The 48,854-nt window shown below is 72.8% G+C and carries 41 protein-coding genes and 4 pseudogenes; 19 read left to right on the top strand and 26 right to left on the bottom strand.

The features are described 5' to 3' along the window. Positions 1-70: 70 nt before the first annotated feature. The 6 genes and pseudogenes from PUR56_RS17060 to PUR56_RS17035 all read right to left on the bottom strand — a co-directional run. A pseudogene (locus tag PUR56_RS17060) lies at positions 71-187 on the bottom strand (RICIN domain-containing protein); the annotation flags it as partial. Positions 188-336: 149 nt separating this feature from the next. Beyond that, complete coding sequence (locus tag PUR56_RS17055; protein WP_329949557.1) at positions 337-933, bottom strand: hypothetical protein; 597 nt, start codon at positions 931-933, stop codon at positions 337-339. Positions 934-1,026: 93 nt separating this feature from the next. Continuing rightward, positions 1,027-3,567, bottom strand: a complete 2,541-nt coding sequence (locus PUR56_RS17050) for an RICIN domain-containing protein (protein ID WP_329949556.1) — start codon at positions 3,565-3,567, stop codon at positions 1,027-1,029. Between the two features lie 97 nt (positions 3,568-3,664). Next, complete coding sequence (locus PUR56_RS17045; RefSeq protein WP_329949555.1) at positions 3,665-4,561, bottom strand: carbohydrate ABC transporter permease; 897 nt, start codon at positions 4,559-4,561, stop codon at positions 3,665-3,667. 4 nt (positions 4,562-4,565) lie between these two features. After that, positions 4,566-5,564 (bottom strand): carbohydrate ABC transporter permease, encoded by a 999-nt coding sequence (locus tag PUR56_RS17040; RefSeq protein WP_329880233.1) that lies wholly within the window; start codon positions 5,562-5,564, stop codon positions 4,566-4,568. Continuing rightward, positions 5,561-6,901, bottom strand: a complete 1,341-nt coding sequence (locus PUR56_RS17035) for an ABC transporter substrate-binding protein (protein ID WP_329949554.1) — start codon at positions 6,899-6,901, stop codon at positions 5,561-5,563. Before PUR56_RS17035 ends, PUR56_RS17040 begins: the two co-directional genes overlap by 4 nt. 452 nt (positions 6,902-7,353) lie before the next feature. Between PUR56_RS17035 and PUR56_RS17030 the strand changes: the two genes are divergently transcribed. Beyond that, positions 7,354-8,412: a LacI family DNA-binding transcriptional regulator gene (locus tag PUR56_RS17030; protein WP_329949553.1), complete on the top strand. Its 1,059-nt coding sequence runs from the start codon at positions 7,354-7,356 to the stop codon at positions 8,410-8,412. Positions 8,413-9,014: 602 nt separating this feature from the next. Here PUR56_RS17030 and PUR56_RS17025 read toward each other — a convergent pair. Next, positions 9,015-11,915, bottom strand: a complete 2,901-nt coding sequence (locus PUR56_RS17025; RefSeq protein ID WP_329949552.1) for a glycosyl hydrolase family 95 catalytic domain-containing protein — start codon at positions 11,913-11,915, stop codon at positions 9,015-9,017. Positions 11,916-12,537: 622 nt separating this feature from the next. Between PUR56_RS17025 and PUR56_RS17020 the strand changes: the two genes are divergently transcribed. Together PUR56_RS17020 and PUR56_RS17015 are read left to right on the top strand one after the other, a co-directional pair. Further along, positions 12,538-14,577 carry a phosphocholine-specific phospholipase C gene (locus PUR56_RS17020; RefSeq protein ID WP_329880227.1) on the top strand — a complete coding sequence of 680 codons (2,040 nt, stop codon included), beginning with the start codon at positions 12,538-12,540 and terminating at the stop codon, positions 14,575-14,577. 95 nt (positions 14,578-14,672) lie between these two features. Then, a complete protein-coding gene (locus PUR56_RS17015) occupies positions 14,673-15,089 on the top strand; it encodes a hypothetical protein (RefSeq protein WP_329880225.1) in 417 nt (138 codons plus the stop codon). Between the two features lie 214 nt (positions 15,090-15,303). Here PUR56_RS17015 and PUR56_RS17010 read toward each other — a convergent pair whose 3' ends face one another. Continuing rightward, positions 15,304-16,509 (bottom strand): amidohydrolase, encoded by a 1,206-nt coding sequence (locus PUR56_RS17010; RefSeq protein WP_329949551.1) that lies wholly within the window; start codon positions 16,507-16,509, stop codon positions 15,304-15,306. Between the two features lie 96 nt (positions 16,510-16,605). Here PUR56_RS17010 and PUR56_RS17005 point away from each other — a divergent pair. Beyond that, positions 16,606-16,980, top strand: a pseudogene (locus PUR56_RS17005) (phosphotransferase); the annotation flags it as partial. Positions 16,981-17,416: 436 nt separating this feature from the next. Then, entirely contained in the window at positions 17,417-18,658 is a 1,242-nt protein-coding gene (locus PUR56_RS17000) for a hypothetical protein (protein WP_443034522.1), read from the top strand. A gap of 327 nt (positions 18,659-18,985) precedes the next feature. On the opposite strand, the gene PUR56_RS16995 is transcribed toward PUR56_RS17000, so the two are convergent. Beyond that, on the bottom strand, positions 18,986-19,423 hold the full coding sequence (locus PUR56_RS16995) for a hypothetical protein (RefSeq protein ID WP_329880221.1): 438 nt from the start codon (positions 19,421-19,423) through the stop codon (positions 18,986-18,988). Between the two features lie 284 nt (positions 19,424-19,707). Next, positions 19,708-19,968, bottom strand: a complete 261-nt coding sequence (locus PUR56_RS16990) for a DUF4235 domain-containing protein (RefSeq protein ID WP_329880220.1) — start codon at positions 19,966-19,968, stop codon at positions 19,708-19,710. Between the two features lie 312 nt (positions 19,969-20,280). On the opposite strand from PUR56_RS16990, the gene PUR56_RS16985 reads away from it, so the two are divergent. The 3 genes from PUR56_RS16985 (at position 20,281) to PUR56_RS16975 (ending at position 22,034) form a co-directional block, all read left to right on the top strand. Next, positions 20,281-20,502, top strand: a complete 222-nt coding sequence (locus PUR56_RS16985) for a DUF6479 family protein (protein WP_329880219.1) — start codon at positions 20,281-20,283, stop codon at positions 20,500-20,502. A 43-nt stretch (positions 20,503-20,545) separates the two neighbouring features. After that, positions 20,546-21,103 carry a type 1 glutamine amidotransferase domain-containing protein gene (locus tag PUR56_RS16980; protein WP_329880218.1) on the top strand — a complete coding sequence of 186 codons (558 nt, stop codon included), beginning with the start codon at positions 20,546-20,548 and terminating at the stop codon, positions 21,101-21,103. 229 nt (positions 21,104-21,332) lie between these two features. After that, positions 21,333-22,034, top strand: coding sequence for a TetR/AcrR family transcriptional regulator (locus PUR56_RS16975; RefSeq protein ID WP_329880217.1), 702 nt, complete (start codon positions 21,333-21,335; stop codon positions 22,032-22,034). A gap of 189 nt (positions 22,035-22,223) precedes the next feature. Here PUR56_RS16975 and PUR56_RS43505 read toward each other — a convergent pair. Next, a pseudogene (locus PUR56_RS43505) lies at positions 22,224-22,472 on the bottom strand (amidohydrolase family protein); the annotation flags it as partial. Positions 22,473-22,734: 262 nt separating this feature from the next. After that, a complete protein-coding gene (locus tag PUR56_RS16970; protein ID WP_329949550.1) occupies positions 22,735-24,237 on the bottom strand; it encodes an FAD-dependent monooxygenase in 1,503 nt (500 codons plus the stop codon). Positions 24,238-24,718: 481 nt separating this feature from the next. Between PUR56_RS16970 and PUR56_RS16965 the strand changes: the two genes are divergently transcribed. Continuing rightward, on the top strand, positions 24,719-24,955 hold the full coding sequence (locus PUR56_RS16965) for a DUF6296 family protein (RefSeq protein WP_329880214.1): 237 nt from the start codon (positions 24,719-24,721) through the stop codon (positions 24,953-24,955). A gap of 97 nt (positions 24,956-25,052) precedes the next feature. On the opposite strand, the gene PUR56_RS16960 is transcribed toward PUR56_RS16965, so the two are convergent. From PUR56_RS16960 to PUR56_RS16950, 3 genes are all read right to left on the bottom strand, one after another. Then, a complete protein-coding gene (locus tag PUR56_RS16960; RefSeq protein ID WP_329880212.1) occupies positions 25,053-25,526 on the bottom strand; it encodes a hemerythrin domain-containing protein in 474 nt (157 codons plus the stop codon). A gap of 195 nt (positions 25,527-25,721) precedes the next feature. Continuing rightward, the gene (locus tag PUR56_RS16955) at positions 25,722-26,081 is read right to left on the bottom strand and encodes an STAS domain-containing protein (RefSeq protein WP_329880210.1); all 360 of its coding nucleotides are present in this window, start codon (positions 26,079-26,081) and stop codon (positions 25,722-25,724) included. Between the two features lie 308 nt (positions 26,082-26,389). Beyond that, positions 26,390-27,244: an alpha/beta fold hydrolase gene (locus tag PUR56_RS16950; protein WP_329949549.1), complete on the bottom strand. Its 855-nt coding sequence runs from the start codon at positions 27,242-27,244 to the stop codon at positions 26,390-26,392. A gap of 78 nt (positions 27,245-27,322) precedes the next feature. On the opposite strand from PUR56_RS16950, the gene PUR56_RS16945 reads away from it, so the two are divergent. Together PUR56_RS16945 and PUR56_RS16940 are read left to right on the top strand one after the other, a co-directional pair. Next, positions 27,323-28,336, top strand: a complete 1,014-nt coding sequence (locus PUR56_RS16945; protein ID WP_329880207.1) for a DUF5937 family protein — start codon at positions 27,323-27,325, stop codon at positions 28,334-28,336. A 9-nt stretch (positions 28,337-28,345) separates the two neighbouring features. Further along, positions 28,346-29,449 carry a carboxylate-amine ligase gene (locus PUR56_RS16940; RefSeq protein WP_329880205.1) on the top strand — a complete coding sequence of 368 codons (1,104 nt, stop codon included), beginning with the start codon at positions 28,346-28,348 and terminating at the stop codon, positions 29,447-29,449. Positions 29,450-29,488: 39 nt separating this feature from the next. On the opposite strand, the pseudogene PUR56_RS16935 reads toward PUR56_RS16940, so the two are convergent. Beyond that, positions 29,489-29,772: pseudogene (locus PUR56_RS16935) on the bottom strand (winged helix-turn-helix transcriptional regulator); the annotation flags it as partial. Between the two features lie 13 nt (positions 29,773-29,785). On the opposite strand from PUR56_RS16935, the gene PUR56_RS16930 reads away from it, so the two are divergent. Then, positions 29,786-30,391, top strand: coding sequence for a flavodoxin family protein (locus PUR56_RS16930; RefSeq protein ID WP_329880203.1), 606 nt, complete (start codon positions 29,786-29,788; stop codon positions 30,389-30,391). A 129-nt stretch (positions 30,392-30,520) separates the two neighbouring features. On the opposite strand, the gene PUR56_RS16925 is transcribed toward PUR56_RS16930, so the two are convergent. After that, positions 30,521-31,447, bottom strand: coding sequence for a LysR family transcriptional regulator (locus tag PUR56_RS16925; RefSeq protein ID WP_329880201.1), 927 nt, complete (start codon positions 31,445-31,447; stop codon positions 30,521-30,523). 207 nt (positions 31,448-31,654) lie between these two features. Here PUR56_RS16925 and PUR56_RS16920 point away from each other — a divergent pair, with 207 nt between their 5' ends. Next, positions 31,655-32,923, top strand: coding sequence for an FAD-dependent monooxygenase (locus PUR56_RS16920; RefSeq protein ID WP_329949548.1), 1,269 nt, complete (start codon positions 31,655-31,657; stop codon positions 32,921-32,923). Between the two features lie 253 nt (positions 32,924-33,176). On the opposite strand, the gene PUR56_RS16915 is transcribed toward PUR56_RS16920, so the two are convergent. Then, positions 33,177-34,070, bottom strand: coding sequence for an NADP-dependent oxidoreductase (locus PUR56_RS16915; RefSeq protein WP_329880197.1), 894 nt, complete (start codon positions 34,068-34,070; stop codon positions 33,177-33,179). Between the two features lie 70 nt (positions 34,071-34,140). On the opposite strand from PUR56_RS16915, the gene PUR56_RS16910 reads away from it, so the two are divergent. Together PUR56_RS16910 and PUR56_RS16905 are read left to right on the top strand one after the other, a co-directional pair. After that, on the top strand, positions 34,141-34,716 hold the full coding sequence (locus PUR56_RS16910) for a TetR/AcrR family transcriptional regulator (RefSeq protein WP_329880195.1): 576 nt from the start codon (positions 34,141-34,143) through the stop codon (positions 34,714-34,716). A 121-nt stretch (positions 34,717-34,837) separates the two neighbouring features. Beyond that, complete coding sequence (locus PUR56_RS16905; RefSeq protein WP_329880194.1) at positions 34,838-35,791, top strand: hypothetical protein; 954 nt, start codon at positions 34,838-34,840, stop codon at positions 35,789-35,791. A 200-nt stretch (positions 35,792-35,991) separates the two neighbouring features. Here the strand turns inward: PUR56_RS16905 and PUR56_RS16900 are convergent, their stop codons facing one another. Further along, a complete protein-coding gene (locus tag PUR56_RS16900; RefSeq protein ID WP_329880193.1) occupies positions 35,992-36,948 on the bottom strand; it encodes a ribosome-inactivating family protein in 957 nt (318 codons plus the stop codon). Positions 36,949-37,241: 293 nt separating this feature from the next. On the opposite strand from PUR56_RS16900, the gene PUR56_RS16895 reads away from it, so the two are divergent. Beyond that, entirely contained in the window at positions 37,242-38,429 is a 1,188-nt protein-coding gene (locus PUR56_RS16895) for a glycoside hydrolase family 88 protein (RefSeq protein ID WP_329949547.1), read from the top strand. On the opposite strand, the gene PUR56_RS16890 is transcribed toward PUR56_RS16895, so the two are convergent. The 4 genes from PUR56_RS16890 to PUR56_RS16875 all read right to left on the bottom strand — a co-directional run bounded on the left by PUR56_RS16890 (position 38,354) and on the right by PUR56_RS16875 (position 43,432). Continuing rightward, entirely contained in the window at positions 38,354-39,061 is a 708-nt protein-coding gene (locus PUR56_RS16890; protein ID WP_380361348.1) for a sigma-70 family RNA polymerase sigma factor, read from the bottom strand. The genes PUR56_RS16895 and PUR56_RS16890 overlap by 76 nt on opposite strands. Before the next feature lie 201 nt (positions 39,062-39,262). Continuing rightward, a complete protein-coding gene (locus PUR56_RS16885) occupies positions 39,263-42,043 on the bottom strand; it encodes an ATP-binding protein (RefSeq protein ID WP_329949546.1) in 2,781 nt (926 codons plus the stop codon). 420 nt (positions 42,044-42,463) lie between these two features. Further along, positions 42,464-42,841: a nuclear transport factor 2 family protein gene (locus tag PUR56_RS16880; RefSeq protein WP_329880188.1), complete on the bottom strand. Its 378-nt coding sequence runs from the start codon at positions 42,839-42,841 to the stop codon at positions 42,464-42,466. A gap of 84 nt (positions 42,842-42,925) precedes the next feature. Beyond that, positions 42,926-43,432: a DinB family protein gene (locus PUR56_RS16875; protein ID WP_329880186.1), complete on the bottom strand. Its 507-nt coding sequence runs from the start codon at positions 43,430-43,432 to the stop codon at positions 42,926-42,928. A 394-nt stretch (positions 43,433-43,826) separates the two neighbouring features. Between PUR56_RS16875 and PUR56_RS16870 the strand changes: the two genes are divergently transcribed. Next, positions 43,827-44,930 (top strand): NADH:flavin oxidoreductase/NADH oxidase, encoded by a 1,104-nt coding sequence (locus tag PUR56_RS16870; protein ID WP_329949545.1) that lies wholly within the window; start codon positions 43,827-43,829, stop codon positions 44,928-44,930. A gap of 233 nt (positions 44,931-45,163) precedes the next feature. Here PUR56_RS16870 and PUR56_RS16865 read toward each other — a convergent pair whose 3' ends face one another. Beyond that, entirely contained in the window at positions 45,164-45,793 is a 630-nt protein-coding gene (locus PUR56_RS16865) for a ChbG/HpnK family deacetylase (protein WP_443034521.1), read from the bottom strand. Positions 45,794-46,019: 226 nt separating this feature from the next. Here PUR56_RS16865 and PUR56_RS16860 point away from each other — a divergent pair, with 226 nt between their 5' ends. Together PUR56_RS16860 and PUR56_RS16855 are read left to right on the top strand one after the other, a co-directional pair. Further along, positions 46,020-46,487, top strand: a complete 468-nt coding sequence (locus PUR56_RS16860) for a DUF4262 domain-containing protein (protein ID WP_329949544.1) — start codon at positions 46,020-46,022, stop codon at positions 46,485-46,487. A 133-nt stretch (positions 46,488-46,620) separates the two neighbouring features. Further along, entirely contained in the window at positions 46,621-47,943 is a 1,323-nt protein-coding gene (locus tag PUR56_RS16855; protein WP_329949543.1) for a glycoside hydrolase family 18 protein, read from the top strand. A 116-nt stretch (positions 47,944-48,059) separates the two neighbouring features. On the opposite strand, the gene PUR56_RS16850 is transcribed toward PUR56_RS16855, so the two are convergent. Beyond that, on the bottom strand, positions 48,060-48,413 hold the full coding sequence (locus tag PUR56_RS16850) for a transposase domain-containing protein (RefSeq protein ID WP_329949542.1): 354 nt from the start codon (positions 48,411-48,413) through the stop codon (positions 48,060-48,062). Positions 48,414-48,562: 149 nt separating this feature from the next. Continuing rightward, positions 48,563-48,709 (bottom strand): hypothetical protein, encoded by a 147-nt coding sequence (locus PUR56_RS16845; protein WP_329949541.1) that lies wholly within the window; start codon positions 48,707-48,709, stop codon positions 48,563-48,565. Between the last annotated feature and the right edge of the window lie 145 nt (positions 48,710-48,854).

The raw sequence follows: 48,854 nt of genomic DNA, 5'->3' as shown, positions 1-48,854 counted from the left end.
CTCCGCGTCGGCGGGGTGACGCCTGGTGCCCCGGCCGGGGGGCCGGGCACCACTGCGACCGGGACGTACGTCACCCGGTGGAGACGCTGGCCACCGTCCACCGCTGGTTGGCCTGCGGTCCGCACGGCCACAGGATCAGCCGGGCGCCGTCGGCGGTCGAACCGCCCTCGACGTCCAGGCACTTGCCGCCGGCCGCCTGCCCCGTCCCGTACGCGCCCCGGTCCGGGGCGCTCTGCCGGGTTCAACGGCCGGAGGCGGTCTCGGTCAGGGCGGCCGGGCCGCAGGAGTTCTTCGAGACGGGCGGTGGCACGGGCGCCCCTCTGGCCATGGTGCTACCTACCGGCCCAGAGGTCGGCCCGTACGAATCCGCTTTCTGGGCCGCTCGGGGAACGGATTTCCCTCGTTGAACGTCCTCTGCAGCTTCGCCACCTTCTCCACGATGGCGTCTTCGATCAGATCGCTCAGGGACTGGTATCCCCCCTCGTACGGGGTCGTTGCCACCACTGCGTTGCGGGCGGCCTCCGCCACCGCCGTAGTGATGTACGGCTGCACCTTTTCCTTGCCGGCGACCTGTCCCCGGGGGACCGGCCCGGCCTTCACCCCGGCCGGTGCCGCCGGGGGCGGCTCGGTGGGCGCGGCCGGGAGGTCGGACCGGCCGCCGGGCTCCGGTTCGTGTTCCTCAGATGCGCCTTGCTGGGACAACGGTGTCGCCTCGACTACCGCTGTGAGCTCGATTCGCTCCGTCACCGGTGCCACCTCCTCTGTCTCTGGCCGATACCGGCGCTGTGTAACCTCTGCTGGTGCTGCCGGAGGTGGGTGCTCCCTTACCCCGAGGCTGTAGCCCTGCTCCAAGAGCCGGGAGCATGCCGCTCGCTCCCGGCTCAGCTTCACCGGCCCCTGAGCCATCCGGTCCTTACGGATCTCGACGTCCAATGCGATCCCCTGAACCGGGGTGTGGCAACGACTCCTGGAACCCAAGGTGGTGCCCGGCCCTCGGGCCGGGCACCACAGCGACCCGGACGTACGTCACCCGGTGGAGACGTTGGCCACCGTCCACTGCTGGTTGGCCTGCGGTCCGCACGGCCACAGGATCAGCCGGGCGGCGTCGGCGGTCGAACCGCCCTCGACGTCCAGGCACTTGCCGCCGGCCCTGGAGACCAGGCGCCGGAAGCCGAGGACGGTGTCGGCCACCGTCCAGATCTGGGCCGTGTCGCCGCCGCACGGCGCGGACCGGACGGGGGTCCCGTCGGCGCTGGATCCGCCGGCCGGGTTCAGGCACTGGCCGGCCTCGCGGTCGACCAGCTTGACCTCACCGCCTCCGACCGGTGTCACGGTGAACTGCTGGCCGGCGGCCACCCCCAGCGTCTGTTGGACGGCGGACCGGGCGGCCCCGGCCCCCTGGAGCCCCACGACCTTGCCGCTCTTGGCACTGACCAGCGCCGCGGGCTTGCCGGCCGCCACGCCGCACCCGTCGAGGGTGCACCCGGGCACCCAGGCCGCCTGCCCCGTCTCGTACGCACCCTGGTCCGGGGCCGCCCCGGTGTGGCCGTCGGTGACACCGGCCACCGGCACACCCGCGTCGACCGCCGGCGAGGAAGGCGTGAGGGTGAAGTCACCGGTGTTGGCGCCTCGGTACTTCGGGTCGGGCAGACCGCCGTCCTTGCTCCGGGTGGTGATCAGGTTGTTGCTCTGGTTCGGAGTACCGCCGTCGATGTGGTCGTACGGCCTCCCGTCTTTGTGCGAGCCGTCGAGGATGTTGTTCCGCAGGACGTTGTTGGCCACGCGGGACGGCTTGGCGTAGTAGTGGAAGATCGTGGAATTGTTGGCGGACACGATGGTGTTGGCGGTGAAGGCACCCGTCAGGTAGGGCAGGTCCTTGCCCGAGTCTTCGAAGCCGCCGAAGGAGACGCCCGTTCCACCGCGCAGGTTCCAGATGACGTTGTGGTCGACGTTCAGGTCGTAGCTGCCGTTGTCGAAGTGGAACCCGTTTCCGATCTGGGCCGGGTCGTGGATCCAGTTGTGGTCGATCCTGGTGCCGGTGTAGGCCGTGTTGCAGCAGGTGTACACGGCCCCCAGGTCGTAGTTGATCTTCGCGTAGTCGGTCATCTCGTTGTAGGCGATGCGGATGTTGCGGTAGCCGTCGTTGGGATAGGCGTTGGTGTTCATGTTGATCACGTCACGCCCCGTGCTGCGCATGGTGTTGTGCGTGATCGTCACGTCCTTGCTGCCGACCTCCAGCGCCACCGCCGCGGTGTAGGTGCCCCCGTAGGCGACGTCGCGGATCAGGTTGTTGGTCACGACGTGGCCGCTGCCCCGGATCGAGATGCCGTTGCCCATCGAGAGGCGCAGCACGCTGTTGCGGATCACGTTCCCGGTGCCGTGCAGCAGGATGCCGCTGTCGGAGTGGTGGTTGGCGTCGTAGATGCCGGCGTAGGGCAGGCTGCTGTCGAACTGGGTGGTCTGCCAGGTGGAGGTGTACTGGGCGGTGATGCCGTCGAGGACGTTCTGGCTGCTCCTGTCGTCGGTCGTCACCGTGGTGGCGTGGAGCCAAATGTCGCGGACGGTGATGTGGCTGCGCCCGTTGAGGTCGAACCCGTAGTTGCGGCGCTTGGCCGTCACGCCCTCGGGTGCGGCGCCGTTGGGCGCCCAGAGGTAGAGCTGCTGCCCGGCCGGGTCGTAGTACCAGGCGTTCGGGCCCCGCAGCAGGGACTTCTTGCCGACGAGGCGGAACTTCGACGAGTTCCCACCGCCCGGCTCGACGTGCAAGTCGCTCGCGGGGAACCGCAGCTGGAGCACCTTGTTACCGCCGTCCAGCGTGCCGCCGGTGACGGACGCCGAGTTCGCCACCCAGCCTCCCGCCAGGTAGACCGTCGCCCCGGTCATGTCGCCCAGCGCGGGGAACTGGTCGTACGTCAGCGTGCCCGTCAGCATGGCGGTGCAGGGGGGCGTGGGACAGTGGTCGGGGGATCCGGAGCGGGTGGACTTCCAGCCCCCCGTGATGAAGGACTGCTGCCACGGGTCGCTGGTGGCCGCCGGGTACGCCGCCTCGGGCACCAGGGACCCTGCCGTGAAGACCTGGTTGGCCCAGAGGTCCGCGTTGGCCGGGTACTTGGTGGAGCCGTAGGGCGCGGCGGGGGTGCCGGCGAGCTTCACCGGCGCCCTGTAGATCTGTCCGGTGTCGCGGACCCAGCCGCCGACCGGGTCCGTCCCGTCCACGGTCACCCGGGCGCCGGGGGCCGCCGTGAAGGTGATGGGCGCACCCGCGCTGCCGGACGCCTTCGGGGTGACCGTCTCCCGGTAGGTGCCGGCTCCGATCAGGCAGGTGTCGCCGGCGACCGCGAGGTCGGCGCACCGCTGGATGGTGCGGAGCGGCGCTGCCGCCGTACCGGGCGCGTTGTCGTCGCCCGTCGTCGCCACGTGGCGGACGGTGGGTGCCGCCGCGGCGGCGGGGACCGGCGCGAGGCCGGCCGTCGCGATCAGCAGCGTGATCAGGGCGGAGACCGCCCGGGCGGGCGGACCCGCGGGGCGCCCTCGGGTACGGCGCGGTCTGGTGGACAGGTAGTTCATCGTCGAACTCCTCACGACTCAGGAGGTGGGGGTGGGTGGGGAGGTGGAGCGTGTGGGGGGTGGGTGGGGGTGGAGCGTGTGGGGGCGTGGGGGTGCCTCAGCCCTTCTCGGACCCGGCGAGCTGCGCCGAGGTGAGGTGGCGCTGGGCGAGCAGGAACATCAGCAGGATCGGCAGCACGGAGAGGACGCCGGCCAGCGCCGCCTCCTGCAGTCCGATGTCGATGTTGGAGAAGTTGGGGTTGCCCGAGACGATGTTCTCCATCGGCAGGACGCTCAGCCCCAGGGGCAGGGGGTAGTCGTCGGTGTCGCCGAGCATGAGGTAGGGCAGCATGAAGTTCGTCCAGGCCGAGACGAAGCCGAAGAAGCCGATCAGCGCGACCAGCGGCCGGGCGAGCGGCAGCGCGACGGAGAAGAAGATCCTCACCTCGGAGGCGCCGTCCACCCGGGCCGCCTCCAGGAGGGAGTCCGGCAGGCTGCTGGAGAAGAAGGTGTAGGCCAGGTAGACGCCCCACGGGTAGAAGGCCAGGGGCAGGATCACGGAGAGGGCCGTCCCGGTGAGGTCGACCGCGGCGAGTTCGACGTACAGCGGGAGGACGGTGGCGGAGGTCGGCACGATCATGGCGATCAGCGTCGAGATCAGCAGTGTCTTCCGGCCGACGAACAGGAACTTCGCCATCCCGTAGCCGGCCGTGATGCAGAGCACCAGGCTCAGGGCCACGCCGGACGACGAGTAGAGCAGCGAGTTGCCGATCCACCGCAGGACGATGCCGTCGTTGAAGGCGTACAGGTTCTCCCAGGCCCGCCCGATGTTGGCCGGCGAACCGATGGAGAAGGGGAAGCCGTCGCGGATCGACTCCTCGGTCCTGGTCGGGACCAGGACGAGCCAGACGACCGGTGCGAGGAAGACGGCGGCGGCCGTGAGCAGGAGCGCGTCACGCGTCCAGGCACCGGCCCGTGCGCGCGCCCGGTGCCGCCGCGGGGGTATCGGGATCATGGGACTACCTCCGGGCGTCGGTCTCGTAGAACTTGGTGCGGTAGATGACGATCAGTGCCGCGCCCAGGCCGACGGCCAGGAGCAGGACGGACAGCACGGAGGCCCGGCCGAAGGAGAGCTCACCGCTGGCGTAGACGTAGGCGAGCTGGTTGGGCGACCACGTGGCGCTGATGACTCCCTTCGAGACCAGCGACAGCATCTGCGGCTCGACGAAGAGTTGCGTCCCCCCGGCGAAGCTGGTGATGAGGATGAACGCGAGGTACTTGCGGACGATCGGCAGCTTGATGTGGACGGCCTGCTGCCAGCCGTTGGCGCCGTCCATCCTGGCCGCCTCGATCACCTCGTCCGGGATGGACTGGAGAGCCCCGTAGAGGATCACGATCCAGCCGCCGGCGCCCGCCTCGACCGCGACCGCCGAGAGGACCACCGGGAGCCAGGGCCCGCCGAGGAGTTCCGCGCTGGAGTCGAATCCCAGGGCCCGGAGCAGCGGCGCCGCGGGGCTGTACTGCGGGCTGATCATGAAGATCCACATCATCGCCGCGGCCGACCCCGTCACGGCGCCGGGCAGGTAGTACGCCAGGCGCATCACCCCGGCGAACCGCCCCTTGCGCGCGTGCAGCAGGAGGCTGAGCGAGACGACCGTCAGCAGCAGCAGCGGGAGCCAGATGGCGAGGTAGAGCGCGATGTGTTCGACGGCCGGCCCGAGCCGGTAGTCGGACGCGACCCTGGTCCAGTTGTCGGTCCCGGTGCGCTCCCCGCCGTAGGGGTCGGAGACCACGAAGGTGGTCCACAGGCCGTATCCCACCGGGAGGAGGCCGAAGGCGATCAGGAACAGCAGGTACGGGCCGACGAACAGCGGGCCCGTCCAGCGGCCCCGGCGGCCCCGGCGGCCGGGCCGCACGGGCGGCTTGGTCCTTGCGGTCGGCACGCTCGGCGTGGTCCGCACGCCCGGCGTGGTCCGCTCGGCCGGCGTGGTCCTTGCGGTCGGTGTGGTCCGGCTCAACGGGAGACCTTGTAGCCGGCGTTCTCGGCGGCCTGCACCAGCTGCTTCTGCCACACCGGCAGCGCGCCCGCCAGGTCGCCCTTCTTGCTCGCCGTCGCGACGAAGGTCTGCGCGTAGGAGTCGGCGAACTGCCCCTCGAAGCGGATGTAGTCGTAGTTCTCGGCGATCCTTCCGGCCGCGTCGAGCATCGTCGGGCAGGGGTCCGCGGCGTAGAACCGGTCGGCGGCCCGGGCCGCACACCACTTCTGCGCCGTGGGCGTGTGGGCGGGCAGGGCGGACGCGGCCACGATGCCGTCCGCGGCGTCGCTGGTGGTCAGCCAGGTGGCGATCTCGGCGGCGCCCTTGACGTTCGGGCTGTGCCGGGACACCACCCAGAGTCCGCCGCCCATGGCGCCCGTGGTCGCCACGCTGTCACCCGTCCAGGTCGGAACGGGGTGCGCGGCCAGCTGGCCGTCGGGAATCTTGTACGAGCCCTTGAAGCCGTACTCGCCGAACCAGCCGGCCGCCGGGTACATGAGGATCGCGTTCTTCTTGCCGACCTCCTCGGTGAACGTCGGGTCCCAGGGGCTGGTGGCGGTGACGGTCCCGTTCTCGACCAGGGGCTGGAGGAGTTCCGCGACCCGGGTGCACCGCCGGTCCGTGAGGTCGATCCTGATGTCGGTGGGGCCGGTGGTCTCCCGGTCGGGACACCCCGACCCCCCGAAGAACGCGCCGTAGCCCGAGACGTCGTTGATCCCGCCGATCAGGTATCCCGGGTGCTCCTTGCCGAGCCTGACCCCGAGTTCCTGGTACTCGGCCCAGGTCGTCGGCACGCTGTAGCCGAACTGCTTCATCAGCGTCTCGTTGGTCCAGAGCACCACCGGCGCGGTGTCGTTGGCGAGGCAGAACACCTTCCCGTCGTAGGTGCAGCCCTCCAGCGTCCCCTTGGCGAACTGCTTGCGGGTCTGCTCCGGCACCAGTTCGTCCAGCGGCTGGGCGAAGCGCAGCGGGGCGGCCGCCAGCGCCGAGACGTCCGAGGGGGAGCCCAGGAACACGACGTCCGGCCACCCCTTGCCGGCTCGGTCGGCGAGGGCGATCTTCTGCGCGACCTCGCCGGGCTTGTAGCTGGTGAGCACCACCTTGACCCGCGCCTGCGGGTGGGCCTTGACGTAGGCCTCCACGGCCGGCTGACGCGTGTCGTCCGTCCAGACGGTGAGGGTGGCATCGGCATTCCCGGCACCGCCGCTGCTGCCGGCACCGGTGCACGCGGCAAGGGCCGAGACCGCCGTCACGGCGCTCAGCGCCACGGCGAGCGCACGGGGACGAGGGTTCTTCGGATGCGGACGGTTGGTGAACATGGAGCTGTTCCTCTCTGGACTGCCCGCTCACGTCGCGCGGCGGCAGCCCCGGTGAACGGGGCCGCGCCACTGTCGTGCCGGGAGGATGCGCAAGGGGGGAGACCGGGCCGCGGCGGGGGTGGAACCGGCGGCCGAATGCGGTGGTGGGCTGAGTGTTACCGGGAACATTTTCACTGTCAACGCTTTGGGCAGAACATGTGGAAGCCACACGGTGGAAACACCTCCGGAACCGAACACAGCCGTTCGGAGAGCGGTGCAGACCTGAACGGCTTCCCTCCCCCGACCGATCGGGGCAGCTCCGGGCAACCGACCGACGGACCCGCCGGACGACGGCCGGCCCCGGGTCGATCCACGGTCTACCGAGGCGGGCTTGACGCGCCGAGTGGTACCGGTAACATCCTGGTTCATGTCGGCAGGGTCGCTCCGGCAGGCGCGGACGAGGAGAAAACAGCATGGGGCAGAGCGGACCGGCCGACATCGATCAGCCAGGCGGCGGCGCCGTCATGCGCGATGTCGCCCGGGTAGCGGGCGTGTCGAAACAGACGGTCTCGCGCGTGCTCAACGACAGCCCGGCGGTACGCCCGGAGACCCGGAACCGCGTGCTCGCCGCCGTGGCGGAGCTGGGCTACCTCCCGAACCAGGCCGCCCGGACGCTCACCACCGGCCAGACCCGCAACATCGGTGTGATCGCCTACGACGTGGCCGACTTCGGCCCCGCGAACGTGGTCCAGGGCATCGCCTTCGCCGCGCAGGAGGTCGGATACACGGTGAGCGTCGCACCGATGCGCTCACTGGGGCACATGCCGGTGCGGGACGCCGCGACCCGACTCCTGGAACGCTCGGTCGACGGGCTGATCACCATCGCCCCGCACCGCGACATCGCGAAGGCCCTGCTCGACCTCCCCCGCAAGGTGCCGGTCGTCGCCGTCGACGACTCGCTCGATCCGCTCGTCCCCGTCATCGCGGCGGACCAGGTCGAGGGGTCACGGCGCGCGACCGAGCAGCTCCTGCACCTCGGGCACCGGACCGTCCACCACCTCGCCGGTCCGAGCGGCTGGATCGCCGCCGAACAGCGCCGCGAAGGATGGCTGGCCGCCCTGACCGCGGCGGGCGCTCCGATCCCCGCCCCCCTGGTCGGCGACTGGAGCGCGGCGTCCGGCTACGAACTGGGCCGCGTGCTGGCCGCCGACCCGGAGGTCACCGCGGTGCACGCGGCGAACGACCAGATGGCGGTCGGCCTGCTGCGCGCCCTGTACGAGGCCGGCCGCCGGGTACCCGAGCAGGTGAGCGTGATCGGCTTCGACGACATCCCCGAGGCCGCCTACACCATCCCCCCGCTGTCCACCGTCCGGGTGAACTTCGGCGACATCGGGCGGCGGTGCATCAGCGTCCTGGTCGAGCAGCTCCGCAGCGGTACGACGACGGCCCGGCAGCAGCGGCCCTGGCTCCCCACCGAACTGGTGATCCGGGCCAGCACCGGGCGTCCGCCCACCGCCCCGGACGGCCCGTAGCACCCGGGACGGCCCCGGCGGCCTACACGCTCGGACGGCGGCGAGGGCCGGAGTGGCCGTCCTGCCGCCGGCGTCGGGCCTGAGGCCGTGGGTGTTCCCACGGTGGGTGGATCCGGGGCCGAGTTCTCCCCCGGTGGCGCCGGTGGCAGGGCGAGGACCACCACCGCCGGCCGCGCGCCGGCCATCGTTCCCACGCCCCGGCGGCGTACGTCCGCTGTCCCGGTGCCGAGCGGCACCGGGACAGCGGACGTCCCCGGCGCGGGTGGTGCGGTTACGCCTCGACGGCCGGCGGGGTCGACCTGGATCAGCAGCCCCTCCGCAGGTGGTCGGCGTCCCAGCGGTGCACGGCCGCCAGGTCCGCCAAGGCCGTGCCGCACCGGGAACAGCGGGCGAGGTGGCGGGCCGCCTCGGCGGTCGCCGGCCCGTCCTCGGCAGCCTCCCCGGCCAAACACCACGGCCAGGTGACGACAGCACCGCTCCGCCAGGGTCGCGACGTGCACCCGCGTACTCCGGCGGGTGCTCCGCGGACGCCGGGGGGTACGTCCGCGGAGCGGGGCGACGGCCGGGGTCGGGTCCAGGCGGGTCGGGCTCGTGGGGCCGGGTCAGGCGGTCTCCAGCTTCCAGTCCTGGCCTGCCGTGCCGCGGACGGGCTGCTGGACGATCCGGCCGCCGTCGGCGGTGGAGCCGGTCTCCACGTCGACACAGAGGCCGCTGGAGACGTTGACCAGGTGGACGTGGCCGGTGGTCGTGGCGGGGACGATCCGCCACCACTGGTTGGGGCTCCGGGTACTGGTCCACTGGTCCAGGGCCTGGCCGGGGACGGTGGAGGCGCCGGGGTTGTCCAGGACCTTGCCGCTGTGGACGTTGACCAGGCGGAAGGAGCCGTCCGCCTCGGGTTCGAGGTCCCACCGCTGGTTGGCCCCGCCGTTCCAGGGCCACTGGACGACGCCTCCGCCGTCGGCGGTGGAATGGTCGCGGACGTCGAGAACCTTCCCACTGGCCCGGTTGACCAGGCGGTAGGTGCCGGCGAGCAAACCGAGGGTGATCCGGGTGCGGGTGCCGGCGGTCAGGGTGACCCTCCTGGCGTGGGCGCCGAGCGGGGAGGCGGCGACCGGGGCCCGGGTGGTGATCGAGGTGATGCCCCGGCGGCAGATCAGGGTGATCTCCTGGGTGAGGTCCGAGGTCACGGTGACGGTGGCGGTGCGGGCCGTCGTGTCCCAGACGAGGCTCTCGACGAGGACCCGGTTGCGGCCGCGGACGCCCTTGACGGTGCCCCTGGCGAGTTGAGCGGGCAGGGCGGGCAGGAGTTCCAGGACGCCCGGGCGGGTGTGGAGCAGGGCTTCCGCGAGGACGGCCGGCAGGGCGTTGGCGGCGTCGGCGTTGTACGTGGTGAGTCCGGGGTTGTGGGAGGTCATCAGGGAGCGGAAGACCATGTCGTTGCCGAGGATCTTCCGGAGGTTCTCGTGGACGCCGGCACCGTCCTTGAGCCGGGCGCGGGCCAGCGCCCGGTGGAGGCTCCCGTGCGCGGAGAGGTTCTCGTCGCCGCGCAGGTCCAGGGCCCGGCCGGCGGCGCGGACCAGGTCGGGACGCTCCTCGGGGTTGATCTCGTGCAGGGGCCAGGCCCCGTACAGGTGGTGGACGTGCCGGTGGTTGTAACGGTCGGTCAGGCCGGTCCAGGACCATTCCGCGAGCGCGCCGTCGCCGTTGACCGTGTAGTCGGGCAGTTGGGCCAGTAGGGCGGTCCAGCGCGCGACGCCGCGGCCCGGCCCCTGTTCGACGCCGAGGGCGTTCGCGGCGTCGACCGCCGCCCGGAGGGCGTGGCGTCCGGCCGCGATGTCGCCGGTGGCGTTGATTGCCAGCATCTGCCCGGTACTGGCGGGCGCGTTCTCCATCGAGTAGGACGGCACGAAGACCTTCTTCCCGCCCGCGTCGGTGCGGGTCAGGAAGTCCTCGTAGAACAGGGCGAGTTCCATCAGGGCCGGGCCCAGCTTGTCGCGGAGGAACGCGGTGTCACCGGTGACCTGGTAGTACTCCAGCAGCGGGTGGAGCAGCCAGTCGGCGCCACCGGTCCAGCACTGGCCGGGGAAGTCGCCGTCGTTGAAGTGGAGCATGTGGCCGTGCTCGCCGTCGGTGCGGCTGGGGGCGAGGAACCCGCGGGCCCCGTAGATCCTGGCGGCGTTGTCGCGCCAGTCGGCGAGCTGGCCGAGGACGAGGGCGAAGTAGCCCTGCATCGCGTCGCCGTGGCTGAGGATGTTGCCGCCGGCGACCTGGAGGTTGACGTTGGCGTCCGTGGTGATGTCGTCGGCCCAGGCACCGGTCCAGCTGCCGGACCAGATGCCGGTGAGCCGCGGCGGGAGGATCCCGCTGGAGCTGACGAACAGGTAGCGCCCGGAGTCGTACATGCGCTCCAGGAGTGCCAGGTCGAGGCTCGACCGGCTGCCGTTCTGGCGGGCGATCAGTTCGCCGGTGGACAGCCGGCGGTCGGCGGCCGGAACACCGAGGTCGAGACTCGAACCGTCGAACATCGCCCGGTGCAGCGGCCGGTGCCGGCCGAGCAGGGCGCCGTAGTCGGCCGTCAGCGCGGCGAGCGCCTTCTGCAGCGGCTCGGCGTCCCAGGCGCCCGGCGTCTCGTACCGGTCGAGCTTGGTGAGGAGCAGGACCTTGGCGGCCCCGGCGACGACCAGGGTGGAGCCGTCGACGGTGACCGACGCGCGGACGCCGGTGACGACGACGCGGGTGACGCCCTCGTAGCCGAACGCTCCCTGTCCGGCGGGGTAGGTGCCGCGGAGGCCGAGGTAGCCGTCCCGGCCGACGACCGTCGCCCTGGTACGGAAGGTGACGCTGCTCGGCGCCCCTTCGAGGGCGGTGTGGACGCCGAGCACGGTGGCGACGGTGCGGCCGGTCGCGGGCAGCAGCTCGTGGACGACGACCCGGTCCGCGCGGGAGACGAAGGCACGGCGCCTCCAGGTGCCGGCCGCGTCGGCCCAGGCGTGGGTGACCTCGCCGGTGCGGAAGTCGGTCAGCCGTGCGTAGTCGGCGGCGCCGCTCATCTCCGGTGTGCTCAGGTGGAGTTCGTAGCCGGGGTGGTAGGTCTGGGTCCAGCGCAGGGCCCAGTCGCCGGCGAAGGCACCGGCCGCGCCGGCGTAGTCGCCGGCCAGGGCCTTGTCCTGCACCGCGGGGAGCCGTCCGGCGAGGTCGGGGGGCTGGACCGCGCGGGTGCCGTTGGGCAGGACGAAGCGGTGGTGGTTGACGACGACCTTTTCCAGGGCGGGGGTCCCGTGGAGCACCGCGCCGTACTCGCCGTTGCCGGTGAGGAAGCCGTCGGTCCAGTCCGCGGCGGGCGTGGTGTCGTGGATCCCGCGCTGAGGGAGGGTGACCTGGGGCGGCACGGCGGCCGCGGCCCGGGGCGACCGGAACCCTCCTGGCAGAACGACGGCGCCCGCGGTGGCGGCGGCCCCGGCGAGGAAGTGCCGGCGGCGCAGAGGGGGATCGGGCAGGCTCATGGTAGGGCTCCATCGGCCGGGTGGGGGGGAGGAAGCAGCAGGGGGAGGCGCGGAACGCCTGCGGTGCGCACGGGCGGCTCGGCGCCGTGGTCCGGTGCTGCACGAAGTCACGCCCGGTGAGATGTTGGCGTAAACATCGGGTTGCAGCCGAGTTTCAAGGACGAGTCGGCCCGCGTCAAGGCCTCTGCCCCACAAGCCAATTGTTCTCAACGGCCGGTCGACCGCGCCTGCGGCCTCCGATCCGGAGCCCCCGGCGGACGCTTGACACCTCCCCCGGTCTTCCGATGTCATGAGAGCCCTCGCCTGTTTGAACGCGTTTAATTATGTCACCCCCTGTTTGATCCCTCCCCCGTGCCTGTCGGACGGGCCGGAGCCGGGGAAACGCGCGGCGAGCCTCGCAACACGTTCGCGATCCCGCCCGGATCGCAACCCCCTCCCCCCCCAGAGGAATCCCATGGCGCAGCCCCACCCCGCTCCCGCGCACGCATCGGCAGCCACCGTGCCGCCTTCGCCTCGACGGTGCTGAGACCGTTCACCTCGATCACGGCGAAGTGACCCACCCCGACGTCACCTTGCGCCGCATCCCCCACACCCCTTTCAGCCACAAAGGAATTCCCCCCTCATGAACGACGAATCCAGACCCGGTGTCAGTCGGCGCGCCCTCCTCGGCAGCGCCGCCGCCGTGGCCGGCGCGGCAGCCCTGCCGGCCGCGCCGCGCAGGGCGACGGCCGCCCCGGCACCGTCGGGCACCGGCACGATCGCCGACGTCAAGCACGTGGTGATCTTCATGCAGGAGAACCGGGCCTTCGATCACTACTTCGGTTCCCTCAGCGGGGTCCGCGGCTTCGGCGACCGCAACGCGGTGAAGCTCCCGACCGGCGAGCCGGTGTGGCACCAGCCCGCGTCCGGTGGCACCGGATCCATCCTGCCCTTCCGGATGGACACCACGACCACCTCCGCCACGTGCGCGGACGCACCGGCCATGAGCTGGCCGGTCGACCTCGCCGTCTGGAACGGCGGACGGTACGACCGGTGGAACACGGCCAGGGACCCGGGTCTCGGGATGGGCTACTTCACCCGCCCGGACCTGGACTTCTACTACCGGCTCGCCGACAACTTCACCATCTGCGACCACTACTTCCAGTCCACCCTGACCCAGACCAACCCCAACCGGCTGCACGCCTTCACCGGCAGCAACGGCCTCTCGGTGGGTGAGGCTGCGGTCATGGACAACACGTGTCCGGAGTCGGGGTTCGGCTGGACCACCTATGCCGAACGCCTGGAGTCGGCCGGCGTCAGCTGGAAGGTCTACCAGGAGACCGACAACTTCGACGACAACGCGCTCGCCTGGTTCGCGGCCTTCAAGCAGTCCGGCCCCGGTCGGCCCCTCCACGACAAGGGGATCGCCACCGTCGCGGACCTCGTGTCGGCCTTCGGCGACGACGTCGCGCGGGACACGCTGCCGCAGGTCAGCTGGATCGTCGCCCCGGAGCCCCTGTCCGAGCACGCGAACCACCGTCCCGCCGACGGCGAGAACCTCACGGCGCGGTTACTCGCCGCACTCGCCGCCAACCCGGCCGTCCGGGCCAAGACCGTGTTCATCCTCAACTACGACGAGAACGGCGGCTTCTTCGACCACGTGCCACCGCCCATGCCGCCGACCTCCGAGGCCGACGGGCTGTCCACGGTCACCACCGCCGGGGAGATCAGCGGCGGGAAGCCGATCGGGCTGGGCTTCCGCGTACCGCTGATCGTCGTCTCCCCGTGGACCCGCGGGGGGTACGTCTGTTCCGAGGTCTTCGACCACACCTCCGTCATCCGCTTCTGCTCCGAGGTGTTCGGTGTGGCCGAGCCGAACATCAGCCCCTGGCGCAGGGCGGTCACCGGGGACCTCCGGTCCGCCTTCGACTTCACCACCCCGCGGAGTGACTGGCCGGACCTCCCGGACACCGGCGGCAACCCCGCGCAAGCCGCCGCACAGTGCCGCCGCCTCCCCGCGCCGAGGGTGCCCCCCGTGCAGACCCTCCCGGTGCAGGAGGCCGGGCACCGCAGGGCCCGGGCCCTGCCGTACGCCTTCGAGGCCTCAGGGCGAGTCACCCCGGAGGCCTTCTGGATCGACATGGTGAACAGCGGCACCGCCGGGCAGTGCGTCCACCTCTACGCCAACGCCTTCCGGACGGACGGGCCCTGGCGACACACGGTGGAGGCGGGCAAGAGCCTGACCGACCACTTCGTCAAGGGCACGCCGGCCGGCTCCTACGACCTCTCCCTCTACGGTCCGAACGGCCTGCACCGACGCTTCCGCGGCAACCGTCTCTCCGCCACCACCGCCGGGCACGCCAACCCGGAAGTCACCGCGGAGGCCGACGTCCCGAACGGCCGCCTCACGCTCACCATGACCAACAGCGGCGCCGCCCCGTGCACCGTCACGGTGACGGCCGGCGCCTACCGTACGGACGGTCCCTGGACGTTCCACCTGCCCGCCTCCGCGACCGTGCGGAACTCCTGGACGATCACCGACAGCAGCTGGTGGTACGACCTCACCGCCACCGCCGACACCGCCGACGGCTTCCTGCGCCGGTTCGCCGGGCACGTGGAGAACGGAGCCGAGAGCATCACCGATCCGGCCGCCGGCGGCACCCCCGGGGGCGGCCCGCGGTAGGCCGGGGGTTCGGCGCGCGGGCCGGCACCCGGCCCGCGCGCCGTCCTCCCGCCCGGATCCTCCACCTGCCGTCACCTCCACCGGATTCAGGTCACATGCCCCTTCCCCTGCGCTACGCATCGGTCCTCTGGTCCCTCTTCCTGCTCGTCGCGGGTCTGATGCTGCTGTCCGAGTTCTCCCTCCGGATTCCCGCAGGGCCGGAGCCCGGCGACGTCGTCCTCCTGCTTCCGGCGATCGGGGTGCTGGCCGCGTCGGGCGTGACGGTCCGCCGCGCCGTTCACGGAGGCCGTCGTGCGCGCGGTGTGCTGGACGTCCTCGCCGCCCTCTCGCTCCCGCTGATCGCCGTGACGGTGGTGCTGACGATCGACGCCCACGGACCGCGGCCCGTCGTCGACCTGACGATCGCCCTCCTTCCGCCGGCCGCCCAGGTGCTGATGCACCTGCCGTCGGTCCGGCCCGCCTACGGTCGCGGGAGGGCGGTCCGCACGGCGCGTCGTGACGCCGCACCGTGACACCGCGCCGTGATCCACGTCACGCTCCCGCGGCGTGGATCGCCGGTTGCCGGGCTCCCGACGAAGCGATGGCGGACTTCCGGCCCACCGCAGCGCGGACCGGTTCCGGGCCCAGCCCGGCCGACGTCGATCCGACCCGCGGGCCGGACGCCCCGCACCCGACGTCAAGCAGCCCGCAGCCGGGCTGGGCGAGGTCGCCCACCCCTGGCGGGTGTCAGCCGTGGAAGCGGCCGTCGCGGGCGACCACGCGGCCGGCGTGGACGACGACGTCACGCGGGGGCAGGTCGACCACGATCTGCGGAAGGCATTCGCCGGGGAGCAGCATGAAGTCGGCCGGGGAACCCGGCCGGAGCGTGGCGCGCGGGAGGTCGAGCAGGTCGGCGCCGCCGTCGGCGGCCAGGGCGAAGCAGTCGCTCAGCTCCTCGTCGGTGCGGGCACCGGTGGTCCAGCCGAGCAGGTGGGCGCGGTGCAGCATGTCGGCGTTGCCGTACGGGCTCCAGGAGTCCCGCACGCCGTCGGACCCCAGGCCGACGCGCACGCCGCGCGACTGCAGCTCGCGGAACGGCAGTACCTGGTGGGCCGAGGGGGCGACGGTGGTGAGGCCGACGCCGGCCTCCGCCAGTTCGTCGGCGAGTTCGGCGAGCCACTCGCCGGCGAGCTCCGGGACGCAGAAGGCGTGGCTGACCACGACCCGGCCGGCCAGACCCGCGGCCCGGGTGCGCGCGAGGATGTCACGCAGCGGGCCGAGGCCCCGCTCGCCACGGTCGTGCAGGTGCACGTCCAGGTGCAGGCCGTGGCGTTCGGCCAGGTCGAAGACCAGGTCGAGCTGGGCGGGACCCTCGCCGTCCGGCCCTCCGTCGAAGCCGGCGGGGTCGATTCCGCCGACCGCGTCGATCAGTCCGCTCGCCGCCGCCTCGGCCAGCAGCTCCGCCGTGCCGGGGGTGCGGCGGACGCCGTGCTGCGGGAAGGCCACCAGCTGGACGTCCAGCGCCGAAGCCAACCGCTCCCGCGCCTCGGCCAGCCCGGTCACCCCGTCCAGCCCGTAGGCGGGGGCGACGTCCACGTGGGCCCGGACCGCGCGCGTGCCGCAGGCCACGGCGTGGGCCAGCAGCCGCTGGGCGCGCGCGGCGAGCGGGGTGTGCTGACGGCGGTAGAGGTCGACGTCGCCACCGACGTACTCGGGGAGCGAGTCGGCCGGGCGCCGGCTGTACCAGGGCTCGCCCCAGGCCGTCTTGTCCGGGTGAATGTGGGCGTCCACCAGCGTGGGCAGGGCGATCAGCCCCTCGCCCTCCACGACGAGCGGGTCCGCGCCGGCCGGCAGGCGGTCGACCAGCAGACCGTCGGCGGCGAACAGGTCGACGGCGCGATCGGCGCCGTACGGACGGACGTTGCGGAAGACGGTGGCGGTGGTTCCGGTCATGGAGGTCAACCCTTCCTCGGTGCGGTCGCGCTGGGCGGTGAGCCGCTCCCTGCTGCCGGTGCGGACGCCGATCCGACCGACCCGGACGGCCTCCACGCCGTGGCCGCGTCCGCCTGGGCGGGCCCCGCACTGTGGCTCCATGGCGACCTGCACCCGGCCAACGTTCTCACCGCAGACGGCACGTTCTGCGGAGTGATCGATTTCGGCGACCTCTTCGCGGGTGATCCGGCCTTCGACCTCGCCGCGGCGTGGATCCTGCTGCCGGACGGCGCCATCGACAGGTTCTTCGCGGGGTACCGGCCGACCCCGGGCGCCGCGACCTTGCGTCGCGCCCGCGGCTGGGCGGTGTGGCGCGCCCTCGCCTGCCTCCTCATCGGAGAGGCCGGCGTCCACGGCCGCCCAGGCGGCAAGGCCACCTGGGCCCCACCGGCCCACGCTGCACTGCGACGACTCCTCGCAACGGTCCGCCGGCCCGGTGAGCACGACCCGGCGGCCGATGCCACCGACGCGCTTCGCCCGGCCGCGGCATCCTCGATCCCTCTCGCTGGAGGGCCTCCGGATGGACCTACCGATCCCTCGGACGTTCCTGACCGCCGGACGGACAGCCACCACTGACAGCCCCGCAGGTTTGCCGGGGCTGTCAGGGAATCCAGGTTGACCCCGCCGTCCACCGACCGGCGCCGTCGGCTCCGCCCGAAGCCGTGGTGCGCGGGCACATCCGCGGCCCGCCTCCCTGGTGGCGGCGGGTACCGACCTGGGTCAACCGATCGGTTGACCCCGCCGTCCACCGAACGGCGCCGTCGGACGGGCCGGGCCGCCGATCCCCCGCCGGGGCCCGAGGGCGCAGGCTGGAAGGCACCGCGGCCCGCCGGCGCCGACCGCCGGCCCCTTCGTGGAGGAACCCTCGATGACCGACCGCCCCCCTGTCACCGGCCGATCGGACCGGCGATTCCGTCGAGGATCGGAGGTGGCCGTTCGGGCCGCCCTGGCCCGGGCCGCCGCGGGCGCGGCGTCGGCCCTCGTGCTGCTCGCCGCCTGCGGACACGCCCCGCCCGCACCGCCGGCCGCCGACCCGACCCTGAACCCGAACCCGCAGGCGACCGCAGTGGCGCCCACCCCCACCGCGCCCTCCGGCTCGCCGGACCGGCCGGCCCCCGTCCTCCTGGTCACCGACTTCGGTGCGGACACCGTCACGTTCGTCGACGCGTCCCGCACCGGCCGCACAGCGGATCTGGGCTCCGTCCAGGTGGGTACCAGCCCCTACACCCTCGCCGTCGCACCCGACGGCACCGCCTGGGTAGCCACCGCCGAGGGCGTCGCCGCCGTCGACACCCGGACCCGCACGCGAACCGCGCTGGTCCCGTACAGGACCCGGACCGGCCCCGTGGCGACCGGCGAGTACCGGGGCGGCGGCATGGGCCTCGTCCTCTCCCCGGACGGCAGCCGGCTCTACGTCGGTGTCAACGTGCCCGGGGGGAACGGCACCCTGGAGGTCGTCGACACGGCCACCCGCGCCGTCGTCCAGGTCGTCCCGGTCGGCCGCCGCCCCTTCGACGTGGACGTCTCCGCCGACGGCCGCCAGGTCTACGTCACCGGCCACGACTCCTTCGACGTGACGACGGTCGACACCGCCACCTGGGACACCCGCCGCATCGAGGTCGCCCCGTACGGCACCGAGGGCGGCCTCGGCTCCTGGCTCAAGCCCCACTACGCCGCCGTCCGCCCGACCGACGGCGCGTTGCTGCTTCCCTTCGAAGGCGAGCGCCTCGCCGTCGTCGACCCGTCCACCGGCCGCACCACCGTCGAGCCGATGACCGCCAACACCCACCAGCACGGCGCCACCATCGCCCCCGACGGCACCCTCTACGTCGTCGGCACCGGGCCGATCGACCCCGCCACGGACGCCGGCCCCTCCCTCACCATCCGCTCCCCGGACGGCACGGAACGCGTCCTCCCCCTCGACGGCCCGCACGAGACCGTCACCCTCTCGCCGGACGGTCGCACCGCGTACGTCGCCGGCGGCTTCACCCGCGAGGGCGGCTGGAACGGCCTCACCCTCGTCGACACCGCCACCGGCCGGACCACCCGCCTCCCGGTCGGCCACCTTCCGCTCTCCGTCGCCGTCCTCCCGGAACCGGCCGACGGCTGACGGCCGACGGCTGGGACGACGAGAGGCGTGTCCCGACAACTACCGCGTGACGTCGGGGCTTCCAGAGCGTCGCACGCCCGGTCGTCACGTTGCCGGTCCCGGCGATCCCGGCGCCCTTCCCTGCGGTCGTTCCCTTCCGCTTCCGGTTCCGGCTCGCGGCGTACAAGTGGGGCGTGGCGTTGAGCGCCGCCCCCCAGGTGCCGCCCGGCCCCGGACCGGGGAGCTCCGGTCCGGGCGGACCGCCGTGACGACATGATGCGGGGCCGACACCGGGTGTCCGGTGTCGGCCCCGCATGCCGACGGACGTCCGACCGGCGGTGGGTCACCTCACCTACGGCGGCGGCGCACGGTGACGATCACAGCCGTGGCGAGCAGGGCACCCCCCACCGCGGCGAGCACCGGACCGCTGTACCGGAAGTCCTTCAGGGCCCGTCCGCGGGTCGAGGGCTCCGAGAGCCGTTCGAACACCTCGCCGGCCGAGTCGGTGAGACCGGCGGTGTGCTCCTTCATCTGCGCGCCCCCGGCGCGCAGACTGTCGGCGACCTCGCCGATCTGCTCCACCACGGCGTGCAGGGCCTGGTCGGCCGTGTGGCCGATGCTCTCCCTGGCGTGTGCGGCGGCGTCCCGTGCCCGGGCACCCACGTCCGCCTTCGCCACCACGACGTCGACGACGTCGGTGAGCCGCTCGCGGGTGTCGGCCATCCGGGTCGAGAGGTCCGCCGCAGTGGGGAGGACCGTCTTCTCGTTGCTGTGCTCGCGGGTCATCGGTGCGCACACTCCTTGATCGCGTCGGTATCGGTCCCGGCGGTCGCCGTCGCCTGCTCGGGGACGGGCCGCCCCGTCGGTCGGAAGCCCGTCGTGCGGCCCCCGTTCACACCGGTCTTCATGCCGATTCCCTCCGTCGTTCCGCGGGTCTGCCGTCCGTCTGACCGGATGTGAGCCCGGCAAACGCGCCGCGGGCCGACCAATCGGCCCGGTGCGGACCGCCGCCCCCTCGGGGCCGGGCACCTGCGCCGCTCGGGCCTCGCTATGCGCGCGCGGGCCGCCTCTCAGTCGGGCCAGGTTCCGGTCAGCCGGCGGACGCCCACGGCTCCCCCGCGGTCGACCGCCGCCTTCACGAGCGCGAAGACCGCGCCCTGCAGCGCGGCCGCGGTCAGCACCCCGCGCCAGCTCCGGTCCTCGTCCGTCGGGCTGGGGGCGTCGTCCTCGCCTCCGACCAGCTTCCAGAGCCGCCGGAAGAGGGCCCCGGCCAGCACTCCGCCGAGAGCGCCGGCGAGCAGGCCGAACGGCTTGTAGAGAATCTTGATCATCACACTCTCCTCGATCGTGCCGGACCGGGCTGCACGTGACCGCGCCCGCCCGGCGCTTTCGCCCGCCTGGCCGGGCGTGGGTGGAACGGGGCCGGGCCGGGCGTACGGCTCCCTCCCGTCCCCCGCGCTGCCGTCCCCGTCCCCGTACCCGAGGAGGAGTGCCATGCGCAGGCGTCTTTCCCGCCTTGTACCTCCCAACCCTCCGGTGCCGGGTTCGCTCGCCTCCGGCCGAGGTCGCCACCCCGGCGGCTCACCACCACCCCGCCGCCACACCCCGGCCGCGTGTACCCGGAAGGATCACGGGCACCCGCAGTGCGTGACGACGATGCCCACCAAGCGTCCGCAGCGGGCTCGGCCGTGTCCGGAATCCTGCTGGTCCTGGTTGTGCCGGCCATCGGCGGCGCCCTGGTCGGCGCCGTCCTGCTGGGCGTCCGCCGGCAGAAGCGACGCAGGCCGCCGCCCTACACCAACCAGGCCTCCCGGGGGCCGGGCCGGCACTCCGGCCGGCGCCGGCCCCGGGGCGGACAGGCGTGAGGCCGCACGACACTGACTTCCGGCCCCTGAACTGGAGGAGACCATGACCCGCACCGCCAGAGCACTCGCGATCGTGACCGACTACGGCGTCGAGCAGGACGAACTCCTCGTCCCCGTACGGCACCTGCGCGACATCGGCGTCCGGACCGACATCGCCGCCGTCTCCCGGGACGGCATCCGCACCCTGGTCGGGGACAAGGACCCCGGCGAGACCGTGCAACCGACCCACACCCTCGCCGAGGCGAACGCCGACGACTACGACCTGCTGGTCGTCCCCGGCGGCACGATCAACGCCGACACGCTCCGGCTGGAGAAGGAGGCCGTCGACCTGGTCCGCGCCTTCGCCGGCTCCGGCCGTCCGATCGCCGCGATCTGCCACGGCCCCTGGCTGCTCGCCGAGGCCGGGGTGGCCGACGGCAAGACCCTCACGTCGTACCCCTCGCTGCGCACCGACCTCGGCAACGCCGGCGCGACCTGGACCGACCAGCCGCTCGTCGAGGACGACGCCGGCGGCTGGCGGCTGGTGACCTCCCGCAACCCGGACGACCTCGACGCGTTCCTGCGCGGCATCGACGCCGCGTTGGAGAACGCACAGCACTGAGGCGAGCCCGCAGCCGATCCGTACGGGCCCGGACGGGCCGTCCGCGCCCGTACGGGTTCCTTCGCCGCCCCGATGTCGAAAACGGATACGATAAGTCCGAAACTCTTCAGCAAAGCTCCGCCGAGAGGGCCACTGCTTCATGGCGTCGAAGGTCAAGCCGCTCCCGGGAAGTCCTGCCTGGTGGGCGGGCCGGGCGCCGGCCCCGGAATACCGGCGCGGTCGCCCCCCGATGGAGGTCGGGCAGTTCGTCGACGCGGCCCTGAAGCTGATCGACGAGGTCGGGATCCAGGCCCTGACGCTGCGTATGGTCGCCGACTCGCTGGGATCCGGTACGGCGACGCTCTACCGGCATTTCAGCGGCAAGGACGAACTCCTCGCCCTCGTCGCCGACAGGATCCTGGGCGAGGTCCGCGTCCCGCCCGGAGACCTCGCCGGCCTGCCCTGGCAGGAAGCCGCCACCGTCTCGGCCGAGGCCCTGTACGGCACTCTGTGCCGGCACCCCGACGCGTTGCCCCTGCTGGCGGCCCGGGTTCCCGTCGGTCCCAACGGTCTCCGTGCCAGGGAGGGCCTCCTCACGTTGTTCCTGGGCCACGGGTTCCCGGTCGGTCTGGCAGCCCGTGCCTTCACGGCCATCGGCCACTACGTGATCGGCTTCGCCATCCAGCAACACGGCCCCGGGGCTCCCGGCGCCGACGACCGGTCGCACCTGCGGGAGTACTACGACTCGCTCGACCCGGAGAGCTATCCGGCCACGAAGGCTGCGGCCGGGGAGCTGACCTCGGTCCCGCTCCACGAGGAGTTCCGGTTCGGTCTGGACCTGCTCCTCGCCGGGCTGGAACGGGCCAGGCTCGACTCGTCGCAGGAGCCGAAGCCAGTGCCGGAGCCGGAGCCGGAGCCGGAGTCTGAGCCGGGCGAGGCCTCGGGGCCCTGACCCCCTTCGCGGCGCTGACGCACGTCGCCTACGCCCGGGTTGACGGCCTCGTTGACGGCCTCGTTGACGGCCGTTCCGCCGGTCGGCTGCAGCCGATCCGGTCGGCCACGGCGCGGCCCATGAGAGTTCGAGGTCGCGGCCCCGCAGCCAGGGCGGTTCCTCGGTGATCATCGTCGCCGCCTCCCGCCGCGAGCACCACGGACGCGTGATGTCGGTACCCCAGAACAACCGCTCGGCACCGAACGCGTCGAAGACCTGCCGCAGTACGCCGTGGGCGCTGGTGAAGGGGTAGGGATCCGTCGCCATGCCCGGTACGCCCGTTGCCTTCACCCCGCTGCCGGGGTGGCGCGCGAGGGCGAGGAGGGTGTCGAGGTGGGCCGCCGCGGCGGGCAGCCGCTCGAACGGGTGGACGGCGAGGTGGTCGATCATCAGGCGCATGCCCGGTACCGCCCGGCGATGTAGCCGACAGCGGGCCCCGGTCGGCGATGAGCGTGTCGCGGTCGGGCCGGTGGTTGTAGACGCCGTGGTCGCCGTCGGAGAAGACGACCATCCGTTTGTCGACCGTGGGCGCGCCGTCCAGCAGGTCCGCGCCGGGTACATCGAGATCATGGGGGGTGTCGTCCGCGGCGCGTCTTCGGCGGCGCGCGGACCGACCGCGGGCGCCCGGACCGCGTCGTGCGGCGCCGGACGGCCTGCCGGGTCATCGCGGGGTGTAGGCCGCGGTCGCGGTGGCGAAGGAGGCCGACCAGTCGGACGTGATGACGGCGGCGACGTAACCGTCCGGCCGGACGAGGATCAGCGCGTCGCCGTCGACGCCGTAGATGCCGGACAGCCGGCCGCTGGCGTCGGTGAGGTGGCCACGGTCGATCCCGCGCCCGTCGCGGACGGCGTAGCGGTGGAGTTCGGCCCCCTCGGCCGGCCAGGTCAGGCCGGGCAGGGCCGCTGTGGCGCCGGGGCCGAAGGCCAGCAGCGTGAAGTGCGGTCCCCGGAAGACGTCGAACAGGCGGCTGGTGCCGGGCGCGGCGCACGGCGCGTCGGGCGCCCGGTCGCCCGCGCGCAGGGTCCTGGTGGCCGGGGCGTCGCCGGCGGCGAGCGGGCCGCCGGCGTAGGTGAGTCGGAGCTGCCGTTCCTCGTCTCCGCGCTTCAGGCCCGCGACCCGGTGCCGGCCGAGGCTCCGGTAGAGCTCGCTGGACCTGCCGAGGACGCCTGCGGCGATCGGGAGCCGTTCGGCCTCGTAGCTGTCGAGCAGGTGGTCCGGCGAGCCGGCGATCACCTGCCCGAGCTTCCAGCCCAGGTTGTAGGCGTCCTGCACCCCCGTGTTGAGGCCCTGGGCGCCGGCGGGCGTGTGCACGTGGGCGGCGTCGCCCGCCAGGAGGACCCGGCCCGCGCGGTAGCGCTCGACGAGCCGGACGTTGGGCCGGAACACCGAGGTCCAGGTGATGTCGCGGAGCTTGAGGCCGGTGAGGGCGTGGAACCGGCCGGTCAGGGCGGCGTGGTCGAGATCCGGCGCCTCGCCCGGCTTCAGGCGGATCATCACCTGGAACTGGTCGGAGTGCGGCAGCGGGCACGCTCCGGCGGACGCGCCGGGCCACATGTGCCACCGGTCGCGGGAGAGCCCGTCGATCGTGCCGTCGATGATGAGGGTCTTGTCGGAGTCGTCGGTCTCCCCGACGAAGCCGAGACCGGTCGCCGCCCGGACGGCGCTCGCGCCGCCGTCGGCGCCGACGAGGTACCCGGTGCGCACCCGCTCGCCGGTGGAGAGCGTCGCCGTCACGCCGTCGGCGTCCTGCTCGAAGGTCTCCAGGGCGGCCCCGTACTCGATGCGCAGCCCGTGGCGTTCGAGCAGCCGGTGCAGGATGGCGTCGGTGCGGTGCTGCGGCAGCAGGAGGATGTTCGGGTACGGCACGTCCGGGGTCGGTCTGTTCCGCTGCTGCATCCGCCACGGCGCGGTGAACGGCCCGAGGTGGAGTCCCGCGAGCGGGTAGGGGCCGCCTTCGGCGTGTGCTTCGTGGAGGACGCCGAGGTCTTCGAACACTTCCTGGGTGCGGGGCTGGATCCCCTTGGCGCGGGAGCCCTGGAAGGCGCGTGTCGCTTTGTCGATGACGCGGACGCGAACACCGCGCCGCAGCAGGTCGGCCGCCAGGGTGGAGCCGGTGGGTCCGGCTCCGGCGACGAGGACATCGGTGTCGTGGGGTGCTGTCATGGTGGTCGGCCTCACGTTGATCTTGCCGGGCAGGGCGGCGGGGTCCGGTGCCGGGGTCGTGTCGGGGTCCGTAGGACCGGACCGCGCGTCCACACCGGACGGGCGTCCGGGAGTCCGGTCGCCGGGTATCGGCTATCGGCTACGGCGCTACCGAAACACCTTTCGGATACAACGTAGCCATTTATGGAGGACGGGGCAAGACCGGCGTGCGGAGCGCCCGCTCCGGCGGCTACCCGCTCTGCGGACGCGGGAGCGGGAGGGCGGTGGCCGTGTTCCGGTCGGCAGCAGGCTCGCGCACGACGTCCTCCGAGCAGCCGAGCCCCGCACGGGTTGTCGCGCGTCTCGCGCCGGCAGGAGGCAGGGTGGTGGGGTGCGTGCGACGCACGGAGCTTCGACACTGAGAGGTGGTCGTCATGTCCGACACCGACAGCGGAACGCCACGAGCCCTGGGCCGGTTCCTCCGGCTCGACCACCCGGTCGCATGACCACCGTGGCAGGCGTCACCGTCACCGCCGCCTACCTGGCGAGCCTGCGGGACCCGGCCGGCGCGGTCCGCTGCGCCGTCGTGACGGCCAGCGCCAGGACCGGACCGGCGGGGCACCGTGTCTATATCGACGGCGACGGCGGCCTGGAGGTCGAGATCACCTGTGGCGGCGACCACCGCGTGCTCCGGTGCTCGCCCGGTCTGCGGATCACGTCACTCGTCGGCCTCGCCTGAGGGCGCCTGCCGCCCCCGGCCGCGCGACCGGGGCGGGAGTCCGCCGGACTCCCGCCCCGGTCCGGTCACCGCCCTCGGGACCGCCACGGAGCGCGGGCTACGCCGCGGCGGAGGGCACCTTCAACGGGTCCCGGGTAGCGGTCTTCTTCGCCTCTTCCAACTGCTCGCCGAGCTCCACCAGTCGGTTCCGGCCCATGGCCTTCCTGACCTCGGGGAACCACTCCTTCTCCTCCTCCTCGACGTGGTGGCGCACGTTCTCGATCAGCACGGTCATCTTCGCGTCGAACCGCTCGTCCTTCGGGTCCAGACCGGCCAGTTCGGAGAGCATCCACACCACCACGTGGTGCTCCTCCACGCTCTCCAGCACGTGGTCCTTCGTCTCCGGGGCGGCCTCGCGGGCGGCCGGGTAGAACACCTTCTCCTCGATGACCGCGTGAACCGTCAGCTCCTCGATGACCTGATCGGCGATCCGGCGCTTCTCCGCGTAGGCGCCGTCACCGGCCTTCTCGAACGCCTTGAACAGCTTCTCCACGGCCTTGTGATCGTCCTTGAGCAACACGATCGCGTCCACGCTCCGACCTCCTGCAGATGTGCGACAAAGGGCCCCGCACACATACCCCTGAGCCTCGAAGCCATCCCCGCCCACCTCTGCGCGTCACCCGGCCCTGCATCCGAACGGCCGTGACCGGCACAGAACGCCGTGCCCCCGGGAGACCGGCCGGCGACAGGGCCGGACCCGTGCGCGACTCGGCGGCGTTCGGAGGGTTCAACAAGCGGGGCGGGCCGGAGGCACCTGGTGATCGACGGGGAAGATCTGCCCGGCGCCGGTGATCTCCAGCAGCGGGGCGACCTGACGCGAGGGGCGGGCGAGGTGGACCTCGGTCCCCTGGCTGGCCACTTCGATGCGTACGCGCAGCAGGGTGGTGAGGCCCGCGGAGTCCATGAAGGTCACGGCGTTCAGGTCGACCAGCAGCATCGGCGGGGCCGTACGGGCGGCGAGGGCTCGCCGCAGGGCCCTGTGGAGCCGGGCGGTCTGGTCCTGGTCCAGCTCGCCGGAGCATTCCAGGACCGGGCCGGCGAGGCCGTCCCGGGTGGTGACGGTGAAGACGGGTTCGTGCTCGGACATGTCGATCGGGCGGCTCCCTAGGATTCCCCGTGCGGTCTGCACGACCACCGTCGGGCGCCGCCGCGGGCAATCACACCGGCGCAGCAAAGTATTCACCGGCCTGGTACGAGGCCGAGCAGGTCCGCGCGCGACAACTCGGCACGTTCCGGCCGGGTCTCTGCGCGGTACCGGCCCGATCCGCCCCGGACGACGCCGGCCGCGCCGCGCCCTTGACCTCGCCCGCGCCGGCCATCGGCGCCCGCCGATGGCCGGCGACGTCACCGCCGACGTCTGCGTCCGGGCCCGGGGCGGGGGCGGGGCCGGGGCGGCTAACCCACCGCGGACAGGAAGCCCTCCAGCACGGCCGTGAACGCCTGCGGGTCGTCCAGCCACGGGTAGTGGCCGGCACCCGGCTGGACGGCGAGCGTCACCTCGGTGAAGAGTGACGCGGCGTCGACGGCGGCTCCGGCGGTGGGCCACACGTCCACCTCGCCCGCGAGGAGAAGCGTCGGGCGGTGCAGGGCGCCCAGGCGCCGGCGGAGTTCCCCGGTGTCGGGCGTGTAGCCCTGGTAGTAGTGCTCGCTGACGGGGAGCGCGCGCTGGGCGGGGTCGGCGGCGGCATGGGCGCGCGCGGCGTCGTCCCAGCGGCCGTACATCAGCGGCTCGAAGGCGAGCCGGTACGGCGCGGCCTCGGCGAAGCTGTTCGCGGTCGTCATGTGCCGGTGCGCCGCCACGGCCTCGGCGTGCCAGGGCTCGGCCGCGCGGGCGGCGATCACCTCGTCCACACCGATGTCGGAGGGCAGTCCGACGGCGGCGAACGAGGGGGTGACCAGGGTCAGGCTGTTCAGCCGGTCGGGGTGGGCTGCGGCGTAGAGCATGGCCAGGCTGCCGCCGGCGGAATGGCCGAGCAGGTCGACGCGGTCCAGGCCGAGGTGGCGGCGCAGTGCCTCGACGTCGGCGACCAGGCGGTCGACGCGGTAGGTGGCCGGGTCGGCGGGAATCGCGGAGGCGCCGGTGCCCCGGGTGTCCGGCAGGATCAGCGTGCGGTGGGCGGACAGTCCGCCGAGGTCGCCGAGGTACTCGGCCGCGCGGCCGGGGCCGCCGGGGAGGCAGAGCAGCGGCGGGCCGTCCCCGAGCGTGCGGAAGGCGAGCGTGGTTCCGTCGTACGAGGTGAAGAACTCCATGTCGGACAGCCTGGGGGACGGCGGCCGGGCCCGGCTATCGTTCAGCCAGGGCTAAACGATCAGCGGAGTGGGGCGGACGTGGCGGTGGAGATCCGGCTCTCGGCGGCCGAGGTGGCGCGGGTGCGGCTGGCGGTGTCGCCGCTGGCCGAGACGGTGCTCGGAGTGCGGGCGGCGCTCGGTGTCGGCGGGCACGAGGTGCACCGGCCGTGGGTGCGCGAGGCGCAGCCGGTGCTGGCGGAGGAGCCGGAGTTGCCGTTGCTGCGGACGCTGCTCGGGGGCTGCCTGCCGTCGTTCCTGTTCCCCGTGCCCGAGGAGCGCCTGCCGGCGTTCGACGCCGAGGTGGCGGGCTTGCGGACGACGGACCCGGCGTACGTCGTGGCGGAGTGCGCCGCCGCGCTGGGCGCCCGGGCCGGGCGACTGCCGGAACCGGCCGTGCTGCTGGAACGGGCCGCCGACGCGCTGACGCGCTGCCACGCCCGGCTGGTGGCCCCGCACTGGGGGCGGATGCGGGCGGTGCTGGAGGCGGACCTGGGCCGGCGGGCGGTGGCGCTGGTGGACGGCGGGGTGGAGGGGCTCTTCGCGCAGTTGCACGGCGACGTGGTCTGGCGGGAGGGCGAGTTGGTGGTGCACGGGCGCCGCCGCTCGGGTGCGGCGTGGACCGTCGAGGCGGGCGGCCACGGGTTGGTGCTGATGCCGTCCGTCTTCGGCTGGCCGGACGTGATCGTCGACCACTCCCCCCGCACCGCCGCCTCCATCCGCTACCCGGCCTCCGGCGTCGGACTGCTCTGGGAGCAGCCCCGCCCGACGTCCGCCGGCCTCGCCGCCGTCCTCGGCCGCACCCGCGCCACGCTGCTCTCCGAGCTCGGCGAACCGCTGAGCACCCCCGACCTCGCCGCCCGCCTCGGTGTCACCGCCGGCGCCGTCTCCCAGCACCTCGGCACCCTCCGCGCCGCCGGTCTGGTGACGACCCGCCGCACCGGCCGCACGGCCGTACACCTGCGCACCCGGACGGGCACGGCGCTCACGGCCGAACCCTCGGGCCGACCGGGACCGGGCGCCGCGGGAACGACTGCCGACGCCCCGAACGGGTAGACGCGCGGCATGCTCACGTTCGGCATGGAGGAGGAGTACCTCCTCCTCGACGCGGTGACCGGACTGCCCCGCGCCCGGGCCGTCCAGGTCCGGGACGCGGCCGGACTGCAGCCCGCCCTGGACAGCGGCGAGGTGCAGCACGAGCTGCTCCAGGCCCAGCTGGAGGTGGCCACCCCGGTCTGCCACGACCTCGACGAGGGCGGCGGCCACCTCCTCCGGATGCGCCACGCACTGGGCCAGGCCGCCCGCGCGGACGGTTGCGTGCTCGCCGCCTGCGCCGCCGCCCCGTTCGCCGGCACCGACGGAATGCCCGTCCCCGTCACACCCACGGCCCGCTACCGCGCCATGCGCGGCGACACCGGGCGCCTGACCGACGAGCAGCTGATCGCCGGTATGCACGTCCACATCGGCGTCCCCGACCGGGCCGCCGGCGTCACCGTGCTGAACCGGCTGCGCCCCTGGCTGCCGCTGCTGATCGCGTTCGCCGCCAACTCGCCCCTGTGGCACAGCACGGACACCGGTTTCGCCTCCTGGCGTACCCCGGTCTTCGGACGCTGGCCCGTCAGCGGGCCGCCCCCGCACTTCGACGGCGACCGCGACTACGACCGCCGCACCACGGCGCTCGTCCGCGACGGGCTGATCCCCGACATCGGACAGCTCTACTGGCACGTCCGGCTCTCCGAGCGGTACCCGACGGTCGAGACACGCGCCATGGACGTCCAGCTCCGGCCCGACGAGGCGGTCATGCTGGCCGGCGTGGTCCGTGCCCTGGCAACCCGTGCACTCGCCGACGAGCGCGCGGGACGGCCGGGCCCGGCCGTCCTGCCGGAGCAGCTGGCGGCGGCCGTCTGGCACGGCGCCCGCCACGGCTGCACCGGCACCGTGTTCGACCCCCTCGCCGGCCGCCTGGTCGCCCCGGCCGCCGCGGCGGCGACGCTCCTGGAGCACGTGGACGCCGCTCTGGAGGCCGACGGCGAACACCGCCACATCGTCCCGGTGCTGGAGCGCCTGCTGCGCGAGGGCAACGGCGCCGTGCGCCAGCGCCGCGTCCTGCGCGAGCACGGCCGACGGCAGCTCCTCGCGATGATCGCCGACCAGACCACCGGGGCCTGAACCGAACGGTAGCGGCGGGATCACGGCCCGTGACCCGGTTCAGGGGCGTCGCTCACGGTCCGAGGTGTCTTTCACCTCAGCCGTCTCAGCCGCCTCGTGAAAGGCGACGATCGCTCCACCATTGGATCTCGCCCATTCGGTCAGCAGGGCGATGGGCTCCTCCAGGGTGCGCCCGAGCTCGGTCAGGCCGTATTCACGCGGGGTGGCGCTTCGGCGTAGGTACGCCGCTCGACGAGCCCGTGGTCCTGGAGCCGCCGCAGCGTCTGCGTCAGCACCTTGCGCGAGACGCCGCCGATCAGCTCGACCAACTCGCCGTGCCGCAAGCGGCGGGGGATCATGCGAGCTCTCGTCATCAACTGCACCCTCAAACCGTCCCCCGAGCCGTCGAACACCGAGGCCCTGGCCGACGTCGTCGCGAACGAACTCACCAGCCTCGGTGCGGAGGTGGAAACCGTCCGCGCCGTCGACCTGGACATCCGGCCCGGAGTGGGGACGGACATGGGCCACGGAGACCAGTGGCCGCCCGTGCACGACAAGCTCACGTCCGCCGACATCCTGATCGTCGCCTCCCCGACCTGGGTCGGCCGCCCGTCCTCCGTGGCGCAGCGCGTCCTGGAGCGGATGGACGCGATGATCTCCGAGACGGACGACCGCGGAGTGCCGGTCGCCTACGGCAAGGTGGCCGGCGTCGTCGTCACCGGGAACGAGGACGGCGCCCACCACGTCATCAGCGAGATCTCCGGCGGCCTGGTCGACATCGGTTACACGATTCCCGCCCAGGCCTGGACCTACTGGCACCTGGGCCCCGGTCCCGGCCCCGACTACCTGGACGACGACAAGGGCCACGACTGGGCCCACTCCACCGGTCGCACCATGGCCGCCAACCTCCACCACGTGGCCTCCGCCCTCACCGGGCGCCCCTGGCCGGCCCCTGCCGAGTGAGCCCGGGGCCCGTCCCACCCGGGCATGACGGTGGCCGGCACCGAGTACTCGGTGCCGGCCACCGTCATACCGCGGTCGTCGTCGTTCCACGGTTCTCCGTTCGCCTGTGCCCACCCTCCCCACCGGACGTCATCCGCCGGTGGTGGCCCCTGACACACCCCCGCCACGCTCCGGTCGGTCGGACAGTTCCGTCCACAGGTCGAGGAAGGCCCGCAAGGGCGCACACGGCCGGGTGCCCGCCCGCCACACGAACACCTTCCGCAGGCGGATGGCGGGCTCCAGCGGCACGACGTCGAAACGACGGTCGGCGGCGAGGACCGGACTCGCGCGGGACGTCAGAGCGATCCCGATCCGCTCGGCCACCAGCGCGAGTTGGAGGGCGACGTCGTTCGTCGCGTAGGCGATGTCCAGCCGCAGCCCCTCCACGGCGAAGGCCTCACGGATGAACACGTGCACTCCGCTGTCGGAGCCGTAGCTGATGACCGGGCTCCGGACCACCTCGTCGAAGGTCATCGGACCGCTCGCGGGCCGGCTTCCGGCGGGGAGGACCGCGACGATCCGGTCCTCCAGCAGCACGCGCGAGGCGACGGCGGCGGGTCCGCCGTCCGGAGGTCCTGCGACCACGGCCGCGTCGATCGCCCCGTCGCGGACCTTCGCCAGCAGCGACGGGCTCGACGCCCCGACGAGACTCACCGCGACCCGCGGATACCGGCGGTGGTACTCCCCCAGCAACCGGGGGATGACGGTCCCTTCCAGGCCGCCGACTGTCCCGAGCGCGAACGAGCCGCCGAGCAGACCGGACCGGTCGGCGAACTCCAGGACCGCCGACGCGGCCGACGCCAGACAGGCCCGGGCGTGCGGCAGCAGGGCGGTCCCGCCGGAGGTGAGGACCACCTGCCGGGGCAGCCGTTCGAACAGGGGCTCTCCCAGCTCCTTCTCCAGGGCCTGGATCTGCTGGCTGATCGCGGGCTGCACGACGTGACAGCGGGCCGCCGCCTTCGTGAACGACCGCTCCTCCGCCACCGCCACGAAGTACTCAAGCGTACGGAGCTCCATGACTGACACGCTATCAACTGCGCACCTGAGCGACCGGATTGCGCCCGACCCCGACCGATCGCGAGCCCGGGACGACGACCCCGGTCCGATCAGCGATCGTGACGGCTGCCATCACCGCCGTGTATTGGACGCGCGCGGCCGGGGCACCGAAGCTGGTGACAGGGCGTCGGCCGGACCGGGGCCCCGGCGAAGGGCGAGGACAGGCAGATGAGAGTGACCGTCGTCGGCGGCGGCATCGCCGGACTGACCTGCGCCCTGAGCCTGCACGCCGCCGGCTTCGCGCCACGGGTGTACGAAGCGGCACGGAAGGTCGAGGCGGTCGGCGTCGGGATCAACCTGTTGCCGCACGCCGTCCGGGAACTCTGCGAACTCGGCCTGGACGGCGAGCTGGCCTCCGTCGCGCTGCCCCCGCACCGGTTGAGCTACCGGGACCGGACGGGCGAGACGGTCTGGGAGGAGCCGCTGGGGCGCGCGGCCGGGTACCGCTGGCCGCAGTACTCGGTGCACCGCGGCCGTCTGCAGTTGCTGCTGCTGGCGGCGGTACGTGAGCGGCTGGGGCCGGACTCGGTCCGCACCGGCCTGCTGTTCCAGCGGTTCGAGCAGGATGCGGGCGGCGTCCGAGCCCACTTCCTGGACCGGTCGAGCGGTCGGCCCGTGGTCGACGAGGCCGACGTGCTGGTCGGCGCGGACGGCATCGACTCCGTGGTCCGCGGCCGGTTGTACCCGGACGAGAGCGCCCCGAGCGGGAACGGCGTCCAAATGTGGCGCGGGGTCGCACCGCACCCGCACATCCTCGACGGCCGTTCGATCGTGGTGGCCGGGGGCACCCCCGGTGCGAAGTTCGTCGCCTACCCGATCGAGGACCCCGCGACCGCGGGCGCCGATGCCCTGGTGAACTGGGTCCTGGAGGTCCGGCACGGGCCATCCGCCCCGCCTCCGGGTGGCCCCGGCCGTCGTGTCGCCGAGGCGGAGGCCCGCGCCGGACTGTCGTCGTGGAACCTGCCGTGGATCGACCTCACGAAACTCGCCGAACGGTCCACGGCGATCGTCGAGTACCCGATGACCGACCGCGCCCCTCTGCCGCGCTGGAGCTTCGGACGGGTCACCCTCCTCGGTGACGCCGCACACCCGATGTTCCCCATGGGCATGAACGGCGGCTCGCAGTCCGTCGTCGACGGCCGCGTGCTGGCCTGGTGCCTGGCCCGTGACGACGACGCCGAGGCCGCGCTCCGCCGCTACGACCGGATGCGCCGGCCGGCCGTCAACGCGATCGTGCTGGCCAACCGGGACCTGGGGCCGGAGGAGACCATCGCGCTAGCCGAGGAGCACGGCGGGGCGCTGCCCGTCGGGGAGGCCGAGAGGATCGCGACCCGCTACAAGACGCTGGCCGGGGCCACCGTGACCCAGGTCAACACCCACCCGTCCTGGACGGTCCCTGCCGTCTCCGGTCAGGAGCGGCTCGCCAAGGGGCGGTGACGGGTCTGGATCCTCGTTCCGGCGGACCCGGGCGGACCCCAATCGGGCGGGGCCGGACACCACGGCCGGCTTCACGTACAGCCTGAAGACGACCACCACGGACTGCAGCTACAACCCCGGCGTCCCGTCCACGAAGTACCAACTGCTCGGCTGAGCCTGCTCGTACGGGTGGCGCGGGCCTCGCACTCTCCCGGCCGGCAGCCGACGCGGGACGCCCGGAGCGGGACGCCGGCGGCGGGTGGCGGGTGGCGGCTCAGACGACCAGGACCCGGCGCCCGCGGGTGTGGCCGGCGCGGCTGTCGGTATGCGCCGCCGCCGCCTCGGTGAGCGGGTACGACTTCTCGACCGGGATGTGGAGCCTGCCCCGGGAGATGAGGTCGACGGCCTCGGCGAGCGCGTCCGGCACGCTCCCGGCCACGCCGGAGAACCGGACGCCCAGCTGCGGCGCACCGAGGTCGGCGATGGAGACGACCTTGCGCGGGTCCCCGGTCAGCTCGACGAGTTCGCGGATCACGCCCGAGCCGGCCAGGTCGAGGGCCGCGTCAACCCGGCCCAGGTGCCGCACCCGTTCGACCCAGCCGTCGTGGTAGGTCGTGGCGAGGGCGCCCAGGCCGCGCAGGTAGTCCTGGTTCGCAGCCCCGGCCGTGCCGATCACCGCGATGCCGCGCGCGCGGGCGATCTGCAGCACCGCCGACCCGACGCCGCCGGACGCGCCGCTGACCAGCAGCGTCTGCCCGGGCCGCACGCCGACCTCGCGGATGACGCGCAGCGCGGTCTCCACCACCGACGGGTAGCCGGCCGCCTCCTCGAAGGTCAGCCCCTCGGGCATCCGGGCCCAGGCCGACAGCACGGCGAATTCGGCGTACGTGTCGGCGCCCTCGCCGAACACCCGGTCGCCGATCCCGATCCCTTCGACGCCCTCGCCGACCTCGTCCACCACCCCGGCGGCGTCCAGGCCGACCCCGGCGGGCAGCTCGACCGGATGGGCTCCCAGGACCTGGCCCTCCCGGATCCTCCAGTCGACGGGGTTGACACCCGCCGCCCGTACGGCGATGCGTATCCGACCGGGGCTCGCGTGGGGCTCCTCGGCCTCCACCAGGTGCAGGACCTCGGGACCGCCGAACTCGGCGAAGCTGATTTTCCTCATACGACCGAAGATAGCCCTAACCGTTAGTGTTTCACAACGGTGAGGGATTCCTACCTGGTAGTGTCAGGACATGATCGAGCCGCCCGGACGCCGCGAACGCAAGAAGGCCGCGACCCGTCAGAAGATCGCTGACACCGCGCTGCACCTCTTCCTGGAGCGCGGGTACGACGCCGTGGGCATCCGCGACGTGGCGGCCGAGGCCGACGTGGCCGTCACCACCGTCTTCGCCCACTTCGCCTCGAAGGAGGCGCTGGTGTTCGAGCGCGACCGGGACTTCGAGCAGCGCCTCACGCGGGCGGTGACCGACCGGCCTCCGCACGAGCCGCTCATCCCGGCGCTGCACCGCGAGGTCCGGGCCCAGGTGCGGCACTGCACGGCGAAGGGCAGCGCCCCCCTCCGACGCATGATCGAGGGATCACCCGCCCTTCAGGAGTACGAGGAGTCGATGAGCCTGCGTCACGCGCAGGCGCTGGCGGCGGCGCTGGCCGCCGATCCCCACCTGTCCCGGAGCGAGACGGCCTGCCGGGCGACCGCGCGGTTCGCCATCGACGCCTACGCGCTGGGCTGCCGGGCGGACGATCCCGGGGCCACGGTGGACGAGGTCTTCCGGATGATCGAGGCGGCCTGGGAGGCCACCGCGCCCTGAGCCGGGTGCCACCGCGGCCAAGGGCCGCGTGTCACACCGCGCGGCCCTGTGCGGTCAGTCGGGTGGAACGCGGCGCATGCCGCGTTCTCACCTCACCGAAGCCGCTGGAGGTCGGAAAGCCGTGCTGGCAAGAACCCGCCGGAGCAGGATCGCGCACCGTCTGAAGGTGTTCCTGGTCGCCGCTCTCGCCGTCGCCGCCACTGGGGTCTGGGCACAACCCGCAGCTGCGGATGTCCGGCCCGGCCAGTGGAGGTACCTGCACACCAAGATCATCCAAGACGCCGCGTCGGACATCTCGGGTGAAACCGAGTACACGAACGTCGTCACCGCCATCCGTCAAGCCGCGGGTCACCCGTTCGACGGCGACATCCGCGAGATCCAGGACCATGCGGGCGGGCTCATCGTCCTCGAAATCGAGGGCGAACTGAGCCAGCTGCGGGGCACGCTCCTGATCAACCCGCAGTCGCTCTACATCGCAGGGTTCGTGACCGCCCACAACGCCTACTTCTACTTCCGGGACGCCGCCCCCAGCGTCATCTCGGAGATCCACCAGCTGGCCCTGTCGCAGAACGGCCGCGCCCTCCCGCTCCAGATGAACGGCAGCTGGGGCGACTGGGAGCAGCGGATCAACGCGTCGGGCGTCGGGCTCCAGAGGAACTTCAACACCGCGGACTTCGGCAGTGCCAGCTGGTACCTCTGGAGGATGACCGTCGGTGCCCACCACGATCACCTCCCCCAGATCGCGGAAGCCATGCGCACCCTGGCCGCCGCCTACGAACTGGGCGTGCGCTGGACCAGCTTCCGTGACGACGTCGCCCGCGCGATGGGGCGGACCACCTACGAGACGAGGACCTCGGTCTACGACGAGGGGTCGATGGAGGTCCGTCGCGCCTGGGCGCGTTGGACCAACTGGGCCGCCCGGCACGCGGAGTGGTGGAGGAACCACCGGGCCGCCGAGGCCGCGACCCGGCTCCCGGAGAACTTCGAGATCGGCCCGATCAACGGGACTCTCCGCACCATGGGGGACATCCACCGGGAGATCCGGATGACCCCGTACCTCGGGCCCTCCCGCTAGACCGCCGGAGCCCGCCGAGCCGGCTCGGGGCCCGGCCGGACGTCGCTACGACGTCCGGCCGGGCCCTGTTGCTCCTGCCGGCCCTGCCGAGACCGCGGGCGGCAGGCCGCCTCGGGCCGTGCGGGCCCGCCGCCCGCACGAAGGGCCCGGCCCGGGGGAGCAACTCCTCCCCGGGCCGGGCCCTTCGCCCGACGCGGCCCCTACCGCATCTCGCGTCCCTGGTTGTTCGTGAGGATCCGGAGCGTGGAGACCACGTCGGAGACGGTGCGCAGCGTGCCGTTCACGGGTCCCAGGTGGACGGGGTAGGGCAGGACCGCGCCGCCTGCCGTCCGGTCGTCCGCCAGGAAGGGGATGTTGAGCAGGGCGTCGTTGTTGATCTTCTCCCAGTTGGAGCGGAGCTCTCTGGTGCGGTTGTCGAGGACGACCGCCGAGGAGGTGCTGTTGGCGAGGGCGTCGCCCACGCGGTCGCGGAAGAGCGTGAGGTGGGGAGCCTGGGCGTAGGCCGGGCTCAGGGCGAGCAGGTACTGGGCGGTCTGGGGGAGGAAGCGGTCGATGTACTCCGGCCCGGGCGAGTTGCCCAGCGACGTGGCCATGTCGCGGAACGATCGGGTGCCGATGCTCGTGGGGGCGGGCAGGCCGCCGCCGGTGGCTGCGTCGTACCACGCGTCGAACGATCCGGACAGGTGCATCCGGTGGGTACTCGCCCCGATCGACCTCGCGTACCCCTTCATCTCCGAGACCATGTCCGGGTTGGCGTCGCTGAAGTAGTACACGTTCTGGTTGCGGGTGTGGAAGCCCGTGAGGTATCCGCTGTGGGGGTTCAGGAACAGCGTGACGAGCCGGGCACTCGCGTGGTTGCGGACGTCGATGCCGATGATGCCGTCGCTGTCCGCCTGGCTCAGGCGCACATCGCCGCGGACCGTCGGGCCTGCCATCCAGTTGCGGATCTGGGTGACAGCGGAGTAGTACAGGTCCCTGCCGAACGCTCCGCCCGGGTGGGCGGGGTCGTCGTCCAGCTTGTGGATGACCCAGGTCACCTTGTCGGGGGGCACGGCCGGGGCGGCCGGCCGGGTGCCGAGTGCGGTGAGCGCGAGGGCGGCGGTGAGGACGACGGCCGCCGGCCGTACGGTCCGTCTGGTGGTGGGTTTCGGCTTCACGCTCAACTGACAGCTCAGGTGGCGTGTTTGTGACGCGCGCCGGTGGGCGTCGGCCGTCGCGGCGGGCGCGGGTGCCGCCGGCTGTCACACCGGGCGGTCCCGCACGGTCATCTGTGGCGAGCGCGGTCGTCGTCGACGGGCGGTCCGGGGAACTCCGTTCACACGTCCGCACCGTGGCGGCCCAGGTCGCCGACGGCCACCGAGGGCCACCGACGGGCCCCGGCCCGCGCGGCCCCTCGCCCGCGCCCGACTCCGCTCCCCCGCCCGCAGAGCCCTCAGCCGGAGGTAACACCGTGCGACGCCGGACCTTCCTGCGGATCCCTTCCGCTCTCCCCCTCACCACCACGGCCATCACGGCCATCACCGTCACCGCGGCCACCACCGTCACCGCGGCCACCGCGGCCACCGCGGCCAGCCTGGCGGACGCGGTCGCCGCCGACGTGCTGCCCGGCCGGGCCGCGGTCCTGGAGTCGGTGCGCCGGGTGAACGACCACTGGATCAACGCCCACACCGATCCCGGTGACAATCTCTGGGCCCGTGCCACCTACTTCAGCGGCGACCTGGCCGCCTACCGGCTGACGGGCGAGCGACGCTATCTCGCGTACGCCGAGTCCTGGGCGGAGAAGCACGACTACGGCCTCGCCGGCGGTGTGACCACGCGGCACGCCGACCACCACAACGCCGGCCAGGTGTACCTGGACCTCCACGAGGCACTCGGCGGAGAGGAGCGGATCGCGGCCATCGAGTCGTCCCTGCACCGGATGGTCCACACCGACCGGCCCGAGAAGACGGACGACTGGTGGTGGGCGGACGCCCTGTACATGGCGATGCCCTCGATGGCCCGGCTCGGAGCGCTGCGCGGCGACACCGCGTACTGGGCGAAGATGTACGCGCTGTACCACCACACCAAACGGGTCCAGGGCGGTGGGCTGTACGACTACACGCACGAGCTCTGGTACCGCGACGGCACCTGGTCCCCCGGCGGCTCCGGCCGGCTGTCGCCGGACGGCAGGCCCGTGTTCTGGTCCCGGGGCAACGGGTGGGCCTACGCCGCCCACGCCAAGGTGCTCTCCGTCCTCCCCTCCACCGACAAACGGGCTCCGGAGTACCGGTGGAACATGCAGGGCATCAGCCGCGCCCTGTTGGCCTCGCAGCGCCCGGACGGCTTCTGGAACCCCTCCCTGGGCGACCCGCGACACCTGCCCGGCAAGGAGTCCAGCGGAACGGCCCTGTTCTGCTACGGCCTGGCCTACGCCATCCGCACCGGCCTGATCGACCGGAGCACCTACCTGCCCGTCCTCGCCAGGGGCTGGAACGCGCTCGTGCGCGACGCCGTGCACCCGGACGGACGGCTGGGCTGGGTCCAGGGCATTGGGGACCGCCCGGAATCGAGCCGGCCGATCACCTACGAGACCACCGCCGACTTCGCGGTCGGCGCCTTCCTGATGGCCGGCTCGCAGGTCGCGCGACTGGCCCCGTGAGCGCGCAGGACCACCCGCGGGCCACCACCCGGCGGCGCCGGGACCAGGAGCGACTCCAGGGAGCCGACGTCGCCGGTCCGGGCCGCCGCGACGAAGGCCTCCAGCAGCGCCCGGAGCTCCCGCGCGTCCGCCGTCTCCCGCTGCCCCTCCGCCAGGGCACGCCGGGCCCGGCTCACGATCTGGCGGACGTTGACGACGCTGAGACGCAGCATGTCGGCGATGTCCGCGTAGGAGTACTCGAAGGCCTCGCGCAGGATGTACACCGCCCGCTCCCTGGACGTGAGCCTCTCCAGGACCAGGAGCAGCGCGAGTTCCAGCTCCTCGGCCCGCTGCACACCGGCCTCCGGGTCGGCCTCGGGGTCGGCGGCGGTGTCGACCGGCTCGGGCAGCCAGGGGCCGAGGGAGATCTGCCGGCGCGAGCGGGCGGACTGGACCACGTTGATGGCCATCCGGGCGGTGGCGCGCGACAGGAAGGCCACGGGGCTGACCACCGCCGAGCGGTCGGTCCGCTGCCAGCGCAGCCACACGTCCTGGACCACGTCCTCCGCCTCGACCGCGCTGGCCAGCATCCGGTACGCGATGCCGAAGAGGTACGGGCGCAGCCCCTCGAAGACGGCTGCGGCCTCGTCCAACGTATCCTCCCCGGCGCGCTGTTGGGGATGTGCACACGTCGCGGACAGGTCGTCGGACACGGTCACCACGGCTCCGTTTCACACCGGCATCCCGTCGATGCCGCCGTGCACACACGCTGCCGCCCCGGCCCACCGCCCGGCGCCCGGGAAATCCCCGGTCCACCCCCGGGTCTCCCCCGGGGGCGGTCGGTGCCCGGACCGTCAGGGGCCGGCCAGAGCGGCGCGGAGCCTGTTGCGCGACTTGACGTCGAGCTTGGTGAACACCTTGCCCAGGTGCCATTCCACGGTGCGGGGGCTGATGAACAGTTCGGCGCCGATCTCGGAGTTCGTCAGGCCGTCGGCGGCCAGGCGGGCGATCTGCCCCTCCTGGGCCGTGAGGGCCTCGCGCAGGTCGCCCGCGTCGGCCGGACGGAGTCGCACCGTCTCGCCCGTGGCGAGGAGTTCACGTCGGGCCCGCTCGGCGAAGGCACCCGCTCCGAAGCGCCCCAGCATCTCGTGAGCGGTGCGCAGGTGCACGCGCGCCTCGACCCGCCGGTTCTCGCGTCGGAGCCACTCGCCGTACACCAGGTGGGCGCGGGCGAGGTGGACGGCGATCCGGCCGCGTCCGAGGCGCTCGACGGCCTCGCGGTAGAGCCGGTCGGCGGCCGGACCCTCGCTCGCCAGCGCTCTGGACAGGGCCAGGACACCCAGCGCCCAGTCCGTACCGCCGGCGTCGGCCCGCTCCGCCAACCGGCGCAGCGACGCCCCGGCCGCTTCGGGGGCACCGGCGCGGACCGCCGCCTCGACGTGCTCCGCGAGGGCGAACCCGATGACCGCCACGTCCTCGTGCTCCAAGGCCTGTTCGGCATGGGACAGGGCGTCCTGGTACCGGCCGAGACCGTTGTACAGCACCGAGAGGAGGTAGTGCTCGACACCGATCGCCCGCCCCTCGCCCCACGAGACGGCGTCCACGGCGGCGCTCCGGATCACCTCCGCGACGTGCTCCCCCTCGCCGCGCCAGGCCGCGAGCAGGAGCGACGGATAGGCCATCGGCGAGTGACCGGTCACCTCCGCGAGGGTGTCGGCCTCGTCGACGAGCTCCGCGGCGAGGTCGAAGTCACCGGTGTGCACGGACAGCGCGGCCCGGTAACCAAGCGCCAGCGGAAGGAAGTTCAGAGCCCCCGTCTCGCGCGCCGACCTGACCGCGTGCTCGGTCAGCCGGTGCCACGTCTCGTCGTCCCACATCTCACCGGCGACCAGCCACAGCAGCCAGAGCCAGCGCATGACCTCCGCCCCCTCACCTCCGGCGGCCTGCCGGAACGCCCCCAGCGCGGACCTCAGCAGCGGCCCCCCTGCGGCGCAGCCGTCGGCGAACCAGGTCACCAGGCCGTCGAGGAGCAGGTCCGTCGGCCGCGGCGGCTGCGCCCCCGGCGGCGCCGTCCGGGCGGCCGCGGCAACCTCCCGCACGCCGACGCGCTCCCGCAGCCGCCCGGCGAAGACCGCCGACCCGACGGCATCGAGGTACGCCTCCCGCGCGTGCGCGTCGTCGACCCGCCCCAGCCGGCCGGCCGCATCCAGCAGCAGCGGAAGCGCCTCCCCGCCACGTCGGCGGGCGAAGGCCAACTGGGCCCGCAAACGCGCCAGTCGGGCCTGCTGCGCCTCGTCCAGCGGGCTCAGGCGCGCCGCGGCGAGAAGGTCGAGCGCCGCGTCCGGGGAGCCCGCGTCGAAGGCGGCCTGCGCGGCCGCGGCCGCCCGCGTTCCACGACGGCCCGCGTCGGGTGTCAGCTCGGTCGCACGTCTCAGGAACGCCGCTGCCGCCGCGATCCCGCCACGGGCCTGGGCCCGGCCCGCCGACCGCTCCAGCTCGTCCGCCAACGCCCCGTCGGGTTCGAGCGCCGCGTGAGCGCGGTGCCAGGCCCGACGATCCGAATCGGCATCGGGATCGGTCGCCTCGGCCAGCGCGCGGTGCACGTCCCGGCGCACGGTGGGGTCGGCGGCGCGGTAGGCCGCCGAGCGCACCAGCGGGTGGCGGAAACGCACCCTCGTCCCGAACTCGACCAGTCCCGCCGCCTCGACCGCTCCCGCCGCGTGCGCGTCGATGTCGAGCCGCTCGGCGACCCGCCTCAGCAGCGGCACGTCACCCACCGGCTCCGCCGCCGCCGCCAGCAACAACCGCTGCGCCGCGGCCGGCAGCGATCCGATGCGCCGCAGGTACGCCTGCTCGATCTGGCTCGCCAGCGGGCGGACGTCCGGACGCCCGAACCCGCCGGCCAGCTCCGCCGCGGTCAGCCCCCGGGTCAGTTCCAGCAGAGCCAGCGGGTTGCCGCGGGTCTCGGCGACGATGCGGTCCCTGACCCGTTCGTCCAGCCGTCCGGGCACCACCGAGTCCAGCAGCACCCGCGCGTCGTCGTCACGCAGCCCCCGGACCTCGACCTCGCGCAGCCCCCGGAAGGGGTCACCACCTGCGGCGGGCGCCGACCCGCGCACCGCGAACACCAGCGCCACCCGCTCCGCCAGCAGCCGTCGCGCGACGAACGCCAGCGTCTGGGCGGAGACCTGGTCGAGCCACTGGGCGTCGTCGACGACGCAGACGAGCGGCTGCTCCTCCGCCGCCTCGGCCAGCAGGCTGAGCACCGCCAGGCCGACCAGGAAGCGGTCCGGCGCGCTCCCCACACTCAGGCCGAACGCTACGGACAGGGCGTCGCGCTGGGGGCCGGGAATGCGGTCGAGGTTCCCCGTCAGGGGCACGCACAGCTGGTGCAGCCCTGCGAACGCGAGCTCCATCTCGGACTCGACGCCGACGGCCCGCAGGACCTGACACCCTGTCGCACGGCCCGCCAGGTACTCCACCAGGGCGGACTTGCCGACTCCCGGCTCGCCCCGCAGCACCAGCACCTGGCCCCGGCCCCCGTGGGCGCCGGCGATCACCTGGTCCAGCGCTCCGCATTCGCCCCGCCGGCCGACCAGCCCGCGCAGCCCCCGCCGAGGGGTGCCGCCCGCCATCCACCACCACCACGCAGTTCAAGGTTCGGACCCTGATCGGCTCGGGTCGTCCTCATCATGCATCAGTTCGCCGGGGACGAACAAACAGTGGACTCCTCGGCGCCGCGCGGCGCGGGGTCCGTACCGGGGCGGTGGAGCCGGATCCGCCCTCACGCGCGAACGACCGGAGGGGGGACGGGACACACGCTCTCGGGTGCCGCGAGCCTTGAAGCGTTCGGGCGTTCGGGCGTTCGTCGGGGCAGACACCCCCACAACACCGCAGCCCGACCAACCCCGAACCTGCACAGCCACAGCGCATCATCGGTCCGCTCGTGGCCAGGCCCGGACGACCGAGGTGCTGTGAGGACGATCTCGGCCGGGCAGCCCCGGAGCCCCGAACGGGGCCGGTTCAGGAGAAGGGCGGCGCCGGAGGAAGATGGCTCAGGGGGCGGACGGCTCGATCTCCCCCGCGAAGACGATGACCTGGTCGATGAGGCTCCGCCGCAGATGGACGACGTCCGTTCCCGCCAGGCGGGGGCCTCCGTCCGGCGTCGTGAAGATCCACTTGTACCGGGCCCACTCGTCCGGCATGTCCACCGCCGAACAGCGCACCATCGTGCCGGTCCCCGCGGGGTGGCGCCGGATGTCCAGCACGAACCGCTCGACCGCCTCGATCCCCTCACTGCGGCCCAACGGTCCCCAGAAGACCACGTCCGAGGTCAGGGCCTGGGAGAGCAGCGCAATCACGTAGCTGTCGTCCGAGGCGTTGAACGCGGAGATGAACGTGTCGATCGCGGACCGCGCGGTTTCTTCCTGCATACACCAGTAATACCAGTCCCCTCGCGGACCGCGCTCTTCCCGCGAGCCGTCTCCCGACCGCGGTGAACCGTCCCGGCCACAGCACTAGCCGCCGGTCTGGCCGTCGAGCATCTCGCGCAGGATGTCCAGGTGGCCGTTGTGACGGGCCGTCTCCTCGGTGAGGTGAAGGAGGATCCAGCGGAGGTCGACATGGAGACCGTCGCGGACGACTCCCTCGGCCCGGGTGTCCAGGCTGTTCCCGGCGACCAGTTCGCGGTAGCGGGCGCTCTGTTCGGCGTATTCGTCGAGCAACTGCGTGAGCGGGAAGTCAACGGCGACACGCATCTCGCGGTCGGGGTCCTCCTCGGTCCAGGGGCCCCGGTCCTCCTCGCCGAGGAAGACCACCTGGAACCAGTAGTACTCGACCCAGCGAAGGTGGTTGACCAATCCGCTCATGGTCATCAGCGGTGAGCCCGGCAGGAGCGCCTTGCGGGCGTTCTCCGCGGAGACGCCGTCGCACTTGGCGCGGGCGGTGTCACGTGTGTAGTCGAGAAACGTGGCGAGCTGGGTGCGCTCGTCCCACGCGGGCGGTGTGTCGTCGATTCTGGTCATCGCGCGAAGCGTCCCCGATCACGCGACCGATGTCGACATATTTTTTCGACGGGCCCGACCTGTTGCCACCGAAGGTGCGGGTCTCGACGAGTTCGAGATCCACCCGTCACCCGTGCCGGGAAGGAACGGAACGCCGCCACCGACCAGCACCGGGCGCACCCTCGGCCGTAGGTTCCAGATCGCAGCCCGCTCCGGCATCGAGTCGTCCGGCGACGGATCCTGGTCGGCGGTCTGCCCGTCTCGGCGGCGGCGCCCGGGTGTGCGGCGAGGTCGCGCGGCAGGCCCTTGCAAGATGCCCGCGCGTGCAACTATCTTCGGTGACATAAATTGCAGCTGCAACCAGTTGCGAGAGCGCCCCCGTCCCCTGGCGCCGCCGACCCACCGGGAGTCCGACATGAGCACCACCCTCTTCACCCCGTACACCCTGCGGGCGCTGACCATCCCCAACCGGATCTGGATGCCGGCGATGTGCCAGTACAGCGCCACGCCGGACGGGGACGCGGCCGGTGTTCCGACGGACTGGCACTTCACCCACCTCGCGGCGCGCGCCGTCGGCGGCACCGGGCTGATCATCACGGAAGCCACCGCGGTCAGCCCCGAGGGCCGCATCAGCCCGTACGACCTCGGGATCTGGAACGACGAGCAGGCCGCGGCCTTCCGGCGGATCACCGCCTTCCTGAAGTCGCAGGGCACCGTCCCCGCGATCCAGCTCGCCCACGCCGGTCGAAAGGCGTCCACCGAGCGGACCTGGGTCGACCGCGGGCGCGCCCTCGCCGCGGACGAGACCCACGGCTGGGCGCCGGTCGGCCCCAGCAGCGTGCCCTTCTCCCCCACGCACACCACGCCGGAGGAACTCACCGAGGAGCAGATCGGCCGGATCGTGCAGCAGTTCGCCGACGCCGCACGGCGCGCGCTCGACGCCGGCTTCCAGGTCGCCGAGATCCACGGCGCTCACGGCTACCTGATCCACGAGTTCCTCTCCCCCCACACCAACCGCCGCGCCGACGGCTACGGCGGCTCCTTCGAGGGCCGTACCCGCTTCGCGCTGGAGGTCGTCGACGCGGTGCGCGCGGTGTGGCCCGAGGAACTGCCTGTCTTCTTCCGCGTCTCCGCGACGGACTGGCTCACCGAGAACCCGGAGGACGGCCGCGAGGGCTGGACCTCCGAGGACACCGTCCGCCTCGCCAAGGAGCTCCAGGCACACGGCGTCGACCTGCTGGACGTCTCCACCGGCGGCATCGTCCCCGACGCCAGGATCGAAGCCGCACCCGGCTTCCAGGTGCCCTTCGCCGAGACCGTGCGCAACGAGACCGGCCTCCCCGTGGCGGCCGTCGGCCTGATCACCGACCCCGCCCAGGCCCAGGCCGTCGTCGCCGAAGGCCGTGCCGACGCCGTCCTGCTCGGCCGCGAGCTGCTGCGCAACCCCTACTGGGCCCGCCGCGCAGCCGCCGAACTCGACGGCGAGGTACCCACCCCCGCCCAGTACCACCGCGCCTGAGCGGGTGGCACCCGCGCACGGGGTCAGCCGTCGCGCAGCCCTACCCTGGCGGCGTGCTTGCTGTCCTCCCCGCAAAACGCGGGTGTCAGCCTTGCTCCGTCTCCGTCAGTCAGCACCACGACGGAACGGTCTCCGGCCAACCACCAGCGCGCAGGCCGAACAACCGGCCGTCGCGGGCCGACCTCGCGGGCAGCGGACGGCCTGTCGTCCGCAGAGACGACAGGCCGCTTCGGTCATCGAAGGCTCACACCCTGGGACCAGGCTCGCTGAATCGTTCGACAGTCGATCACGGCTAGGCCCTCCTGCTGAAGGACCTCACGGGCCTGCGGGGATGTCAGGAACTCGTAGTCCGTCCGCCGCACGAGCCAGCCGCCGTCGACGGCCTGCGACTCCCTGTCTCCCAGGCTGGGATGTACCGCCCACTCGTTGAGCCCGGCCGGCAGGTCACGCAGCACCTGAGCGTATCGAGCCGCTTTTCCTTCGATGCCGAGGGAGAAGCCGTCCAGGAAGTCGTTGTCGGCGACCGGCAGCCCGCGTCCCCGCATCACCCGGCGCCCGGGTTCGGGCCAGACCCGGACTGCGAGGGAGTACTCCGCCGCCGGCACGGCGGTCAGGTCGAGGATGTCGCTTCGGCCGCCGCCGGCCAGGCAACGGAAGTCCAGGCGGGTCGGCGTGAGCCCGGCGTCGGCGACGGCATCGATCTGGGCGCGGAACTCCAGTTCGACCTCATCGAGCCGGGCCGGGCCTGGCCTGGCCTGGCCTGGCCTGGCAGGGTCGCCCGGCCGACAGGTGTCGGCGAGAACAGGTCGCCCGCAGGGTCCAGCGGTGAGGCCACGCGTTCCTTGGCGATCAACGGCTCCCACGGGAGGCCGGGCATCTCGCACACCAGCGTGAGATGGATCCCGAACGGGATCTGCGGCCGTCGGCGGAGCAGCTCCATACATCGTGATCAGCCGCATCCTGATCTGCTTGGATACCCGGGTGACCGACCTCGCCGCGACTCCCCCGTGCCCCTGTGTGCTCTGTGACCCCGCCGCCTCCGCGACCTTCCGCGCACGGCGGCGGCGCGCGAAGCGCTGGGCTTCCGAGATGGCGCACGTACGCGAGCACGGCTGCCACGTGGTCGGCGTGGGTGGCGGAGGTGAAGTCCCCGACTGGGCCTTCACCGTCGGCCTGTGGCATTCCTACCGGGTCCCGGAGGTCGCCATGTTCGGCCTGGAACTGGACGGCCTGATGCACTGGGTCGGCAGTGCCGCCGTCCGGGTTCGCGACGGGGCATCGACGGAGCCCGGCACGCTGCTCTCGGACGTCATCGAGGGCTACCGGCTCCGATGCCAACCGGTGGATCCCAGTTGGCACTATCCACTGCTGGGTACGTTCGTCGGCTTCTACCGACAGACCCCGGTCCCCGTCGTCCAGTTGCTCTGGCCCGACCGGGAACACCGCTGGCCCTCGGACGAGCAGGCCAGCCCCGGCTGCCGCGCGCAGCCCGACCTACGACTTCCCGTCGACGAGCACCCCGAAGGGGTCTGGACCCGGGAAGCTGCCCGATTCTGACACCCCACCAGTTCCTCAGCGGGCCGGGCCACTTCGTGTGGCCCGGCCTCTTGTGTGCGCGCCCCGGCATGGACTAGATCTCTTCTCACGATTGGTACAGACCATCTGACCCCACTCAGACAAGGCCACCAGTATGTTCAGACGCACCTCCGCGTTCCTGGCGACGGCTCTGTTCGCCTCGCTCGTCGCCGCCCCCGCGACCGCTCACGCCGATGACGACGACAGCCGCCGGCTGCCCGGCCACCGGGTGGCCTACTTCACCGCGTGGAGCGCCTACAGCGGCTTCTCCCCCAAGAAGGTCCAGGACTCGGGCCAGGCCGCGAAGCTGACCGTGATCAACTACGCCTTCGGCAACATCTCCCCCGAGGGCACCTGCTTCGCGGACAACCTGGCCGACCAGGCCGACGCCTGGGTCGACTACCAGCGCCCGATCAGCGCGGCCGACTCGGTGGACGGCGTCGCCGACACCTGGGACCAGCCGCTGAAGGGCAGCTTCAACCAGCTGCGGAAGCTGAAGGCCAAGAACCCCCACCTGAAGGCCGTCATCTCGATCGGCGGCTGGGGCTGGTCCAAGTACTTCTCGGACGTGGCCGCCACCGACGCGGCGCGCAAGAAGTTCGTGGCCTCCTGCGTCGACCTCTACATCAAGGGCAACCTGCCGCAGCTGGGCTCTCCGGAGGGCGGCCCGGGCAGCGGCGCGGGCGTCTTCGACGGCATCGACCTCGACTGGGAGCACCCGGGCGGCGACGGTCTGCCGGACAACTCGGTGCGCCCCGAGGACGGCCGCAACTTCACCCTGCTGCTGGCCGAGTTCCGGCGGCAGCTGGACGCGGTGCGCGACGGCGGGCGGGGGCGCCACCTGCTGACGGCCGCCGTCGCCGCCAACACCGACGTCGCGGACCGGCTGGAGCTGAGGAAGGTCGCCCGCCAGGTGGACTACCTCAACCTGATGACCTACACCATGCACGGCTCCTGGGAGCCGCAGGGCCCGACCAACCACCAGGCGAACCTCTACACCGACCCGGCCGACCCCTCCGGCGCCAGCGACAGCTACAGCGCCGACCGGGTGGTGCGGCACTACCTCGCCGGCGGCCTGCCGGCCCGCAAGGCGGTGCTCGGGGTGCCGTCCTGGGGCTACGGCTGGACGGGAGTGCCCGCCGGGACGAAGAACGGCCTCTACCAGCCCGCCACCGGCATGTCCCCGCTCGGCGGCGGCCAACTGCCCTACAAGGCCATCAAGGACCTGCCGGGCGCCGTGCACACCGACCGCGAGTACGGCGCGGCCTGGAAGTACGACGGCACCGAGTTCTGGACGTACGACAACCCGGCCACCGCCACCCAGAAGGCCCGCTACACCCGGCGGAACGGTCTCGGCGGCGTGATGGTCTGGTCCCTGGACGGGGACGACGCCCAGGGTTCGCTGATCGCCGCGCTGGACCGCGGTCTGCGGCGCTGACCTGCGGTGATGGCCCGGCGGCGGGCGGGGCGACCCGGCCGCCGCCGGGTGCGGCGGCCGAATACGCAGGCCACCTGCCCATGACACATGCTGCACCGCCGACAACGCCTTGATTCTCATCGGCCTGTGGCGACCGTCCGACTACCGCCGTCTTGATCTCGTCCAGGGTGGAGCCCGGGCGGCCGAGAAGGCGTCGCCGGCCTCGGTGTCCGCCAGGCCGCCAGGCCCAGTGTGGTGCCGTCCACCGCGACCAACTGCCGGCGCCGGTACCAGGCACCCGCCGTCCCGGGCACCGCCACCGAACGGCACACCCGCGCGAACAGGACCTTCAACGGTTCCGGGCCCAGACGGCGACGGGCCCGACCGCTCGCGGCGGTTGTCGGCACCCGCCACACCCGCCGTCCGTCACCGAGTCCCTCGCCCAACAGCCGCGCGACCTCCTCGTGGCCCTGCCCGAGGAACAGGCACATCGCCGGCCGCCGGCCCTTCGCGCATCCAGAGCGCGGCCCTGCGCCGTCGTCAGCTGCGTGCTGCTCATTTCGCCGAGGGCCGGAGACAGTGGGCTTCCCGAGTGTCCCCGTACCGGACTGCTGTCCCGTCCGGCCGCGGCCGGCGTATGTCAGCTCGCGAGGACGGCCTGCGTGAGTTCCTGAGTGGTGGCCATGCCGTCCCCGTCCTTGTCGGCCCGCGCCGCTACGCCCTCGAAGTAGTCCCTGGCCGTCTGCGCGTACGAGCCCGGCTGCGAGGCGAGAGAGGCGAGAGGCACAGGGCTAGATCCAATGCCGTGTAGATAGAGCCGTGGGTGGCCGCGTCAAGTCGCCTGAAATGGGACGGAGCTCCTGCTAGAACCGTGTCGACCAAGATCACTGTTCGGTAGGAGCTCCGTTGGGTGCCCAGTCTGTCATCTCTCG

This window comes from Streptomyces sp. BE303 (assembly GCF_036290945.1).
GTDB lineage: Bacteria > Actinomycetota > Actinomycetes > Streptomycetales > Streptomycetaceae > Kitasatospora.
This window is presented reverse-complemented; position numbering and strand designations above follow the sequence as displayed.

Coding starts and splice junctions, on each gene's coding strand:
- PUR56_RS17050 (WP_329949556.1), bottom strand. CDS start 3,567: ATGAACTACCTGTCCACCAGACCGCGCCGTACCCGAGGGCGCCCCGCG.
- PUR56_RS17045 (WP_329949555.1), bottom strand. CDS start 4,561: ATGATCCCGATACCCCCGCGGCGGCACCGGGCGCGCGCACGGGCCGGT.
- PUR56_RS17035 (WP_329949554.1), bottom strand. CDS start 6,901: ATGTTCACCAACCGTCCGCATCCGAAGAACCCTCGTCCCCGTGCGCTC.
- PUR56_RS17030 (WP_329949553.1), top strand. CDS start 7,354: ATGGGGCAGAGCGGACCGGCCGACATCGATCAGCCAGGCGGCGGCGCC.
- PUR56_RS17025 (WP_329949552.1), bottom strand. CDS start 11,915: ATGAGCCTGCCCGATCCCCCTCTGCGCCGCCGGCACTTCCTCGCCGGG.
- PUR56_RS17020 (WP_329880227.1), top strand. CDS start 12,538: ATGAACGACGAATCCAGACCCGGTGTCAGTCGGCGCGCCCTCCTCGGC.
- PUR56_RS17015 (WP_329880225.1), top strand. CDS start 14,673: ATGCCCCTTCCCCTGCGCTACGCATCGGTCCTCTGGTCCCTCTTCCTG.
- PUR56_RS17010 (WP_329949551.1), bottom strand. CDS start 16,509: ATGACCGGAACCACCGCCACCGTCTTCCGCAACGTCCGTCCGTACGGC.
- PUR56_RS17000 (WP_443034522.1), top strand. CDS start 17,417: ATGACCGACCGCCCCCCTGTCACCGGCCGATCGGACCGGCGATTCCGT.
- PUR56_RS16995 (WP_329880221.1), bottom strand. CDS start 19,423: ATGACCCGCGAGCACAGCAACGAGAAGACGGTCCTCCCCACTGCGGCG.
- PUR56_RS16990 (WP_329880220.1), bottom strand. CDS start 19,968: ATGATCAAGATTCTCTACAAGCCGTTCGGCCTGCTCGCCGGCGCTCTC.
- PUR56_RS16980 (WP_329880218.1), top strand. CDS start 20,546: ATGACCCGCACCGCCAGAGCACTCGCGATCGTGACCGACTACGGCGTC.
- PUR56_RS16975 (WP_329880217.1), top strand. CDS start 21,333: ATGGAGGTCGGGCAGTTCGTCGACGCGGCCCTGAAGCTGATCGACGAG.
- PUR56_RS16970 (WP_329949550.1), bottom strand. CDS start 24,237: ATGACAGCACCCCACGACACCGATGTCCTCGTCGCCGGAGCCGGACCC.
- PUR56_RS16965 (WP_329880214.1), top strand. CDS start 24,719: ATGACCACCGTGGCAGGCGTCACCGTCACCGCCGCCTACCTGGCGAGC.
- PUR56_RS16955 (WP_329880210.1), bottom strand. CDS start 26,081: ATGTCCGAGCACGAACCCGTCTTCACCGTCACCACCCGGGACGGCCTC.
- PUR56_RS16950 (WP_329949549.1), bottom strand. CDS start 27,244: ATGGAGTTCTTCACCTCGTACGACGGAACCACGCTCGCCTTCCGCACG.
- PUR56_RS16940 (WP_329880205.1), top strand. CDS start 28,346: ATGCTCACGTTCGGCATGGAGGAGGAGTACCTCCTCCTCGACGCGGTG.
- PUR56_RS16930 (WP_329880203.1), top strand. CDS start 29,786: ATGCGAGCTCTCGTCATCAACTGCACCCTCAAACCGTCCCCCGAGCCG.
- PUR56_RS16925 (WP_329880201.1), bottom strand. CDS start 31,447: ATGGAGCTCCGTACGCTTGAGTACTTCGTGGCGGTGGCGGAGGAGCGG.
- PUR56_RS16920 (WP_329949548.1), top strand. CDS start 31,655: ATGAGAGTGACCGTCGTCGGCGGCGGCATCGCCGGACTGACCTGCGCC.
- PUR56_RS16915 (WP_329880197.1), bottom strand. CDS start 34,070: ATGAGGAAAATCAGCTTCGCCGAGTTCGGCGGTCCCGAGGTCCTGCAC.
- PUR56_RS16910 (WP_329880195.1), top strand. CDS start 34,141: ATGATCGAGCCGCCCGGACGCCGCGAACGCAAGAAGGCCGCGACCCGT.
- PUR56_RS16885 (WP_329949546.1), bottom strand. CDS start 42,043: ATGGCGGGCGGCACCCCTCGGCGGGGGCTGCGCGGGCTGGTCGGCCGG.
- PUR56_RS16880 (WP_329880188.1), bottom strand. CDS start 42,841: ATGCAGGAAGAAACCGCGCGGTCCGCGATCGACACGTTCATCTCCGCG.
- PUR56_RS16875 (WP_329880186.1), bottom strand. CDS start 43,432: ATGACCAGAATCGACGACACACCGCCCGCGTGGGACGAGCGCACCCAG.
- PUR56_RS16870 (WP_329949545.1), top strand. CDS start 43,827: ATGAGCACCACCCTCTTCACCCCGTACACCCTGCGGGCGCTGACCATC.
- PUR56_RS16860 (WP_329949544.1), top strand. CDS start 46,020: ATGGCGCACGTACGCGAGCACGGCTGCCACGTGGTCGGCGTGGGTGGC.
- PUR56_RS16855 (WP_329949543.1), top strand. CDS start 46,621: ATGTTCAGACGCACCTCCGCGTTCCTGGCGACGGCTCTGTTCGCCTCG.
- PUR56_RS16850 (WP_329949542.1), bottom strand. CDS start 48,413: ATGTGCCTGTTCCTCGGGCAGGGCCACGAGGAGGTCGCGCGGCTGTTG.